Origin of the sequence: Bacillus cereus group sp. MG16 (assembly GCF_040459875.1) — a bacterium.
Taxonomy (GTDB): domain Bacteria; phylum Bacillota; class Bacilli; order Bacillales; family Bacillaceae_G; genus Bacillus_A; species Bacillus_A paranthracis.
Window position 1 is genome coordinate 1,761,409 of sequence record NZ_JARVHE010000001.1, and the last position, 57,671, is coordinate 1,819,079.

Genomic DNA, 57,671 nt, shown 5'->3' on the forward strand with positions numbered 1-57,671 from the left:
ACACTTTCTGCAAAGAGTAAAAAAGCGCTGATGCAATTAATTCGTAATTACAGTCGATATCTTTACAATCATTCTGAAGTAGATATCGCAGACCTTTGCTACACTACTAATACAGGAAGAGGACATTATAGTTATCGTTTGGCTATTTTGTGTGAAGATGTAGAAAGTTTAACACTAAAGCTCGAAGAAATCTCTCTAGATGGTTTAGAGGCTCAAATACAAGATGTTTTTTATGGTGAACATAAAGTAATAACCGGTTTCCAAGCTGACAACGATGGAAATGTAATGACAGAAAAAGACGTACGTGAATATAGTCAACAGGCTAAAAAAATCATTGATGAAATGTCTTCAATTGATTCTCTTGATCGGTATTTACTTATCTCAATTTGCAACTTCTATGTTAATGGGGCAGAGATTGAATGGGATCACATATATAAATACGGTTCTTATCGAAAGCTCAGTCTGCCAACGTATCCATTTGAGAGAACACGTTGTTGGCTAGAGGCATCTGTTGGAGAACAACCAGCAAGAATACAGAATCATAAGGAGCGTGCAACAAAAACTATTCGTATTAAGCTCAAAGGTAGAGAGAAAGATAATTATACATTGACTGAAGAGGCTATAGCTCAAGTTTGGTGTGAAGTGTTAGGATTTCGTGAGATAGATATTTTTGAAGAATTTTATCAATTGGGTGGGGACTCCCTCCATGCCACTCGTATAGTTAACTTACTTAATAAGAAATTTGGTAGTCAAATTGATATAGCTAGTTTATTGAAAAAACCGACAATTCACAAATTCGCAAGCTATTTTGACCAAGTAAATAAACTCGTGGATGGACAAAAACAAACTTCTGAAAGTGATCAATCCGTAGAAGAAACGGAATATTATCCAGTCACTTCTGCACAAAAAAGATTATATACTATTCAACAAGTTAACCCTGACAGTACAGCATATCATTTGCCGCATGCGTTTATGATTGAAGGAAAGCTCAATAGAGAGCGGTTAGAGAGAGCTTTCCGCATTGTTATTGGTCGTCATGAAGTGTTGCGTACTTACTTTGATATACAAGATGGTGAAATTGTACAAAAGATAGAACCGCGTATAGAATTTAATATTCCTGAGGTACAGTTGGTTGAAGATGAGGTGTGTTCATTTATAGAAAAGTTTTTCCAACCAATGAATTTATGTCAAGCACCACTCATGCGTGTATGTATTGTTTCTTTATCAGAAGAAAAGAATCTCCTTTTGTTTGATATTCATCATATCATAACAGATGGTACTTCCATGGGAATTATGATTAAAGAACTAATGGAGGTTTATGGAGGTAAGGATTTATCTGATATTTTATTGCAATATAAAGATTTTTCTATTATGCAAAAAAATGCACTTACTTCAAAAAGGGTAAAAGAGCAGGAGGAATATTGGACGGGCATTTTTCAAGGAAACCCTCCCGTACTTAATTTGCCTACAGACATTCCTCGTCCACACATGAGAAATCTGCAAGGTGATACACTGAATTTTATTTTGGATTCAGATTTGACTAACAATCTTCAAGATCTTGCAAATAAGAATAGCTCTACTCTATTTATGGTTTTACTCGCTATCTATTCGATTTTGTTGAAAAAATACAGTGGACAAGAAGATATCGTTATCGGTTCCCCTATCGCTGGACGATCTCATGCTGACTTGCAGAATGTTATGGGGATGTTTACTAATACATTGCCGTTACGCACTAATCCGGTAGGAAATAAGACATTTAAGCAATTTCTTGAGGAAGTGAAAAAAAATGTACTTAATGCCTATCAAAATCAAGAATATCAAATGGATGATTTGCTACAAAAAATAGATGTCACACATGATTTAAGCCGAAATCCGTTATTTGATACTATGTTTATACTGCAAAATATGGATATTCCTGATTTTAATTTTGAGGGACTAAAAATTTCACAATATCCATTGAAAGGTCGTTTTGCAAAGTTTGATTTATCACTTGAAGCACGCAATATACAAGGAGCTCTTGCTTGCCAGTTAGAATATTCAACAGAGTTATTCTATAGATCTACTATGGAACGTCTTGCTGGTCATTTTACTCAGCTTGCCGAATTAATAACTAAAAATCCAGAGATGCATATTGACGAATTAGAAATGATGACACCTATGGAAAAAATGATGATGCTAAATTATTCTAATATAAATTCTATTACAGAAAATCAGAACGTTACTACAATTCCAGCTCTCTTTGAAAAGCAGGTAGAAAAAACACCAAATTATATAGCAGTTTCTTTTGGAAATGAACAAGTAACTTATCAAGAACTAAATGAGCGGGCAAATCGTATTGCTCATGTACTTCGTCGCCGAGGGGTAAAAGCCGATTCTATTGTGGGTTTGATGGTTGATCGCTCTATTGAAATGATTACGGGAATTCTTGGTATTTTAAAAGCTGGTGGGGCTTACTTACCTATTGACCCGAAATATCCACAAGATCGTATTAAATATCTTTTAAGGGATTCTAGCGCAAAAGTCTTGTTGACACAAGATCCTTACAGTGAGTACGTTGAATTTCAAGGTGAAGTAATTGATATTTACGGAGCAGAAATAGTTCATTGTGATGCTAGTAATCCAGTTTTGATAAACAAGCCGACAAATCTTGCTTATGTAATTTACACATCAGGAACCACTGGCAATCCTAAAGGTGTTTTGATTGAGCATCGAAGTATCTTGAATTATAGTTTGGAGAAAATTAAAATATGTGATTATAAGACAGAGGATGTGACGTTACAATTGCTCTCTGTATCTTTTGATGCTTTTGGGGCAAACTTCTATCCTACCATTCTCTCGGGAGCTACCTTAGTAATACTAGGTGAAGAGGATAGTCATAATTTCTCAGATATTCCCAGCATAATTCATGATAAACGTATTACCAATATGGGGATTGTACCTTCTATGCTACGTGAAATTTTGCATCATGCCAGAGTAGAAGATTTACAATTTTTGAAGTTTATTGTGCTAGGTGGAGAAAGAGCAGATAAAGAATTGTTTCATTTAATTCAATCATTAGCACCACATGTATTACTTATTAATGAATATGGACCAACGGAAAATAGTATTGGTAGTACAATTTTTAAAGGAATGGAAGAAAAAACAGCATCTGTTATTGGGTATCCACTGCCAGGTACTCAAATTCAAGTTCTTGATAGCTATGGATCAATGTTGCCAATTGGTATTCCTGGAGAAATTTGTGTTTCGGGAAATGGACTTGCAAGAGGGTATTTAAATCGTCCCGAATTAACCGCAGAGAAATTTATTGAAAAATCAAAGGGAAAAGAAGGACGTATCTATTGTACAGGAGACATTGGACGATGGAGAGAAGATGGTACTATTGAGTACATTGGGCGTTCGGATGATCAAGTGAAAATCAGAGGTTTTCGTATAGAGCTTTCTGAAATCGAAGCTAAGTTAATTGAAATTGAAGCCATTAAAGAAGCAGTCGTTCTTGTACGAGAAGAACAAGATGTTCAGAGAAGAACAAGATGTTCAGGTATTAGTAGCTTATCTGGTCTCATCTAGAAATTGGAGTGTTATAGAGTTGCGTGAAGAACTTTCTCAAAAATTACCAGCATATATGATTCCTAGTTACTTCGCGCAAATAGAGAGCCTACCACTTACAGCTAATGGTAAAGTTGATAAATATAGTTTGGAGAGTAATCCATATCTTACTTCTAAGCAAGATTATGTTTCACCATCAAATCAATCGGAAGTATTAATTTCCCGAGTTGTTGAAGAGGTTCTTGGCATAGAGAAATTAGGAATGTATGACAATTTTTTTGAATTAGGTGCGAGTTCGCTTGAAATTATGAAAATAGCAGCCAAGTTGTCGTTACATTTCGAGTTAAGTGTCAATGACATATACAAATATCCAACAGTCAATTGCTTAGCTAAAAAAATTAGATACACAACAAATCATTTACGCCAACAAATTGAAGAAGCAAAAAAACAATTTGTTACCAAAGCAGAACAGTGGAAATTACCATTAGTAATGGATGAAAGAATAAATTCTTACGAGGAACATTGCCAAAAATATCGTAAGATCGACCTCCATGAAGCACACCATTATCAAAATATTTTACTGTGTGGTGTTACAGGTTTTTTAGGTATCCACTTGTTGCGTGAATTACTTATCAATACCAAAGCAATTGTTTATTTGTTTGTACGAGGTAATACAGTAGAAGAAGCTAGGCAAAGATTAAGGGATAAATTACGCTTTTATCATATGGAAGAGATTTATTTTCAAAATATTAATCGTGTTAAATTGTTCAACGGTGATATTAGTAAAGAATCTTTTGGACTTACAGAATTTGATTATAAATTTCTTTGTGAAAAGATAGATGCTATTCTTAACTCCGCTGCGAATGTGAAACACTATGGGGTGTTTGATAGTTTTAATAGACCAAATGTCATAGGTACTAAGAATTTGATTGAGTTTGCTGAAACCGATAAGTCCAAGCATTTGCATCTCATTTCTACTATTAGTGTAGCATCGGGGAGTATTGAAGATGTTAATCAGTGTCTTTTCACAGAATATGATTGTGATGTAAATCAACAAACGGATAGTTACTATATTCAAACGAAAATGGAAGCAGAAAAGTTAGTTATTGAGGCAAGAAGCCGAGGGATAATTACCAATATTTATCGTGTGGGGAATCTTGTATTTCAATCTGATACTGGTATCTTTCAAGAAAATATCAGTGAAAATTCTTTTTATACGTTAATTAAATCTTTAGTGAGCCTTGGTATTATTCCAGCTATTGAACTAGAAAATCTAGATTTTACTTTTATTAATGAGGTAAGTGGAGCAATCATAAAGTTAATGGATATAAAATCACTTGTAAATGAGACACATCATCTTGTTAATCCATATCGCATAAGCCTGAAGGAACTATTTGGATATATTCAGGAAATAGAGGGACAGACTCAATGTACTTCTCCAGTTCAATTTTTAGATTTTCTATTGGAATGTCTAGAGAACAATAAGTATGGAACAGAGATAGAAAATTTATTGTTTCATTCTAATCTTTTGGAACGACCGGATCAAACTATATTTGTTGTGAAAAATGGTAAAACAGACTTGCTTTTAAGAAGATTGGGGCATTTGTGGTCTAAAGTTACAGTTAGTCATATTGATAAGATGTTAAAGCATTGTAAAGAGGTGAACTTCATTGGATAATTCTATTGTTAGAACAACCCAATCTGTAGGTATTCGTTATTTTAAATTGAACTTTTTTATTCTTGTTTTCGGGAGGCTAATTTCGGGAATCGGCTCAGCTATTCTTAAATTTGGTCTGAGCCTATACGTCCTTGATATAACAGGTTCAGCAGTTTCCTTTTCCTTAATGTTAGCGAGTTCTTTGCTGCCAGGAATTTTGGTCTACATGTTAATGGGGAACTATGTAGATTCCCATAATAAAAAGAAAATAATGGTCTGGACTGATATTTTAAATGGGATTATTGTCTTATTATTCTGTGGATTATTCTATAATCAATTTGGAAATATAACTATTTTAATAGTGTTTACGATTATTGTTGGTTTCGTACAATCACTTTTTGAGCTAACCATTCAGTCTTCGGTTGCTAATGTTTTTCCGAAGGAGCAAGTAGCTAAAGTAGACTCGGCTATTCTTGGCATTGGTTCAATTATCAATGTTCTAGGGCCGGTAATTGGAGCATTTGCCTACAATAGTATAGGTATTAAACTAATTTTTTTAACTAACGCTATTACATTCCTCATTGCCGGATTTTCTACTATGTTCTTAAAATATAATCACAATGTCGAAAAAAAAGACTGGGAACTTAATGGGAGTTACTTGGAGAAAAGTAAAGTTATCTTTCGTTATTTAGAAAAAGAGAAAGGGATAAAGGCTCTTCTTATTTTTGCGGTAGTAATTAATGTAATTTACTCACCAATGATAAATTTCGTGGTGCCTTATATTAGTTATAATGTTCTTAGAGTTTCAAGTTTCCAACTTTCAATTATTCAGGCTTCATGGGCAATTGGAGAAATTATTGGTGCCATTATAATTGGCTCACGTAAATCAGTGGTACCAGCTTTAAAAAAATTAATTTTGCTAATTCAAATTCAGGCTTTACTTGTAATATCGTGGATTTGTCTCAATTTTTCTGTTTTTCAGTCGGAGGGAAATTGGCTAGTTACAATTGCCTTTAGTCTAATTATGATTGCCATTGGGGTATTTAACGTGATTCAACTTATCCCAGTGTATACATTTTTTCAAACGTATGTACCTGAAGAACTGCGAGCTCGTTTTATTGGGATTGTAGGAACGTCTTTCATGGTTTCTGTACCATTTGGAATGGCTGTGTTTGGTTTTATTTTAGAAAAATTCAATTGGACATATGTTACGGCTATGTCAGGGTTCATTATGCTTCTAATTTGTTGGGTTGTAAGTAAAAATGTTCATTATAAAGAGTTTATAAAAAATATAAAAATTAAGTGATTAGAAGGAGAATTTTCATGAATAATGCCGTTACTAGCCAGACAATTGATTCTAAGTATTATAAAAATGTACCTAATTATTTGGTTGAAAAGCTTCAAGAATTTAGAGATTCGACTCAATTCAAATCTGTAACTATTGGAGAGACTGAGTGGGAATATTTTATTACGGGTTCTGGAGTGGAGACAATTATCCTGTTGCCAGGGGAAGCACGGTATGCACAAACTTGGTTTCTACATATTTTAGCTTTGCGTGAGAAATATCGAATTATTGCACCTAATATGCCTAAAGTTAATAAAGTCAGTAAGGTAGTAGATGGCATAAAAATTCTTATAGAACTTGAAGGAATAAAGCGAGTAAGTTTTATTGGTACATGTTCAGGGGGAATAATTGCCCAATGTTTTGTACGTAAGTACCCTGATCTTGTAAAACACCTTATAATTTCAAATTCAGCTGGAAACATTGCACAATATGCAAACAAATTTAAACGGTGGTTAAAAGTAAACGAATTTGTTCCTTCATTTCTTCTACCGTATTTCTGGAAAAAAGGATTACGATATCGGTTACCTTGTGTGAAAGAGGAGTTTTCTTTTTGGAGGGCTTTTGATAATGAAATGACAGATAAATATTTTACAAAAACAGATGTTGTTGGAGAATATTGGCTATTGATTGATTTTGCGTGTAATTATCAATTTAAAAAGGAAGATCTAGAAAATTGGACTGGGAAGGTATTCATAATGGACTCTGATAATGATGAATTTATATTAGCTTCCATGCGAAAATCACTCAAAGAGTTGTATCCGCAAGCGACAACACATACGTTTCCTGCGGCAGGGCATGTAGTGGCCATTACGCGCCGAGATGAATATCTTCGTTTGGTTACTGACTTTTTAAAAATGAGTTAGCTTTCTACTCAGGAAAAACATTAGATGTCTGATTTATCCCTCTATTAAGTATATTAGAGTAGATACTTATAGAGGGATATTTTTCAAGAAGAGTATAATATTAAAAAGAGGGTGTACACATGAGAAAAATAAAATTGTTTTGCATACCTTATGCTGGAGGATCAGCGAATGTGTTTTTAGATTGGAAAGATCGCCTTTCTTCATATGAATTATTTCCAATAGAACTTGCAGGAAAAGGTAGACGTTTTTTAGAACCTTCGTATTCAAAATTAAATCAAGCAATCAACGATATTTTTTTATCGATAGATGACGAAATTACAGATACTCCATATGCTTTGTTTGGGCATAGCATGGGGGCACTTTATGCTTTTGAGCTTTTATATAAATTAAGGGATGAGAAACGTCCTATGCCAGTCTGTACTTTTTTTTCAGGGAAAAATCCTCCACATATAAAAGCTAAAAAAATTCGTCATGTTTTAAACGATGATGAATTTTTAAAAGAGTTAAGGAAGATGGGAGGCACACCACAGGAATTACTAGAAAGTAAAGAATTAATGAATTTGTTTATCCCTATTTTACGAGAGGATTTTAGAATTACAGAAACATATTTACTACCTAACAAGAGAGAGAAAATTGATTGTCCTTTTGTAATATTAAATGGGAAAAATGATGAACTTACGGATAGCAACATCATGAAAGAATGGGGAGAGTATACTGGAAAAGGTATACAAACTTTTGATTTTGAAGGAGAGCATTTTTTTATACAAACTCATGTTAAGGAAGTCTTGGAAGTTATCGACAATTTCCTGTTTGAATATATGAATTAAATATAAGAAATTATTGTAATACCTTGATCTGGAGCTTATGTTTAAAACGAATGGTGGTAAATTATGAATAGTTCTAACATACATGTGTTTTGGGTACAAATACCAGAAGGTATACGTATTGAAGATATCAATCAATGGGAAAACATATTAGATTATGATGAACAAATAACATTTGAAAAATATCGAGTTGAATTTAAAAAGATTGAGTTTTTAACTGGAAGATTATTGTTAAAAAAAGTAATTGGACAAGTTCTAAGTATACCTTTAATAAATGTTGTCTTTGATAAGACTGAATATGGAAAATTAATTTTGAAGGAGCAGCTAACAGATAAACCATTTTTTTTTTAACTTATCACATACAAATGGAATGGTTGTATGTGTATTGTCCTTTTGCCAAGAAGTAGGGATAGATGTGGAAGGGATAGAGCGGGATTGCTTAGAAATTATGTCAAAGGTTTTTCTTCCAGATGAGATTAGATATGTAGAATCACAGACGTCTATACAAAGGAAATTGAAGGCTTTTTATGTGGTATGGACACGGAAAGAAGCTGTAGTGAAAGCTTTAGGTACAGGGTTCTTTTTAGACCATATGACATTTGAAGTACCCATATATGGGAATAGAGATTCTAATTTTGCTCATGATTTTTATACATTTCAACCGCTAGATAACTATATCGTGACAGTGGTAGCACGGAAAAGAATGGGGATGGAACAAATATTTGATATAGAAAAAATAGATTTTGAGGATCTATATAAGTGAACAATCTGTTTTTCATAAAGAGTATAGATTGGACAATAAAAAATTTAGAAATTTTTAAAGGGAACAACTTTATATTTATGTTAAAGAAGCTGGAAAATTCCAGCTTTTTTATTTTTTAGGATAACTAGTGATAAAGCGAATTTTATATCTTAGTATATAACTCGAATTTTATATCTTAGTATATAACTCGATAGTAAACTCATCTTTTCTTTGCCAATTTTTTTCTCAAATACGTTACCTTTTTTAGAACAGATTTGAGAAGGCGATTTTTCTTTTCTATGTTTTCAGTCGCATAGTATGTTTTTTAATACAGTTTTCCGACTCCGTATATAGAACTAATAATTTATGTGTAATTTTTACACTTGCTAAAAAATTACACATGTTATTTTTTTAGTACATAAAGTTAGAATTTCTATACATCACTGGAGCCCTCTAGATAATTTCATTTTAGAGGGCTTCAGTGATGAAATATCATATAAGAACAAGAAGTGATAAGGAACTATAGTATAATCAAATCAATATTTTAATATATAAAATACTTAAAATGGACGGTAATATACTATGAAATTATATCAATAGTAATAAGGAGCTATAGCTTAACTCTTTGAAAAATATCCATATTATAACAAAAATGACGGTAAATATAAATAAATATTTGAATATTACGCTAGAAGTAAATTAAATATGATACTGGTTATTTATATAATGTATGTAAGACTTTATTTTTTCTTTTTTATCAGTGTTGACACAGAAAAAGAGGTTCAGACACAAAAACAGGCTGTGGAGAAGACTTTTTCCACAGCCTGAACAACAATAGGTTAAGTAACCTATTGCTATTTTTTATTATTTTTGCAAGGGAATAGCATCGAAATATGTTCTATAGCTACTAGAGAATTCAAAGTTATTTTTTGCATCCCAATTAATAGACCAAGACATTAGACCGCGGAATGCAGGATAACCACTCGCATTTGAAAGTTTATACTTTCCGCCGAAAGGAATGCCTTTAATGATATAATCTAAAGCTTTTTTCATTTCAGTTGGAGAAATATACCCACCACTTGGAGCGGCCGCTGGTGCTGCAGGAAGTCCAATCATTACTTGATCCGAACGAAGAGCTGGGAACATGTTATTTGCATTACCACCTACAGGAAAACCATGTAAGAGCATATCTGCCATAGCGACCTCGTAGTCTGCAGTACCTTGATTGTAGTTATTACCGTCCATTCCAACCCCGCTGCCAGCGTTGTAGTGTTGAACGTGAATGTATGTCAGTTTGTCTTTCACTCCGTAAATAATCGGTAAATATGCCCCCCAGATGCTTCCGTATGCGCTATAACCTCCTTGAACATAAGCTGTTTCAGGAGCCATACTTAATAGAAAGTCGGGACCATAATGATCTGAGATTGTTCGAATAGCCGAAATAAGATTTACGATTTGAGGAGTAGTTGGGTTTTTGAAATTAGTGTCATTTCCGTTTAAGTAAATACCTGATTCAAGGTCAATATCTATGCCATCAAAACCGTATTTATCGATTAGAGATTGTATGGAATTAATGAAAAGTTGCTTAGCAGCATTGTCAGGAAGTAAAACGACCCCGTTTTGTCCACCTATTGAAAGAACTACTTTCTTTCCTTTACTTTTTAAATAAGAAATATCTGATTTGAATTCTACATCTGTACCATACACAGGAGAAAATTCAACAGTAGAACGATCACCACCAGTTTCCCCGAAAGATACATTGATTACATCCCATTTTGGTGAAACGTCTCTTAATTTAATAATGCCAGTACCGTTATCAAAGTTATGCCAGTATCCAACGAGTAGTTTTGATCCTAAATTGTTTGCTGCTTGTGCTTGAAAGGGGGCTAGTGGTAGTAGTAAAAAAATTACTAACGTACAACAAATGAATTTGAACTTGTTTAACATATCAACACTCCTATACAAAAAGTTGTCTAGATGTATAATCTTGTTTATTTAATAATATCTGAAAATTCGTTCTTTTGTAAGGTGACTATAATTTTCTCAACAATTGTATATGGAAAATTAGTAAACCTAATGTAATAATTTTTGTAGGAGTTTGTATTACATTTGTTAAATTCAGAATATTTTGATATATTTTAAAGTGTAGGCCAAGGTTTTTCGCATAATACTCTTACATAAAGTGAAACTTTAATCAGTGGGGGGCATCCCCCGCTGATTATCAGCCCTCACCAATCGGGCATTTACGGGCAGTAGATTCCCGCCTAACTTCTTTGCTTCCGCTAAATTTTGAGGTGGGGGTTTTACTGCCCGTTAATGCGGGGTAAATTTTAAAATTATGTTTGGAAGGGGATGTATAAGAGTTGGATAAAAATCTTAAGAAAGATCTTAAAATACGTCACATTACGATGATTTCAATTGGCGGCGTAATAGGAGCTGGTTTGTTTGTTGGAAGTGGGGCGGTTGTACATTCAGCTGGACCAGGTTCTATCGTTTCATATGCATTAGCAGGACTTCTTGTTATTTTCGTTATGAGAATGCTTGGGGAAATGGCAGCTATTAACCCGACAAGTGGGTCATTTGCAACATATGCAAGAGAAGCAATTGGTCCATGGGCCGGTTATACAATTGGGTGGCTATATTGGTTTTTCTGGGTAATTGTTATTGCAATAGAAGCCACAGCAGGTGCTGGTATTATTCAATACTGGATTCCAGAAATCCCGCTTTGGTTATTAAGCCTAATATTAACGATTTTATTAACATTGACGAATGTTTTTTCAGTGAAATCATTTGGAGAGTTTGAATATTGGTTTTCTTTTATTAAAGTAATAAGTATTGTTTTATTCCTTTGTCTTGGGCTAGCTGTTATTTTAGGATTTGTACCAGGCACGGAAGCACCTGGCACTTCCAATTTAGTAGGACAAGGAGGATTTATGCCAAACGGTATAAGTTCGGTGCTACTTGGAATTACTGTCGTTATATTTTCATTTATGGGATCTGAGATTGTTGCAGTAGCTGCTGGAGAATCTGCTGAACCTGTAAAAGCAGTAAAAACAGCAACAAATAGTGTAATTTGGCGTATTCTCGTATTTTTCATTGGATCGATTGCTGTAGTTGTTACACTTCTTCCATGGAATTCAGCGAACATACTAAAAAGTCCGTTTGTAGCGGTACTGGAACATATAGGGATACCAGCGGCAGCACAAATTATGAATTTTATCGTTTTAACAGCTGTACTTTCTTGTTTAAATTCTGGTTTATATACGAACTCAAGAATGCTTTTTTCGATGGCAGAAAGAGGAGATGCTCCAAAGGCATTTTTGAAATTGAACAGTAGTGGTGTTCCAGTTCGGGCAGTTTTATTCGGAACTTTCTTTGCTTACATTGGCGTTGTTTTTAGTTATATATCTCCAGATAAAGTATTTTTATTTTTAGTGAATGCGTCTGGCGGGATTGCTTTACTCGTTTATCTCGTTATAGCAGTTTCACATTTAAAAATACGTAAAAAAATGGGGAAAACCGAACAACAAAATTTGAAAGTGAAAATGTGGTTTTTCCCGTATGTAACGTATGTTACAATTGCGGCTATTATAGCAGTTTTAGTTGCGATGCTTGCAATTGAGTCTTTACGTTCACAAGCACTTTTGACGATGCTTGTTACTGTTCTTATAATACTTTCTTATTTTATTTTTAATAGAAATAAAAATAGTACAGTATCGAATACTACAAGTAAGAATGAGGAATCTGTTCGATTCTAATTTCTTGGTTTCGAAGAGAGTTACAACCAATCATTGCTATAAGAGAACCATATATAATCATAAAAATGAGTAATTACTATTGTCATAGTGAATATAAACTTTTTTCTTGACTTTTTATACGAAGGCGAGCAGAATGGTAAAAAAGGAAGGGGGGATGACGATGGAAGATTACGTATTAGAGCTGTATAACCTGTTATATACGACAGAATGGCAAGATATTGTTTCGTTTCTAGGAATCGTATTTTGTATGAAAATTGTAATTGTATATATGGAAGAGCAAGGTATGTTCTATTCCTTCTCATCCCCGTTCGATATGCAACGCGAGCCGTTGCTGAACTATGCCAAGGTAAATTACGAACAATTTCCTTTTGTATTTTTCTTTATGATTCGATTTATTACAGCAATTGTAAAGAAAAAGGAAAGTGACGATGAAGAGTGCCACTCAACTTGTAATATAGCGAATGTTTTTTAAGCTAAATACAAGGAGGAGATTTATATGTGGTTTCGATTTCTTATGATTGGTTTCTTTTCATTAACAGCAATTTCTTTAATGGGATATCAAGTGTCTGAAATTTTTCAAGCATACAGCGATACATTTTTTAACAAAAACTAATCGCATTGCTATTTGAATAATAAAGCGATAAAATCCTTCTTAAGAAGTTTTATTAAGAAGGGTTTTTTTCTTTGTTTTGTCTTGCTGTGTCAAACTATTGTCACATTTACACTGTGAATAGTATGTTAAAATAGTGAGGTTACGTATACATATTTGAAGGAAGAGGGAGTGACCATTTTGGTGGATCAATCAACAAATCAGAAAAGCTATGCTCCTATTGTGATAACGCTTTCTGTAATTGTAAATGCGATTATTTTATTTTTGTTCTTTGGACCTGTTGGCTATGAAGGAGAAGTACATTTTGATGTAACGATTTTACCAATGTTAAACGCAATTTTTAATAGCTTTACGTTCGTATTCTTATTAGCAGCTCTATACTCTATTATTAAGAAGAATGTGAAAATGCACCGTGGTTTTATTCTAGCAGCATTTACGACGACATTGCTATTTTGTGTTTCTTATTTATCGTATCATTACTTAGCGCCGGCAACACATTTTGGTGGAGAAGGATTCATTAAATATGTGTATTTCATCATTTTAATTACACATATTATTCTAGCAGCAATTATTGTACCACTTGCATTGTTTGCACTTGTATTTGGTTTTACAAATCAATTAACACGTCATCGTAAAATTGTACGTTGGACGATGCCGATCTGGTTATATGTAAGTTTATCTGGTGTTATTGTTTACTTAATGATCTCACCTTATTATCAATAAAAAAATCTCAGCCTATAGGCTGAGATTTTTTCGTTAGGCAAATATTTTTGTAAAATGAAAAAAATATGGTATACAAAAGTATAGTTGCTTTTCATATAGAAGGGATGGTAAAGGGATATGCAAAATTTTGTATTTCGTAATCCAACGAAACTTATTTTCGGTAAAGGTCAATTAGAGCAATTGAAAACTGAAATTCCACAGTTCGGTAAAAAAGTTCTTCTCATATACGGGGGAGGCAGCATTAAAAGAAATGGTATTTATGATAATGTAATTTCTATTTTAAAGGATATAAATGCGGAAGTATTTGAATTGACAGGTGTTGAACCGAATCCACGTGTATCAACTGTAAAGAAAGGAATTCAAATTTGTAAAGAGAATGGTGTTGAATTCATTTTAGCAGTTGGCGGAGGAAGTGTAATTGACTGTACGAAGGCAATTGCAGCTGGTAGCAAATATGATGGAGATGTATGGGATATTGTAACGAAAAAAGCATTTGCTAATGAGGCATTACCATTTGGTACCGTACTTACGCTTGCGGCAACAGGATCTGAAATGAATGCTGGTTCTGTCATTACAAATTGGGAAACGAATGAAAAATATGGCTGGGGTAGCCCAGTTACTTTCCCTCAGTTTTCAATTTTAGATCCGCTCCATACTGCGTCTGTGCCAAGGGATCAAACAATTTACGGTATGGTAGATATTATGTCACATGTATTAGAGCAATATTTCCATCATGGAACAAATACAGAATTACAAGATCGTTATTGTGAATCTGTTTTAAAAACAGTAATTGAGACAGCTCCTAAGCTTTTAAGTGATTTAGAAAATTATGAGCATAGAGAAACGATCTTATATTGCGGTACTATGGCGTTAAACGGGATTTTAGCGATGGGAGTAAAAGGAGACTGGGCAACTCATAATATTGAACATGCAGTTTCTGCGGTTCATGACATACCACACGGGGGTGGCCTTGCGATTCTATTCCCGAACTGGATGAAGCATGTTGTAGATGAAAATGTAAGTCGTTTTAAACAGTTCGCTATTCGTGTATTCGATGTAGAAACAGATGGAAAGACTGATCGAGAAATTGCGTTAGAAGGAATTGAGGCTTTACGTCAATTTTGGACTTCAATTGAGGCACCAGTAAAGTTATCTGATTACGCTATTGGAGAAAATGAAATTGATTTAATGGCGGAGAAAGCGATGGCTAATGGCGAATTTGGTAACTTTAAAAAATTAAATAAAGACGATGTTTTAAGCATATATAAAGCTTCCCTATAAGTGAAGCGAGTAAAGAAACCCATTTGATATCACAATCAAATGGGTTTCTTTTTGTTGTTTATAACTGTTTGTGATTGTTTTTGGTTATTTATGAATGTTTATGGTTGATTTTTGTGATCGTTTTCATTATACTGTAATCAAAGAAGAGGTGAATAAAATGTTAACTCCTGAACGTCATCAAATGATATTGCAACTTGTAAAAGAGCAGAAGGTTGTTAAATTACAGCAATTAGTGGAAAGAACAGCGAGCTCTGAATCAACAATTCGTCGTGATTTAGCACAATTGGAAAAACAACGGTTATTAAAAAGAGTTCACGGTGGTGCGGCTGTTTTAACAGGAAAAGGACAGGAGCCGACGATGGTTGAAAAATCATCCAAAAACATTCAGATAAAACAACAAATTGCGAAGTATGCGGCTAGCGTTGTGGAACAAGGTGATTGCATTTATTTAGATGCAGGAAGTACAACATTTGAAATGATTCCATTTTTAATAAATAAGGATGTTACTGTCGTTACGAATGGACTTATGCATATTGAAGCTTTAGTTGAAAATAATATTCGTGCTTATTTACTAGGCGGAATGATGAAGAGTAGGACGAAAGCTTTAATCGGTGCCATGGCACAGGAAAGTATGCAGAAGTATCGTTTTGATAAATGTTTTTTAGGGGCGAATGGTGCACATGAACAGCTTGGTTTTACAACACCAGATCCGGAAGAGGCGCTTTTAAAGCAAATGGCATTAACATTAGCAAATGAAGGATATTTCTTAATTGATGAAAGTAAGTTTTCGGAAGTTGCGTTTGCGAAAATTGCCAACGTTGAAGAGGCGAATATTATTACAAACCATTTAGAAATTGATTTAGAAAAATATAAAAGACAAACCAATGTAATTGAGGCTGATAAACAATGATCTATACAGTAACTTTAAACCCATCTATTGATTATATAGTACAAGTTAATTCCTTAGAGTTAGGCGCAGTAAATCGAGCAGAAAAAGATATGAAGTTTCCTGGAGGGAAAGGGATTAATGTTTCTCGTGTTCTTCATCGTTTAGGTGTTGAAAATGTAGCGCTAGGATTTACTGGTGGATTTACCGGTCGATTTATTAAAGATGTATTACAGACGGAAGGTGTAATAACAAACTTTATCCAAGTAAATGAAGATACTCGAATTAATGTGAAAATAAAAGGGAAAGAAGAAACAGAATTAAATGGACAAGGACCTAGTGTGACTAAGGAACAATTTGAACAATTAATGAAACAAATTGAAAGTATGCAAAAGGGAGATTGTGTTGTACTAGCTGGAAGTGTACCAGCGTCTATTCCAACTACTTTTTATGAATCAATCGCAGCGTTCGGAGCTGAAAAAGGCATTCGTGTAGTAGTAGATGCAAGTGGTAGTGCCTTGCAGCATGTAGTTAAAAATAAACCATTTTTAATAAAACCAAATCATCATGAACTTGGTGAGTTATTTGGAGTAGAAATTTCAACAGCAGAAGATATTTTACCGTATGGAAGAAAATTAATTGAACAAGGTGTAGAGCATGTTATCGTATCAATGGCCGGAGATGGGGCTTTATTATTTACGGCAGAAGGTATATATGAAGCAACTATTCCAAAAGGTGTTGTAATTAATTCGGTTGGGGCTGGAGATTCTCTCGTTGCGGGATTTGTAGGAAGATATGAACAGACAAAAGATATTGAAAAGGCATTTCAATATGGCGTTGCAACAGGGAGTGCAACAGCATTTTCAGCCGATTTATGTGAAAAGGAAAAAGTAGAAGAATTATTGTCGCAAGTAATTGTAACTAAGCGATAGGGGGAAGCAACATATGAAAATTACAGAACTATTAAAAAGGGATACAGTTATTATGAATTTGACAGCTTCAAATAAAGAAGCTGTCATAGATGAGTTAGTTGAGAAATTAAACGGGGCAAATCGTTTAAATAGCAAAGCTGAATTTAAAGAAGCTATTTTAAAGCGGGAGTCACAAAGTACAACCGGCATTGGTGAAGGGATTGCTATACCTCATGCGAAAACAAAAGCTGTTAAGCAACCAGCGATTTGTTTTGGTAGAAGTGTAAGCGGTATCAACTATGAATCGCTTGACGGACAACCTGCGCATTTATTTTTTATGATTGCTGCAAGTGAAGGGGCGAATAATACGCATTTAGAAACGTTATCACGCCTATCTACACTATTAATGGATGAAGGGTTTCGTAAGCAATTGTTAGAAGCAAAGGATGAAGAAGAACTTCTTCGTTTATTTGATGAAAAAGAAAATGAAAAAGAAGAAGAAGAGGTTGAAGTTGCAAAACCAGAAGGGAATGAACCGTATGTATTAGCTGTTACAGCTTGCCCGACTGGAATCGCTCACACATATATGGCTGCAGATAGCTTGAAAGCAAAAGCAGCAGAGCTAGGAATTGCAATTAAAGTTGAAACGAATGGATCAACAGGTATAAAAAACGGTTTAACGAAAGAGGATATTGAACGCGCAACAGCTATAATTGTTGCGGCAGATAAACAAGTAGAAATGAATCGTTTTGCTGGTAAACATGTTATTCAAGTGCCAGTCGCTGACGGGATTAGAAAAACTGAAAAACTTCTTAATCGTGCTGTAAAACAGGATGCACCAATCTTTAAAGGTGTAAAAGAGGATGGAAAGGCAGAAAATACGGAGAAAGAAAATGGATTAGGAATTTATAAGCATTTAATGAACGGCGTAAGTAATATGCTTCCATTCGTTGTTGGTGGCGGGATTTTAATTGCGCTAGCGTTTTCGTTTGGTGGTATAAAAGCAGAAGGTCCTTTAGCTGAATTGTTCATGTCTATTGGAGGAGGGGGAACAGGGGCATTTTTATTCCTTGTACCAATTTTAGCAGGATTTATTGCTAGTTCTATTGCTGATCGTCCTGGTTTTATGCCTGGTGTTGTCGGAGGATTTTTAGCGGCACATGCGAATGCTGGATTTTTAGGTGGATTAATTGCTGGTTTCTTAGCCGGATATGTTGTTTTAGGATTGAAAAAATTATTTTCAGGGTTACCAGTACAGTTAGAAGGAATTAAGCCTGTTTTGTTATATCCAGTCTTTGGATTATTGATTACAGGAGTTGTTATGCAAAAAGTAGTAATTCCGCCTGTAGTAGCATTGAATGAAATGTTAACAGGATGGTTAAATGGTTTGAACGGTACAAATGCTATATTACTAGGTCTTATTTTAGGTGCGATGATGGCAATTGATATGGGTGGTCCAATTAATAAAGCAGCATTTACGTTTGGTATTGCTGCGATAGAAGCGAAGAACTTTGGGGTGCATTCAGCGGTTATGGCTGGTGGTATGGTGCCACCGCTTGCAATTGCGTTAGCAACTACCTTCTTTAAATCGAAGTTTACAGAAGCGGAACGTAAGTCTGGTTTAACAAATTATATTATGGGGGCATCGTTTATTACAGAAGGTGCGATTCCATTTGCAGCAGCAGATCCGGTTCGGGTAATTGTCAGTTGTGTTGTCGGTTCAAGTATTGCAGGTGCATTATCAATGTTATTCCAAATTACATTGCCAGCACCGCATGGTGGATTGTTTGTTATCGCTTTAGTAAATAAACCAGTGTTATATATTTTCTCGATATTGATAGGGGCAGTTGTTTCTGCTCTTATGATGGGAATTTGGAAAAAGAAAGTTAAATAATACGTGTAAAGGGAGTAGCTTTTATTAGCTGCTCCTTTTTATTACAAAAAAGGAGGTTGATAATTGGAGAATGATGAATTTTGGTAAAAGATGTAATGAAATATGATTTTTTTGTAACAAAAAAGTAATACTGTAATTTTTTCTGGAAAAAAATTCTTGTGCTTGTATGTGGAAAATATATGAAAACTATTGGGAATTCTATAGGAAATGTAATTCATTAATATGGAAATTTATGTTACAGCTCATTAATCGTATATTACGAATGGTTTGTAATTGTGTGTTTTCTAAAAATCTTAAAAATCCGTTGCTATAATAAAAATACGAAAACAAAGCAAATGGAGGCTATTCATGAAAAAATTATTAGGTATAGCAACGGCGGCAGTTTTTGGTCTTGGGATTTTTGCAGGTTCTGCGAAAGCGGAAACGATTGTAACAACAGACGTATTAAATGTTAGAGAAAACCCAACTGTAGAGTCTAAGCTTGTAGGTAAAATGTTAAGTGGAAATAAATTAGATGTTGTAAATACAGAAAACGGATGGACAAAAATTAAATTAAATGGTCAAGAAGCGTTTGTAAGTGCTGAATTTACAAAAAGTACATATTATGTAACGGCGGGTGTGTTAAATGTTCGCGCTGGAGCGAATACTGACTCAGAAATTCTTGGAAAACTGAATAAAAATGATGTAATTGAAACGACAAATCAAGTTCAAAATGAATGGTTGCAATTTGACTATAATGGAAAAACAGGATATGTTCATGTGCCATTTTTAACAGGAACGGCACCAGTGATTGAAAAGAAAGAAGTTGCAACGAAAGAAGAAGCGCCGGAAAGAGTAAATACGCCGGTTAAAAGTAATAAAGTAGCTAAGAGTAAAGAATCTGTTAAGAATGTAGAATCAAGTAAACCTGTGGCAAAACAGCAGTCAACTACGAAACAAGTTGCGAAATCTAATGAAACAAGTGCACCGACTAGTGGACGTGAAATAACGGTAGAAGCGACAGCATATACAGCAGATCCGAGTGAGAATGGTTCGTATGGTGGTCGTGTATTAACTGCAATGGGGCATGACTTAACAGCGAATCCAAATATGAAAGTAATTGCTGTTGATCCTAAAGTAATTCCACTTGGATCAAAAGTATGGGTAGAAGGATATGGAGAAGCGATTGCTGGAGATACTGGTGGTGCGATTAAAGGAAATCGTATTGATGTTTTAGTTGGCTCAGATGGTAGTGCGAATAGCTGGGGGCGCAAATCTGTAAAAGTGAAAGTTATAGAGTAGTATATATGTATTAATATAAAAGGCGGTTGCTTGAAAGTATGTAAGCAATCGCCTTTTATGGATTATTGAAAAGGATAAATAGTTTTACCTGTAATAATTTTATATGCGCTGCAAAATTGGTTTTGTATATACTGTGTATCTTTATTTTCTAGATGTAATGTTGTTTCTTGGAGAGCAGAATGAAAAGAACGTAGTAAACAATTTAAGGCGAAGTATAATTCTTCTTGTGAACAATTGTGTTCTTTTGTAGCAGTAGCTAAAATGAGGTCTTTTGTCAAAGATGAAAAATTGATAGTGGATTGTTTCATAGTTAACTCATCCTCTCGAAGGTATTTTTAATCATGTATATGCGGAATTGGACAAACTATGTTCTTTTTTATTTATAATTTCATGTACCGTAATGAAAGAACTTGCAATCATGCCGTTAAAATTGGTAAGATTGGATATAATCAATAGATGGAGTACATTACATAAAGAGAGTTGAATGATATGGGAGAAGTGCAACGTGAAAAAGTTGCTGTCATCATTGGACCAACTGCTGTTGGGAAGACAAAGTTAAGTATTGATCTTGCCAAAGCGTTAAATGGTGAAATTATAAGTGGAGATTCCATGCAGATTTATCGTACGATGGATATTGGAACCGCAAAGGTGACGAAAGAAGAGATGGACGGAATTCCACATTATATGGTTGATATAAAAAATCCGGAAGAATCATTTTCGGTTGCCGAATTTCAAGAACGTGTTCGTAAGCATATTCGCGAGATTACAGAGCGTGGTAAATTGCCGATTATCGTTGGTGGAACTGGTCTGTATATACAATCTGTTTTATTCGATTATCAGTTTACGGATGATGCTGGTGATGCTATATACCGAGAACAAATGGAAAAGTTAGCATTAGAACGTGGTGTGGAATATGTACATAAGAAATTACAGGAAGTAGACCCAGAAAGCGCTGAGCGTATTCATGCAAATAATGTACGCCGTGTCATTAGGGCGTTAGAAATTTTCCACACGACGGGTGAAAAAATGAGTGATCAACTTGAAAAACAAGAAAACGAGTTATTATACGATGTTTCCTTAATTGGCTTGACAATGGATCGTGAAATGCTATACGATCGCATTAACTTACGAGTTGATATAATGATGGACCAAGGTTTATTAGAAGAAGTAGAAGGGTTGTATAATCGAGGGATACGAGATTGTCAATCTATTCAAGCGATTGGGTATAAAGAGATATATGATTATTTTGAGGATCGTGTCTCTTTAGAAGAAGCGGTATCACAATTAAAGACGAATTCACGTCGTTATGCAAAACGTCAATTAACGTGGTTCCGTAATAAGATGGATGTCACATGGTTTGATGTTACAGACGGTGAAAAAACGTCAGAAATTTTACGATACATAGAAGGAAAGCTACAACTAAAGTCGAATAATAGTAAGTAGAGAAAAAGAGGAGGATTCGACATGAAGCAATCAATCAATATTCAAGATCAGTTTTTAAATCAACTCCGTAAAGAGAATACGTTTGTTACGCTGTACTTATTAAATGGTTTCCAGCTTCGTGGATTAATTAAAGGATTTGATAATTTTACAGTCCTACTGGAAACAGAAGGTAAGCAACAGCTTATTTATAAACATGCAATTTCTACATTTGTACCACAAAAAAATGTTTCAATTGAATTAGAATAGTAATGAATTATTGTACATAACAAAAAAAGAGCGAAATTGAACTGCACCCCAATTGTTAGACACAGTCTAACAATTGGAGGTGCAGTTTTTCTATGGCTAAATTTACAGCTGATGAAAAAATACAAATCGTTCTACGCTATTTAAACGGAAATGAAAGTTATCGAGAAATGGGTAAATCGATTGGTATAAGTGACACAATTATTTTGAATTGGGTAAACCAATATAAACAGAATGGTATGGAAGCTTTTCTAAAACGATGTACAAATTACACACAACAATTTAAACTAGACGTACTAAACTTTATGATTGAAAACGGTATGTCCTTATTTGAGACGGCAGCTATCTTTAACATTCCTGCCCCTTCAACGATTTCTGTTTGGAAAAAACAGCTCGAAACACAAGGAATTGATGCCCTTCAATCTAAGAAAAAGGGGCGTCCATCCATGAAAAAAGATTCAAATAAACAAGTAAAACAAGCTTTAGCTGAAGGGTCAGTCGAAGCACTTGAAGCACGTATTCAACAGCTTGAAATGGAAAATGAGTACTTAAAAAAGTTGAATGCCTTAGTTCAAAACAAGGAAAAATCACGAAACAAGACAAGGCACAAGTAGTCTATGAATTAAGGCATAAATATTCGGTGAAGGCACTCGTGGAGCTAGCTGGTATTCCACGGAGTACGTATTATGATTTAGTAAAGAAAATGAATCGTCCGGATCAAGATGCCGATTTGAAAGCTGAAATGAAAGCTGAAATGAAAGCAATTTATGAGGAAAATGAAGGTCGTTATGGCTACCGTCGCATTCGTGATGAGTTAACGAATCGTGGTCAAAAAGTGAATCACAAGAAGATTCAGCGCATTATGAAAGAGTTTGGATTAAAGTGTGTTGTGCGTATGAAGAAATATAAATCCTATAAAGGGAAAGTCGGTAAAATTGCACCTAATATTTTAGAGCGTAATTTTTATACAGATGTCCCGAATCAAAAATGGGTAACGGACATCACAGAGTTTAAATTGTTTGGAGAGAAACTGTATGTATCACCTGTATTAGACTTATATAATGGTGAAATTATTACCTATACAATCGGTTCTAGACCGACGTATTCACTTGTTTCAGAGATGTTAGAGAAAGCATTAGAACGTTTACCTGAAAACCACCAGCTACTGATGCATTCGGATCAAGGATGGCATTATCAAATGAGACAATACGTCCGTACACTTGAATCAAGGGGGATCGTACAGAGTATGTCTCGAAAAGGAAACTGTTACGACAACGCAGTAATAGAGAATTTCTTTGGGATTATGAAGTCGGAGTTCCTCTACATAAAAGAGTTTGAAAGTGTAGATCATTTTAAAATAGAATTAGAAAAATATATAGATTATTATAATACGAAACGGATTAAGGCAAAATTAAAAATGAGCCCGGTACAATACCGGACTCATTTGGATCAAGCTGCCTAATGAAATAACCGTGTCTAACTTTTAGGGGTCACTTCAAATTTCTCGCTCTTTTTTTATTTGCTATAAACAATAAATAGTGAAATTTAAGCGATTCTAAATACAGTTAGACGAATGTTAGTGTTTCCTGTTGCAGGGATCGTAATCTCGTTAAGAGTAGATTGGACAGAAATGTTTGCTCCTGCAGCTAATGTTTCGATTGTAGTAAATGAAAGTGAGTCGCCTATTAAATTTGAAGAGAAGTTGTCAGTTGCGACTGCTCCATTTATTGAAATTCCTACTCCGAGTGGCGCACATCCTGGTGCAGTTGTAGAGATGGATACGCTAATTACATAAATACCACCGTTGATAACTGTAACTGTGTCTGTGCCATTAAAGATAATATTATTTACGTTAATTGCAGTACTGAAGATAAAGTTATTAAATTGTAGTACTGTTTGTTGAATGTTGTTTGTTACAACAATTGTTGCTATAGGGAAGCTAGGTCCAGAAGGCCCAGTAGGTCCAGTAACTCCTATACCAGTAGCGCCCGTTGGCCCTTGAACACCTTGAGGTCCAGTAGCGCCGGTAGCGCCCGCCGGTCCTTGAGCACCTTGAGGTCCAGTAGCACCTGTGTTACCTTGAACGCCTTGAGGTCCAGTGGCACCAGTAGCACCCGCCGGCCCTTGAATACCTTGAGGTCCGGTAGCACCTGTATTACCTTGAGGTCCCTGAGGTCCAGTAGGTCCAGGAGGCCCACCAGAAGGCCCAGTAGGTCCGGTAACTCCTATACCAGTAGCACCCGTTGGCCCTTGAACACCTTGAGGTCCAGTGGCACCAGTAGCACCCGCCGGTCCTTGAACACCTTGAGGTCCAGTAGCGCCCGCCGGCCCTTGAGCACCCTGAGGTCCAGTGGCACCAGTAGCACCTGTGTTACCTTGAACGCCTTGAGGTCCAGTGGCACCAGTAGCACCTGTGTTACCTTGAACGCCTTGAGGTCCAGTAGCGCCGGTAGCACCCGCCGGTCCTTGAACGCCTTGAGGTCCAGTGGCACCAGTAGCACCTGCTGGTCCTTGAACGCCTTGAGGTCCAGTAGCGCCGGTAGCACCTGCTGGTCCTTGAACGCCTTGAGGTCCAGTAGCGCCGGTAGCACCTGCTGGTCCTTGAATACCTTGAGGTCCAGTGGCACCGGTAGCGCCCGCCGGCCCTTGAGCACCTTGAGGTCCAGTAGCACCTGTGTTACCTTGAACGCCTTGAGGTCCAGTAGCACCTGCTGGTCCTTGAATACCTTGAGGTCCAGTGGCGCCAGTAGCACCTGCTGGTCCTTGAATACCTTGAGGTCCAGTAGCGCCGGTAGCACCTGTGTTACCTTGAACGCCTTGAGGTCCAGTAGCACCTGCTGGTCCTTGAATACCTTGAGGTCCAGTGGCGCCAGTAGCACCTGCTGGTCCTTGAATACCTTGAGGTCCAGTGGCGCCAGTAGCACCTGCTGGTCCTTGAATACCTTGAGGTCCAGTGGCGCCAGTAGCACCTGCTGGTCCTTGAACGCCTTGAGGTCCAGTAGCACCAGTAGCACCCGCCGGCCCTTGAACGCCTTGAGGTCCAGTAGCACCTGCTGGTCCTTGAATACCTTGAGGTCCAGTGGCGCCAGTAGCACCTGCTGGTCCTTGAACGCCTTGAGGTCCAGTAGCGCCGGTAGCACCTGTTGGTCCTTGAATACCTTGAGGTCCAGTGGCGCCAGTAGCACCTGCTGGTCCTTGAATACCTTGAGGTCCAGTGGCGCCAGTAGCACCTGCTGGTCCTTGAATACCTTGAGGTCCAGTAGCGCCGGTAGCACCCGCCGGTCCTTGAATACCTTGAGGTCCAGTAGCGCCAGTAGCACCTGCTGGTCCTTGAATACCTTGAGGTCCAGTAGCGCCAGTAGCACCTGCTGGCCCTTGAATACCTTGAGGTCCAGTAGCGCCAGTAGCACCTGCTGGCCCTTGAATACCTTGAGGTCCAGTAGCACCTGTATTACCTTGAGGTCCAGTAGGTCCAGGAAGCCCGCCGGAAGGTCCGGTAGGTCCGGTAACTCCTATACCGGTAGCACCCGTGTTACCTTGAGGTCCAGTGGCACCAGTAGCACCCGTGTTACCTTGAATGCCCTGAGGTCCAGTAGCACCAGTAGCGCCCGTGTTACCTCGAGGTCCGGTAGCGCCGGTAGCACCTGTGTTACCTTGAATGCCCTGAGGTCCAGTAGCACCAGTAGTGCCCGTGTTACCTTGAGGTCCAGTGGCACCAGTAGCACCCGTGTTACCTCGAGGTCCGGTAGCGCCAGTAGCGCCCGTGTTACCCTGAGGTCCAGTAGCACCAGTAGCGCCCGTGTTACCTCGAGGTCCGGTAGCGCCAGTAGCGCCCGTGTTACCTTGAGGTCCTTGAGATCCGGTAGCACCCGTGTTACCTTGAGGTCCGGTAGCACCAGTAGCGCCCGTGTTACCTCGAGGTCCGGTAGCGCCAGTAGCGCCCGTGTTACCTTGAGGTCCAGTGGCACCAGTAGCGCCCGTGTTACCTTGAGGTCCAGTAGCGCCAGTAGCGCCCGTGTTACCTCGAGGTCCAGTGGTACCAGTAGCGCCCGTGTTACCTCGAGGTCCAGTGGCACCAGTAGCGCCCGTGTTACCTCGAGGTCCAGTAGCACCTGCTGGCCCAGTTGGCCCAGTAGGTCCAGTAGGTCCTTGAATGAATGAAGCAGAATTAACTAGAGCGGTTTGTAATGCTGCGATTAATTTAAGAAGCTCTTGAAGTGTGCAAGGGTCAATTCGGAATAGTTTTGTAATGGATAGTAAATAATTAATTAGATTTTGAAGCTCGATAAATACAGCGCTTGCTACGAAAGTTGGATTTTTTAATATAGTTATTAAGTTTTTAATAATAGCTAACCCTTGTGCTTTCAGGGAGGAAGTAGCATCTAGTGAACAAATAAATTTACTTAGTAGGTTCAATGTATCGATTAGATCTTCAATGTTTTGGGGAGATGGATTTGCGAAAAGTTTTGGGATTATTTTTGTTAAATCGATAATGATTGCGCGAAATGTTCTAAGTTGTGCCTTAGTAACTGGGATTGATGGAGTGTTGGGGATTCGCCCAGCGCTACTTGGAAAGCATGGTTTGGAGAATTTGTTTTGACTGTCGTCATAACGAGACATTAAATCTCTCCTTTCTAATGAGAATGTGAATGAAACTCATCATAGTAGATGCAAAAATTAGTTAAATGGTCATAGTAAAATCGTTTGTTTGAAGAAAAAATAGAAAAAACGCCTTATGATAAGGCGTTTTTTCTATTTTCTGCGTATTGATAATATCGTTTCAGTGAAATTTTTGATTTGAACCCAGCTAGCTTTATAATTTCTGACTCTGGAGTCTCTTTTTTGATTAAATTTAAAATATAGGTGTTACGAAAGTGTTGCCCAGAGATTCCTTTGCGTAAATTAGCTCTAGACACTTCGAGGCGAATCATTTTTTGGATAGCGATTTCTGTTAATCCCTTCGGTGCATCATTTTCGTATACCCATCTGTATGTTCCGCGATTAAAATCGAATGCGACAAATAATGGGTCATTACTATGGTATTTTGGACGAACGGGTTCAGGGATGCTTTTGTAATAAGTATATAGTTGTTTTTTGTCTTCGCTAGTTAAAGTAATTGTTCTTTCTACTCCTGCGGTTGCAGGTATAGATAACGTGTTAGTTTCAAAGTGGACGTGATGCATAGTTAATGCTGTAAGTTCCTGTAAGGATAATCCATAGTCAATTAATAAATTTAAAATAGCGATATTACGATCCGTCAATAAGGGGCGTACAGGACGTTGTTTTTCTGAAAGTCCTTCTAATGAAGTGACTATATGTTTTAATCTTTTTTCTTCATCAGATGAAATGAAATCTTCATTGCGGAGTGTGCGGTCTGGTTGAATAGAAATTTCCATGTTCTTTAATGGGTTGGGAATATTTAGAAAGTGATGCATTCGATTTAATACAATGAATACACGGTGCATCGTTTTCTCTGAGTAATGTCGATTCTTTTTTAAGTCGGAAAAGTAATCTTCGTAGTCTTTTGTACAAAGTGTAGCCCATATATTACTGGAAGGGAGCTTTTTGTTTTTTTCTAACCAATGTCCGAAATCTTCAATGTCATAAACATAACGTTTAATGGTTGAAGGTTTTCGGCCTTTATTCAATAAAAAAATAGAAAAGGCTTGTATTGTATCATGGAATTCCGTTGTCTTCATAGTCCCACCACCTTCATTATTTCTTTTATTATAGCAAACTTTTCTGAAAATAGTCATTTGCAAAGGAGACAAGAATAATAATATTTGGTGAGTGGATAAAATGAGGTGATTGTATGGAACAATCGATGCGAAAGAAAAATAATAATCAAATTAACATTGTGTTAAATCATCGAAAGAAAATTTCTTTACCGGCTGCAGAAAATAAAACAGTAATTTCAAATGAAACTACTACGAAACATGAGATGCTGCAAAGAATTGAAGAAGAGATGGGAAAACTCGTTGGGATGGATGATATAAAAAAGATAATAAAAGAAATATATGCTTGGATTTATGTGAATAAAAAAAGACAAGAAATAGGATTGAAGTCTGAGAAACAAGTACTTCATATGTTATTTAAAGGGAATCCAGGTACAGGGAAGACAACTGTTGCTAGAATGATAGGGAAATTATTATTTGAGATGAATATTCTATCAAAAGGGCACTTAGTTGAAGCTGAACGTGCGGATCTTGTAGGAGAGTACATCGGTCATACAGCTCAAAAAACAAGAGATTTAATAAAAAAAGCAATGGGAGGAATTTTGTTTATTGATGAGGCGTATTCATTAGCACGAGGGGGAGAAAAAGATTTTGGAAAAGAAGCAATTGATACGCTCGTAAAACATATGGAAGATAAACAACACGGTTTTGTATTGATTTTAGCTGGATATTCAAGAGAGATGAATCACTTTCTTTCATTGAATCCAGGACTGCAATCTCGTTTTCCATTTATAATTGAGTTTGCGGACTACTCAGTAAATCAGTTGTTAGAAATAGGGAAGAGGATGTATGAAGAACGTGAATATCAGTTATCGAAAGAGGCTGAATGGAAATTTAGAGATCATTTACATGCTGTAAAGTACTCATCGCAAATTACATCCTTTAGTAATGGACGATATGTCCGGAATATTGTTGAAAAATCGATTCGTACACAAGCTATGCGGTTGTTACAAGAGGATGCATATGATAAATATGATTTGATTGGAATATCAAGCAGTGATTTGATTCTTGAAGAGGAGACGCACAGTACGTAAGCTGTGCGTCTGTTTTTCTGTATAAGTGCTTCTATTATTTTTTTGCTTTTTCTTGATAAGATTTATGGAATCGTTCCATTTTAGCACTTTTTTCGTGTGCGGAATTAGGGTCGTGTCCAATTTGACCTACTGAGCTTTTTTGAGCCCCTTTATTCACATGGTTTGTCATTTGTATTCACCTCGCTTTGAGGATTAGTATAAACATTCTGTAAAGAAAAACTCATTAGAAAAGAAAAACCCCTTTACGATTTGTAAAGAGGTTGGATTGCTATTTATGCATTGAACGTTCGTTTGTGTCGATGCGTCTATGCGGTAAATGCCATTTGTAATGAATAGAAACCATGCGGAAGCAAACAATTAAAATGAATAAGGTGTATAGAGCCCAATCGCTAACAATAATTTGAGCGCCGATTAAGAAACCTGCCAGAATCGTCCAAAAAGCATATACATCAGCTCGAAGAACGAGAGGTTTTCTACGGGCTAAAAGATCGCGGATAATACCGCCTCCAATGCCAGTTAAAACGGCTGCTACGATTGTAGCGCTAATTGGTAAATTTAATTTCTGAGCGTATAATGCCCCTTGTACGGCAAATGCTGATAAGCCGATAGCATCAGTGATGTTTTCCCACTTTTTCCAGTGTCTAATTAATTTATTTGGAAAAAGAAAAATAATCGTCATTGATAAAAGTGCGATTTGGAATAACATGTCTTGTTGCCAAAACGCGACAATCGGATAACCGATTAATAAATTACGAAGGGCACCTCCCCCAAATGCGGTTGCCATTCCTAAAATATACACCCCGAAAATATCATAATCCTCTTCCATTGCAACAATAGCCCCGCTTAATGCGAAAGCAATTGTGCCTATGATGCTAAAAATCTCCCATGCCATGAATTTTCTCCCCCGCTAACTAGATGAAATGTGCTTCCTCTGCTATTATATTAGAAGGTTTAAATTTCGAAAAGGATGAGTGAACATATTTGATGGAAGAAAAAGAGAAAGTCATATTAGTGGGCTGTCAATTGCCGCAAGATGATGATGAAAAATTTATGCATTCCATGAAAGAACTTGCATCATTAGCGAAAACTGCACGAGCAGAATTGTTAGTGTCTACAACGCAAAAACGACCGAAGTTTCATCCGGCGACTTATATAGGTAAAGGCAAATTAGAAGAGCTTACAATGTTAACTGAAGAACTAGAACCGGATGTTATCGTATTTAATAACGAATTAACACCGAGTCAAATTCGGAATTTATCCTCAGTATTAGATGCGAGGGTAATTGATCGAACGCAACTCATATTAGATATTTTTGCGCAACGTGCGAAGTCGAGAGAAGGGAAGCTTCAAGTAGAATTAGCTCAGTTGCAATATACAATGCCGCGTCTTATGGGGCAAGGATTGTCTTTATCACGTCTTGGTGGTGGTATTGGAACGAGAGGGCCAGGTGAAACGAAACTTGAGACTGATCGTCGTCATATTCGAGCGCGCGTTGATGAAATAAAGAAGCAACTTGCAGTTGTTGTGGAACATCGAAAAAGATATCGTGAGAGAAGAAAAGATAATAAAGTATTTCAAGTTTCGTTAATAGGATATACGAATGCGGGAAAATCTACACTGTTTAATAGATTAACGGAAGCTGATACGTTTGAAGAAAACTTGTTGTTTGCAACACTAGACCCGACAACAAGGAAGATGCCGCTACCTTCTGGTTATACAGTATTACTAACTGATACAGTTGGTTTTATACAAGATTTACCTACGTCATTAATTGCTGCATTCCGTTCGACGTTAGAAGAAGCTGGTGAAGCGGATGTTATTTTACATGTTGTGGATTCTGCAGATCCTAATTATGTAGGGCATGAGAAAACAGTAAAACAATTATTGTCAGAACTCGAAATAAATCATATTCCTATTATTACGTTATATAATAAAAAAGATGAATTACATCAAAACTTTATTCCGTTTCCGAAAAATGACTTCTTAATGACTAGTGCTTTTGAAGAAAAGGATCTATTACATATAAAAGAAGCGATAGAAACGAAAATGAAGGAAGAAATGAATCGTTATCAAGTGGAGATTCCTCCGAGTGAAGGTAAGTTGTTAACGTTACTAAAGACGGAGACGCTATTAACGAAGATGGAGTTTTTGGAAGATAAATTTGTGTATGATTGCGCAGGGTATATTTTTGCTCATTCATCACTTAATGTGCAATTAAAGAGATTTTTAGTGGAAGAAGGAGAAAATAAAAATGTTTGATCGTTTGAAAAATGGAAAAAAGATTGCTCCGATTGTAAAAGAAGTAGAGAGCCAAATTACAGAAGTACATAAACGTGCGGATGAAGTAATTGAAAGTAATCAGTTTCGTGTATTAGAAAGTTTTCGTAAACATAAAATTAGTGATTCACATTTTATTCCGACGACAGGTTACGGTTATGACGATATTGGTCGTGATACGCTAGAAAAAGTGTATGCGGATGTATTTGGAGCGGAAGGTGGTCTTGTTCGTCCGCAAATTATTTCAGGTACTCACGCAATTTCAACAGCGCTATTCGGTATTTTACGTCCAGGAGATGAGTTATTGTACATCACGGGTAAGCCGTATGATACGTTAGAGGAAATTGTTGGTGTACGTGGAAAAGGTGTAGGATCATTCAAAGAATATAATATTGGTTATAATGCAGTTCCGCTTACTGAAGAGGGGTTTGTTGATTTAGGAGCTGTTGCGGCTGCCATTCATAGTAATACGAAGATGATTGGAATTCAACGCTCAAAAGGTTATGCTACTCGTCCGTCTTTTACTATTTCTCAAATTAAAGAAATGATAGCGTTTGTTAAAGAAATTAAACCGGATGTTGTCGTGTTTGTAGATAACTGTTATGGCGAGTTTATTGAAGAACAAGAGCCGTGTCATGTTGGTGCAGATTTAATGGCGGGTTCGCTTATTAAAAACCCGGGCGGGGGAATTGTTAAAACTGGTGGTTATATTGTTGGTAAAGAGCAGTATGTTGAAGCGTGTGCCTATCGTTTAACATCTCCAGGAATCGGTGCGGAAGCAGGAGCTTCTTTATATAGTCTGCAAGAAATGTATCAAGGTTTCTTCTTAGCGCCGCACGTAGCGGGACAAGCGCTAAAAGGTGCGATTTTTACAGCTGCATTTTTAGAGAAGTTAGGAATGAATACATCACCAGCGTGGAATGCACCAAGAACAGATTTAATTCAATCTGTTCAATTTGATGACAAAGATCGCATGATTGCATTCTGCCAAGCGATTCAATATGCATCTCCGATTAACTCTCACTTCACTCCATATGCCAACTATATGCCGGGGTATGAAGATGATGTAATTATGGCTGCGGGAACGTTTATTCAAGGTGCAAGTATTGAATTGTCGGCTGATGGTCCAATTCGTCCGCCTTATGTTGCTTACGTACAAGGTGGGCTAACTTATTCGCATGTGAAGATTGCGATTTGTTCTGCAATTGATGCATTAATTGAAAAAGAATTATTAACAATTTCTTAAAGGGAAGCTGTCGATTTCGACAGCTTTTTTCGCGTGAAAGTAATGATTTATTTCATTAGAAAAAAGAATGAAAAAATTTTTAAAAAATCATGTAAGAAAAGCTAACATCTATTGACATAAAACATAACATGGTATAAAATGAGAAGCAGTTAAGGCGAAGGAGGAACTGAAACGATGAAAGAAGATAGACGTTCTGCTCCGCTGTTTCCTATTGGTATTGTTATGGATTTAACACAATTATCTGCACGTCAAATTCGCTACTATGAAGAGCATAATCTTGTTTCTCCAACCCGTACAAAGGGGAACCGTAGATTATTTTCATTTAACGATGTAGATAAGTTGTTAGAGATTAAAGATTTATTAGATCAAGGCTTGAATATGGCTGGTATTAAACAAGTGTTACTAATGAAAGAAAATCAAACAGAAGCAGTGAAAGTAAAAGAAGAAACGAAAGAAATTTCAAAAACTGAGCTTCGCAAAATACTTCGAGACGAACTACAACATACAGGTAGATTTAATCGAACTTCATTGCGACAAGGTGATATTTCAAGGTTTTTTCACTAAAGAGAACTGATTCTGAAGGTGTTTAGAGGGACTAAGGAGGAATTTATAATGGCTAGGTACACAAAAGAAGATATTTTCCGTTTGGCGAAAGAAGAGAATGTAAAGTATATCCGATTACAATTTACGGACCTTTTAGGAGTAATTAAAAACGTAGAAATTCCAGTGAGCCAATTAACAAAAGCTCTTGATAACAAAATGATGTTTGATGGATCTTCTATTGAAGGTTTCGTACGTATTGAAGAATCTGATATGTACTTATATCCAGATTTAGATACTTGGGTGATTTTCCCTTGGACAGCTGAAAAAGGTAAAGTAGCTCGATTAATCTGTGATATTTACAATGCAGATGGTACTCCATTTGAAGGGGATCCACGTAACAATTTAAAACGTGTATTAAAAGAAATGGAAGCTTTAGGATTCTCAGATTTCAATCTTGGACCAGAGCCAGAATTCTTCCTATTCAAAGTAGATGAAAAAGGAAATCCAACATTAGAATTAAACGATAACGGTGGATACTTCGACCTTGCGCCGATGGATCTAGGGGAAAACTGTCGTCGTGATATCGTTCTTGAACTTGAAGAAATGGGCTTTGAAATTGAAGCGTCTCACCATGAGGTTGCTCCAGGTCAGCACGAAATTGACTTCAAATATGCAAACGCAATTCGCTCATGTGATGACATTCAAACATTCAAACTTGTTGTAAAAACAATTGCTCGTAAACACGGTTTACACGCAACATTTATGCCAAAACCATTATACGGTGTGAACGGTTCAGGTATGCACTGTAACTTATCACTATTCAAAAATGGTGAGAACGTATTCTATGATCAAAACGGTGACTTACAATTAAGTGATGATGCTCGTCACTTCATCGCAGGTATTTTAAAACACGCACCAGCATTTACAGCGGTGGCAAACCCAACTGTAAACTCTTACAAGCGTTTAGTACCTGGATACGAAGCTCCTTGTTACGTAGCATGGTCTGCACAAAACCGTAGTCCATTAGTACGTATCCCTGCATCTCGTGGTATTAGTACACGCGTAGAAGTACGTAGTGTTGACCCAGCTGCAAACCCATATTTAGTAATGGCTACATTATTAGCAGCAGGTCTTGATGGAATTAAAAACAAATTAACTCCACCAGCTGCAGTAGATCGTAACATCTACGTAATGACAAAAGAAGAGCGCGAAGAAGCAGGTATCGTTGACTTACCAGCAACATTAGCGCAAGCTTTAGTTACATTACAATCTAACGAAGTAATTAGTAACGCATTAGGAGATCACTTACTTGAGCACTTCATCGAAGCGAAAGAAATTGAGTGGGATATCTTCCGTACGCAAGTTCACCAATGGGAACGCGATCAATATATGTCTCTTTACTAAGAGGTGAGGAGCCCTGATACTACGGTATCAGGGCTTTTTTATTTATTGGAAATATAGGTGTTAGTTGAAATGAATTGAATTGAATAGATGTCTGAAAAAATTATGACGGTATTTAAATTTCTATTCCATATCTTTAATGTAACGTGGTGAAATTCGAATTGTTTTGTGTTCTAAAAGGGTGGATAAGTAAAAGTAACATGCGTAATATCTATGGATATAAAAAAATGAATGATATGTTGTGTTCGGTATTGGATATGTTTCATACTAAAGTTCGAGTGTTTAAAAATATAGTACCTTGCAATAAACAATACTAAGTGGTATATTATGGATATGTCGGGTACCGTGTATTGAACAGTACTGAAATGAGAAAGGGGGATTACACTTGAACGTTCAGTTTAAAAAAGGTGTGTTAGAACTGTGTGTACTAGCACTTGTGAAACGTAAGGATTGTTACGGTTATGAACTTGTTCAGCAAATCTCAAATAAATTTTTAATATCGGAAGGGTCAGTATATCCTTTATTACGCCGTTTAACGAAGGAAGGATATTTTCAAACGTATTTAAAAGAATCTACGGAGGGACCGCCTCGTAAATATTATCAACTAACTGAGCAAGGGGAAACGCAACTGAATTTGTTAGTAACAGAGTGGCGTGATTTTGCGAAAGGTGTACAAGAAATTATTGAAGGGGTGGAATGGGATGAGTAAAGAACAGTTTCTTAAGGAATTATCAAGTCATCTTAGAAAGTTACCGGACGAAGAGAGGAAAGATATTTTATTTGATTATGAAGAGCATTTTCAGTTTGGGATAGAAGAGGGGAAAACTGAATCGGAAATAATAAAGGGTCTTGGCTCTCCGAAAGTAATTGCAAAAGAATTGCTTGCGATGTATCGTTTCGATGAAATGAAAAAAGATCCATCAACTTCAAATGTGACAAGAGCTGTCATGGCGGCGATTGGACTTAGTTTGTTTAATTTCATTATTGTGTTAGGCCCGTTATTGGCAATTATTACTTTTATATTTTCTTTTTGGGTCGGTGGGATTGCTAGTGTAGTGACACCATTTTTCGTAATTGGAAAAGTATTTATGGGTACTTTTATATGGTTAGATTTATTTGTTAGTATAACTTTTGTTGGAGTAGGTTTGTTGTTATGTATGATTGCTTATTATAGTACGAAGTGGTTTAAAAGGCTTTGTGTACGTTATGTCATATGGAATTTCAAAATGATAAAAGGGGAGTAGATGATGAAAAAAATATTGTTAGTAGCAATCGCTTGTATCATTATTGGAGTAATTGGGATTTCACAAACATATGAAAAAGCAGTGCAAGCTGCAGAAGAAGGAAACAAAGAAGATAAAATTAAAAATGAAACACTAAAAAATATAGAAGTTAAGTTAGATGTCGGGGATATTGTTGTCCAAAAATCTCCTGACGCTTCTTTTTATGTAAAGCAATTAGGAGATGCGCGTAAACAAGAGATTCGTATTACTGAGGATGGTGACACATTAAAAATCATTGGGGAAAGAGAAAAAGGTGCTTCATTTGATTTTTCTTTTTACGATTTTAAGTTTCAAACGTCTACATTGACTCTCCTTGTGCCTGAACGCTCTTACCAAGATGTAAAAGTAAATTCATCTGCTGGACAAATTGAAATAAGTGACGTGAAAAGTGACCGTGTAAGTGCTAGAACACTTACTGGAGAAGTGGATTTGAAACATGTAACGACTAAGAATGTGGAGGGATCTACAAAAGCTGGTGAAGTAAACTTTAAAAAAGTAATAGGGAAAGTGACTGCAAAAACGACCAGTGGGGAAATAAATATTCTAGATCATGATTCTAAGTACAATCTAGAAGAAAGTTCAACTGCGGGAGATATAAATATTACTTTATCGGAAAAACCAAAAGATGCGGTAATTACTGGGCAAAGTGCTGCCGGGGATGTAACAATTTTTAATGAAGAAAATAAAGACGTAACGATTGGTAATGGGAGTAAAAAGATTAGCGGTAAAACAGCTGCGGGCGATGTGACGATTGAAACGCGTTCATAAGAAATAGAATGTGTGAAAATCTATCAAAATACAAAAAAAGAAGATAATTACCGTATAAATAAGGTAATTATCTTCTTTTATATTCTTAATGTAAATCACGATATACGCCAATTACTTTACCGATAACTGACACTTGCTTTAAAATGATAGGTTCTAATGAAGAGTTTTCCGGTTGTAGACGGAAATGGTCTTTTTCTTTATAGAAACGTTTAACAGTTGCTTCATTATCTTCTGTTAAAGCGACTACAATTTCACCATTATATGCAGACTGTTGTTGGCGAACAACAACTAAATCTCCATCGAAAATACCAGCTTCAATCATACTATCTCCAGAAATACGTAACATAAACACTTGATCTGCTCCTGCGACAATGCTAGCTGGAAGAGGGAAGTGTTCCTCAACGCTTTCGACTGCTGTAATTGGTAATCCAGCAGTAACTTTCCCGACAATTGGAACTTGAATAACAGATTGTGTTTCTGTATCCATTCGGTCTTCACCTAAAATTTCAATTGCGCGTGGTTTTGTTGGATCGCGTCGAATGTATCCTTTTTCTTCTAATCTTGATAAATGTCCGTGCACTGTAGAACTAGAAGCGAGGCCGACTGCTTGACCAATTTCACGTACGGAAGGTGGATATCCTTTTTCTTGTACTTTTAGCTTAATAAAGTCGAGAATGTCTTGCTGGCGTTTCGTTAACTTTTCCATGTTTTCTAACACCTCGTTTTCTTTCATTTTTCTTATTAATAAGTATAACATGTGAAAAAACATTCTACAAACATAAGTTCGAACAAAAGGCGAATTTATGTTACACTAAAGGGAAATTATAGTGAGAAAGAGGGGTTCATAATGAATGCAATTATTTATGCGCGTGTGAGTACAACAAAAGAAGCGCAAGAAACATCATTATTACGTCAAAAAGATGAATTATTGCATTTAGCGGAGCGCTATCAAATGAATGTTGCTAAGGTGATTGAAGAGCAGGCTAGTGGCTATACAATTGAACGTGACGGCATATTAGAAGTGTTAGATACAATTCGAGACGAACAAATTGATGTGCTACTTATACAAGATGAAACGCGCCTTGGTAGGGGGAATGCAAAGATTGCGTTAATGCACTGTTTACATAAAGAAGGAATAAAAGTATATACGCATACACATAATGGTGAATTGCAATTGTCGGATTCTGATTCAATGGTATTAGATATTATTGGTATTGTTGAAGAGTATCAAAGAAAGATTCATAATTTAAAAATTAAACGTGGTATGCAACGAGCAGTAGAAAAAGGCTATCGTCCAGAAAATAATTTAAAGAATCGTCATTTAAGTGTAGGACGAGAGAAGAAAGAAGTGCCAATTGAGGAAATTGTACGTTTGCGTAAGAGTGAACTTACTTTCGAAGAAATAGCAGCAACACTACGTGGCTTTGGCCATAATGTTTCAAAAGCGACGGTACATCGTAGATATGTAGAGTATACAAAGCAATTGCTTGATAAAGAAGAGTAACTATTGTATGATAATAATCAGTTTTGAGTAGAAGGGGGATTCGAGATGCTTAGTCACGAACTCGTTGAACGCATTAACTTCTTAGCGAAAAAAGCAAAAGCTGAAGGTTTAACTGAAGAAGAACAACGTGAGCGTCAATCGCTACGTGAACAATATTTAAAAGGATTTCGTCAAAATATGTTAAACGAACTAAAAGGAATTAAAGTCGTTAACGAACAAGGTACTGATGTTACACCGGCGAAATTAAAAGCTTTAAAAAAGCAAGATAATGCAAAATTAAACTAAAAGATGGGCGAAGCCCATCTTTTTTATTTATTATAATCGTTAGTTAATAACTTTCCAGTTGTTATTGACTGTTGCTTCTATCTTTTTATGCTTCAATATATAGTTAGCGATAAGTTCAGACATATTTGTTGGTATACCTTTTATTACGGGCTTATTTTGAAACATAAAGAAGTTCCCTCCGCCGCTCGCGCGATAATTATTCATAACGACGTCATATTCTTCACTCATATTAAGAGGAGTGCCTTTATGCTGTAAAGATTCTACTCTGTCGCCAATTGGTTTGGAAATGTTTAATACGTACGAAATTCCTTCCCACATATCGTAATTATAGTGTTGCGGTTTTGGTTCTATGTAGCTAGGGTTTACGATGATGGTTCCATCTTCTTTTAATGTGAAATAAGAAGCAGAGAGTTCGAGAGCATCTTTTATATCAGCTCCAGTTATTCTAATTACTTTTAATGTATTTGGATAAATATAATTAGAAACGATGTCACGCATTGTTACATATGTCGGGAAACCTGGAGATGTATTATGGAATAAGCTTGTACAAGAAATAGAAACATTAGCTATATCCATCTGTATTTTATTTATGAATTCAATAAAAGGATGGTCTTGCAAACGAGTTTGCATAGCATCTGAAATTTGCATGTCACCGTGGATGGTTCCAATAGGTTGATCAAGCCATTTTTGTGTTTTCTCTTCATAATCGGTTACCAAGTAAAGAACATCAGGATCTGCCTCGATTTCTTGCACAGTCAATAGTTCTGAATAACTCTCTTTTTTTACCCACTCTTGTTTTATTTTTTCAAATGTTACAGTTACTTTTCCAACTGAATGTCCATTACATCCAGTCTGTAAAATTGTTACATCATTACCCACTGTTTGAGCCATTTCTCGGTGCTGATGGCCTGTTAATAAAATATCTATGCCCTCAATTTCATGACACATAGCATACCCTTGGTTTTCGCCTGTTAAAACTTCAGTCGGTTCTCCAGTTTGTAAATCGCGTTCAAATCCCCCATGATACGCTACGACTAGTAAATCTGGTTTCTCATGTTCGTGAATGTAAGAAACCCAATTTTTTGTTGTTTCTAACGCATCTTCAAATTGCAAGTCTTTAATGTGATGGGGTTGTTCCCAATTTGGAATATAATGCGTTGTCACCCCTAAAATAGCAATTTTTATATTTGCTTCAATATGTTTTATTATATATGGTTTCCCGAAATAAGGTTTTTTACTGCTTTTGTCTAAAATATTTGCTGATAAATATGGGGAGTTTGCAGTAGAAATAGTATTGTTTAATACATCCATTCCATAATTAAATTCATGGTTTCCAATCACTGCAGCGTCATAACGTAAATAGTTTGCTATTAATGACATTGGGTTTTTCTTATCTTTTTCATATGTAGCGTAATGGTAAGTAAATGGTGTTCCTTGTATGAAGTCACCGTTATCAATTAAAAGAACGTTTTTATTTTGGGACCGTTCTTTTTTTATAAGAGTAGAAATCTTAGCTAAACCAATTTCTGCTGGAGAGTTATCTTGGTAGTGAATTGGATAAACAGTACCATGTATATCACTTGTTAATAGGATGTTTAAAGTTACAATTTGATTTTGATTCAATATCATTCACCTTTTCTATTATTATCTACTGATTAAGCATATCAAATATATGGAGAGAATTTTAATGTGAGTGTATAGAATATGTAAAGATTCTGTAAATAATCAATTATTTGTAAAAATGTGTGATATATTTCTTCATGTTTATGAAAGGTTATTTTATAACAATGAAAAATGGAGGCATTAACATGTTGAAAAAAGTTTTTGCAATGAGCACAACAGTTGTATTAGCAGCGGGTTTGTTAAGTGGCTGTGGAACGAAGGAATCAAGCGCAAGTAAAAATGAAGATACGAAAAAAGGGTATGTACCGAAGACTTTAAATGTTCAATTTGTTCCTTCTCAAAATGCAGATACGTTAGAGGCGAAGGCAAAACCACTTGAGAAGCTATTAAGTGATAAGTTAAATATTCCAGTAAAAGTTAGTATTTCAACGAATTATAATACAATTGTAGAAGCGATGGCATCTAAGCAAGTAGATGTAGGATTTTTACCCCCAACAGCGTATGTGTTAGCACATGAGAAAAAGGCAGCAAACGTAATTTTACAAGCGCAACGTTTTGGCGTAGATGATGAAACGGGAGCTCCTACAAAGGACTTAGTAGACTTTTATAAATCTGAGTTTGTTGTTAAGAAAGATTCAAATATTAATAGTGTAAAAGATTTAAAAGGTAAAAAAATTGGCTATCAAGATGTAACGTCATCAGCGGGATATGTGTGGCCTGCGGCTGTACTATTAAAAGAGGGCGTTGATCCGTTAAAAGATGTGAAACCTGTTACATTAAAAGGTCACGATCAGTCACTTATTGCTCTTTTAAATGGTGATGTAGATGCAGCTGTTGTATTCCAAGATGCTCGTAATATTGTAAAAAAAGATTATCCGAATATATTTGATCAAACGAAAATAGTGAAATTTACGGAGAAAATTCCAAACGATACGATTTCGGTACGTTCTGATTTAGATGAAGAGTGGAGCAAGAAATTACAGGATGCTTTCATTGAAATTGGAAAGAATGAGGAAGGTCACAAAATCATTAAAGAAGTATATTCACATGAAGGATATGTTAAATCTGATGATAGTAAATTTGATATCGTTCGTGAATATGGAAAGAAAGTAAAAACGCAATAATACATATGGAAATGGCAACTAGCTGGAAAGGTATGTTTTCAGTTAGTTTGCCGTTTTGAATACATAGAAGGTAGGTAAGATGTGTGATAGAGTTTCGAAATGTTTCCAAAGTGTATCCAAATGGTACAAAAGGATTGAATAATATAAACTTGAAAATTCAAAAAGGTGAGTTTGTTGTAATGGTAGGGCTTTCCGGAGCTGGAAAGTCTACACTTCTAAGATCGGTAAATCGTCTTCATGAGATTACAGAAGGAGAAATCATGATTGAAGGTGAGTCTATTACGGCTGCGAAAGGAAAAGGATTACGCCGCATGCGCCGGGATATTGGTATGATTTTTCAAAGTTTTAACCTTGTAAAGCGATCAACAGTATTAAAGAACGTATTAGCTGGCCGTGTTGGGTATCATTCGACGTTGCGTACAACGTTAGGTCTATTTCCGAAAGAAGATTTGGAGCTTGCTTTTCAATCGTTAAAAAGAGTAAATATTTTAGAAAAAGCATATGCGCGTGCTGATGAATTATCAGGAGGACAACAGCAACGTGTATCGATTGCTAGAGCGTTGGCGCAAGAAGCAAAAATCATATTGGCAGATGAACCTGTTGCATCGTTAGATCCGCTAACAACAAAGCAAGTATTAGATGATTTGAAGAAAATTAATGAAGATTTTGGAATTACAACAATTGTAAACTTACATTCTATTGATTTAGCTAGGCAATATGCGACGCGCATTATTGGATTACATGCAGGAGAAATTGTTTTTGATGGCTTAGTAGAAGAGGCAACGGCTGAAAAGTTTGCTGAAATTTATGGTGACGTAGTACAGAAAAGTGAATTGTTAGAGGTGGCAGTTAAATGAATGACGTGACGATATATTCGAAATCGATACCGAAGCCACCGAGTAAGCTGAAACATATGTTAACGGCTGTTCTAGTCATTTTACTGTTGTGGGGAAGTAGTGTACAGGTCGATGCATCATTGTCAAAACTAGTAGTTGGTTTTCCTAATATGATGGATTTGTTAAAAGAGATGGTGCCGCCAGATTGGAGTTATTTTCAAGTTATTACAACAGCGATGTTAGATACAATACGTATGGCGATTATTGGGACGACTTTAGGTGCGATTTTAGCTATTCCACTGGCACTATTTGCGGCAAGTAATGTATTTACTAGTACATTTTTATACAGTCCAGCTCAAATGATATTAAATTTTATCCGAACGATACCAGATTTATTATTAGCGGCAATTTTCGTGGCGATTTTTGGAATCGGGCCACTTCCAGGTATTCTGGCTCTTACTTTTTTCTCGATTGGGCTCGTGGCGAAATTGTTGTATGAGTCAATTGAATCAATTGATCCAGGTCCTTTAGAGGCGATGACAGCAGTAGGAGCAAATAAAGTGCAATGGATTGTTTATGGAGTAATTCCGCAAGTGAAAGCGCATTTTGTCTCTTATGTTCTGTATACATTTGAGGTGAACGTACGTGCAGCAGCTGTTTTAGGTTTAGTAGGAGCAGGTGGTATTGGATTATACTATGATCGTACACTTGGATTTTTACAATATCAGCAAACTGCATCTATTATTATCTATACCCTTGTTGTTGTATTGTTAATTGATTATGTAAGTACATTGTTGCGGGAGAAATTATAATGAGTAAAACGACGATAATCGTACCAAAACCGAAGAAACCGAGTGTGTATCGCTTGTTTATTTTTATAGCACTTACATTTGTTTACGTATGGGCTTTTTCAGGAGTACCGCTAGAAGGAATTAAGGATACGGCAGGAGAAATTACAAAAGCAATTATGACAGGTGTATTGAATCCAGATTGGGCGTATGTATCTTTGCCAGATGGTGAAGATTTATTACATGGTTTAATTGATACGTTGGCAATTGCGATATTGGGTACATTTATTTCTGCCTTTTTATCTGTTCCATTTGCTTTTTGGGCGGCGACGAATATGAGCAGTGGAAAACTAACTTCAGGAACTGGGAAATTTGTACTTAGTTTTGTCCGTACATTTCCTGAATTAGTTATGGCCCTTTTATTTATAAAAGCTGTTGGACCAGGTTCTTTTGCTGGCGTTCTAGCTTTAGGGTTACACTCTATTGGAATGTTAGGGAAATTATATTCAGAAGGAATTGAAAATATAGATAAGGGGCCGACAGAGGCGTTAATAGCTACAGGTGCAAACCGGTTTCAAATACTTTGGTATGCAGTATTGCCACAAGTATTACCAGATTTTCTATCGTATACATTATACAGGTTCGAAATTAATGTACGATCCGCTGCCATTTTAGGTGTTATTGGAGCTGGTGGTATTGGTACGCCCCTAATTTTTGCGCTGAGTTCACGTAATTGGTCTCGCGTGGGCATTATTTTATTGGGCATCATTTTAATGGTCATTATCATTGATTTTATTTCAAGTTCGATTCGGAAACGGATTGTTTAACTGATTTGAAAAGCATCGAATGTAGATGTTTTTTGGTATTTTTAACGCATTATCCGAAAGAAATCTCCTTCCTGGGGCGTGTGAAAGACGATAGCCTAGCGGTAGGTGGGAGATGGATTTCGGTTTGGCGTAACCAAACATTTGGTTTTCCCATTTATTTCGCCCCTGCTATAATCAGTCTTATAAGAGGTAAAGTTTGGTATAACAATGAAAGTAGATAATAATCATGTTAAGTGGGGGTAGTTCACAAGCGGGTTAAAAAGTTAGTATAGAAGAATTTTGTATATCTGTATAAATATACAGATAATTCCCTTTCTTTTCAAAATAAAAATAATGAAAAAGTATGTCATATTGAATACCCATACATTCCCGAAAACATTGATTTTTTTATAAAAAATCAAAAAAACATCAACATATTTGTCGATACATGTTGTATAATCTTGCGTGGGAAGCTATCATATAAATGTATAAAACGTTTACTAATATAAGCGAAGGGAAGAATAGCATGTCACATTCAATCGAACAACTTTCTATCAACACGATTCGCACATTATCCATCGATGCGATTGAAAAAGCAAACTCTGGTCACCCAGGAATGCCAATGGGTGCAGCACCAATGGCTTATACATTATGGACTCAATTTATGAAACACAATCCAAATAACCCAACGTGGTTTAACCGTGATCGTTTCGTATTATCTGCAGGTCATGGTTCAATGTTATTATACAGCCTACTTCACCTATCTGGTTATGATGTAACAATGGATGACTTAAAGAACTTCCGTCAATGGGGAAGCAAAACTCCAGGACATCCTGAGTACGGTCATACAGCTGGTGTAGATGCAACGACTGGTCCACTTGGACAAGGTATTGCAACTGCTGTAGGTATGGCAATGGCAGAAAGACATTTAGCTGCTAAATATAACCGTGATGCGTATAATGTAGTAGATCATTATACATACGCTATTTGTGGTGATGGAGATTTAATGGAAGGCGTTTCTGCTGAAGCATCTTCATTAGCTGCTCATTTACAATTAGGTCGTCTTGTTGTGCTTTACGATTCAAACGATATTTCATTAGATGGCGATTTAAATCGTTCATTCTCTGAAAGTGTAGAAGATCGTTACAAAGCATACGGATGGCAAGTAATCCGTGTTGAGGATGGAAACGATATTGAAGCTATCGCAAAAGCAATCGAAGAAGCGAAAGCTGACGAAAAACGCCCAACGCTAATTGAAGTAAGAACGACAATTGGTTTCGGTTCTCCAAACAAATCAGGAAAATCAGCTTCACATGGTTCTCCACTAGGTGTAGAAGAAACAAAATTAACGAAAGAAGCATACGCTTGGACTGCTGAGCAAGACTTCCACGTAGCAGAAGAAGTATACGACAACTTCCGTAAAACAGTACAAGATGTTGGTGAAACTGCGCAAGCAGAGTGGAACACGATGCTAGGTGAATATGCACAAGCATACCCAGAATTAGCAAACGAATTCCAAGCAGCAATGAACGGTCAACTTCCAGAAGGTTGGGAGCAAAACTTACCAACTTATGAATTAGGATCAAAAGCAGCAACTCGTAATTCTTCTGGTGCTGTAATTAATGCAATTTCAGAATCTGTACCATCATTCTTCGGTGGATCAGCTGACCTTGCTGGTTCTAACAAAACATACATGAATAACGAAAAAGACTTTACAAGAGATGATTACAGCGGTAAGAACATTTGGTACGGTGTACGTGAGTTCGCAATGGGTGCAGCAATGAACGGTATTGCACTACATGGTGGTTTAAAAACTTACGGTGGTACGTTCTTCGTATTCTCTGACTACTTACGTCCAGCAATTCGTCTTGCAGCATTAATGCAATTGCCGGTAACGTATGTATTCACACACGACAGTATCGCTGTTGGTGAAGATGGTCCAACACATGAACCAATTGAGCAATTAGCGGCGCTACGTGCAATGCCAAATGTATCTGTTATTCGTCCAGCTGACGGTAACGAGTCTGTTGCGGCTTGGAGACTAGCTCTAGAATCTACAAACAAACCAACTGCTTTAGTATTAACTCGTCAAGATCTTCCAACATTAGAAGGTGCAAAAGACGATACGTATGAAAAAGTAGCAAAAGGTGCATATGTAGTTTCTGCAAGCAAGAAAGAAACAGCTGATGTAATCTTACTTGCAACTGGATCAGAAGTAAGTCTAGCTGTTGAGGCTCAAAAAGCATTAGCAGTAGACGGTGTTGACGCATCTGTTGTCAGCATGCCATCTATGGATCGTTTTGAAGCTCAAACTGCTGAGTACAAAGAATCTGTATTACCAAAAGCAGTAACAAAACGTTTCGCAATCGAAATGGGTGCTACATTCGGATGGCACCGTTACGTAGGTCTTGAAGGAGATGTGTTAGGTATCGATACATTCGGTGCTTCTGCTCCTGGTGAGAAGATTATGGAAGAGTATGGATTTACTGTAGAGAACGTTGTTCGTAAAGTAAAAGAAATGCTTTAATGATTTTAGAAAAATCTCTCCGGCATGGAGAGGTTTTTCTATGTAAATGAGTTTTTTCGACAGAAAAAGTTTTTTCTCTCTCCGCAGTCAGACAATCATTGCAAAATTTCTTCTATATAATGAAGAGAAAAGGTTGTCCAGATTGGGAGGCGAAAGATGAAAACGTATGAATTGTATTTAATTCAAGAGGATATTGCGAAAGCTTACTTTGGTCGTGAATATTTGTTTTTTGATTTATTTGCTCGATTTTCAGAATCTGGGTCCCTTTCGGAGAAAAAAGTGCTATATAAACAAATGATGTATATAACGATGCCATTACAAGTAATGAAAATTCATCATAAATTAGAACAAGCTTTGCGCGTTCTTGGTAAATATGATCGAACACATCATACACATACACTTTATACAGGGGCAGAATATGGCGAAATAATGGTGAAACCACACTATATTCGCATGAATACCTCTGGAAATGTTTCTATGGAAACGACTTTCTTTGAGGTGCTTCGGAAGTGTGAATTAACATTTTTAGCTATGGATTATGAAAATACAAAGTACGGATGGCTGAATCCTCTAAAACAAGTACGAACATATGTGTAAAAAATGTCGAATTGTATCTTGTCTTATTGAAAAGGTTTTAGTACACTGTAAGGTAGACAACATGAAGGAGGAAAATATATGCCAATTTGGTTAGGTATTCTAGTGGGCGTAGTAGCACTAGTAGCAGGCGTGGCGTTAGGATTTTTCATTGCCCGCAAATACATGATGAATTACTTACAAAAAAATCCACCAATTAACGAACAAATGTTAAAAATGATGATGATGCAAATGGGACAAAAACCTTCCCAAAAGAAAATCAATCAAATGATGAGCGCGATGAACAAGCAACAAATGAAATAAGCGAATGGCTAATCCTTAGAGTCACAAGCGTTTCATCGCTCTGATATAAGCATTAATTTCGTGAAAATGAATAAACTCAATGTATTCATTGGTTTATCTTTCTCTTAATTTTTTACGAAATTTGCTTTACTTTTCTTAAAAACCACTTTTTCTGTTGGAATATCAACCAGCAGGAAAGGTGGTTTTTTTGTTTGGAATTAGAAGATGTAATTGAAGAGTATTTGTATCACTGTATGGCAAAAGGATTCACTCAAAAGACAATGAAAAACAAACGTCAAGAAATGAAGCAATTAAAAAGGTTTCTAATGAATGAGAAGGGGGTAAGTGAGTTAGAAGCCATCAATACACTACATTTAAAGCAATACGTTAGAATAAAGTGTGGAGAGGGCTTACAGCCACAATCAATAGTATCTATGTTTAAAATGGTTCGTGCTTTCTTTAGTTGGTGTCAGAAAGAGGAATACCTTAAAGAAAATATTGCAAAAAAAGTGGAATTGCCGAAAGTTCCTAAAAAATTACTAAAGGGATTTACCATTCAAGAGGTATCTGCAATGATAGACGCATTTAGTTATAAAAACTACATTGAAGCAAGAAATAAGGCAATAGTAGCCATGTTAAGCGATTGTGGGTTGCGAGCGATGGAGATTAGAGGGTTATTGACTCAAAACGTAAAAGAAACAACGATTTTAGTTAATGGTAAGGGGAATAAGGAGCGTATTATGTTCATCTCTCCACCGTTAAAAAAGATTCTAATTCGATATGAGAGATTAAGAAAACAGTATCTCAAAGATAAAATTGTTAAGACGGACAATTATTTTTTGTCTTATACAGCCGACCCATTGTCGCATATGGGGATTTACAATGTAATTAAAGAAGCAGGAAAAAGAGTAGAAGTTGAAGAGGTAAGATGTAGTCCTCATACGTTTCGTCATTTCTTCGCTGTTCAGTGTATTTTAAACGGAATTGACATCTTCACATTATCAAAATTGCTAGGTCATTCTGATGTATCGACCACACAGCGTTATTTACAGTCATTAGAGGATTTTGAACTTATTAAGAAGGCAATGCCTTCAAGTCCATTAATGAATATTGGTAGGTCATCATAATATCGTTCTCATCACTGATATTGAAACAAAAAGGGTCATTGATGACCTTATTATTTTAACAGTTATTTAAATGTCAATAAAAAAAGTAGAGTGTTGGTAGCACCCTACTTTTTACGTTAGTTTCATTCGCATTAAAACTAAATAGGAAAAATCCTACACCTTCATTTTATCGAAAAAAATTTGATGATGCAAGGGCTATTAAGTATTGTCTTTTTTATGAAGTGTACGGTAATTTTCAAACGTGGGAATGACCTAACACCACGCTAAACACTTGAACAGGTTCGCTAAGCCAATGTCATAAAATTAAGCGTATACTCTCAAAAGCGTTTCCTTGTTTACGTTGAGTATAGTCTAGGAGAGAACGTCCATAAACGGTTTGGTAAAGGTTGCTTGGTGTACTGCGGTACAGGTAGCAACGAATAAGAAAGATAACATTAGGTTATGAGTAATTAAGGATAATGTCAGTAGTACAATTCCTTCCCTAAATCTTTCGGCATGTTGGACAAGCATAACGTGTTAAAAGTTCGTTGTAGGTGAAAACCTAACGTTCAAACAAGGTGTTACTATACGGAAACCTTAACCCGATATACAATGTTGGAGTGACAATGAACGTCTGCTTTATATCGCATTAACTTTTTCGTTTTTACGATATAAGGTAGTCATTCTCTGCCCTAGCCGTTGTCCTTCCCACTCAACCAATGTTGAAGGACGGACACCCAAAGTCAATGGAAAATTATGTGGTTGCTTAAAAATGTTAATAAGGGAAAACATTATAACAAAAAAATAAAAAAAGTCAAGAGTTATGTAACACATAAAATTGACAAGTGTAACAAAAAATGTTATACTTTTATTAAGGGTTTGGAAGAACCCGTAATAAATGTAAAGGGGATAATTAAAATGAGAAAAACAGTACAAATGGATTTAGTACCATTAACGGATGAGCAGTTAATTGAAGTCATCAAAGGTCAAGAAATTAAAGAAGTAGACGAAAAATCAAACAATGTCGTTGCAAAATCAAATGGAAAGAAAATTGTTTTAGATAAGGATTACGATTTAGAAGATGTTGAAGGTGTTTACTATCAGTCGCACAATAGAACAGAAACGCTTTTTGCAAACATTACTGATTGGACAGTAGATGAAAAGAAGTATCTTACTACAATCATTAATTCGAAATTAGACATGAGAAATAAGAGATTAGTTGAAAATGATGTTGTACTACCACTTCAACTATCTGGAAGAATTAAACCAAAGCATTTGAGTTAAATTATAGGGGAATTAAGTATGAGAGAATTAATTAGAAAGTATCAAGAAACTGGTGAATCCACAGAGATTATAGATACATTAGTGAATTATGTGGATGAGGACTTAACAGCATTAAAATACAATGGTAAATCACCAGAAGTAGAAGATGGTTTGAAATACGTGGCTTATCGTATTAGAGCATTCATGATGAAAAATTGTTTTGCAAAAAGAAATGCTAGAAACTTAACTGAAAGGAGCAATCAATCAGAGGATTTTGAAGGGTTGCATGAATTTCTAGATTACTTATATGAGGTAGATTGGATTAAGTTAGATTGGAGAGCATTGCGTAATTATGATTTTTCTTCAATTTACGTTAATGAAAGCGAAGTAAGAGATTATTTAGGTGCCACACAATATGATTTCTTTAACCTTTTAAAGAAATTTGAAGGATTAGGGCAAAGTAGCGATGAGTTTAAAATAGATTTTAAACAAACTAAAGATAATTTATTACCATTGTTTGAAGAAGCATTTCTTTACGCAATTAAGAAAGTGGATTGTGAGAGGGAAACAAAAGAAATGGTTAAATATATAAACAAAGCAATGTTGACGAAATTCATTGAATTACAAATGAAGAGAGATAATGTTAAGCGTATCCGTAAAGGAAATAAATCTACATATGTAAAGGCAGAAACAAAAGCAGAAGAAATAGATATATGGATGATGATGTTTGGAAAAACATTGAAGAATGTTGGAGGATTGGAAGCGTTTAGTTTATGGCTTACACCAAAACAAACTAAATTTGTGCAAGATGTTTACAACATCATTGAAAGAGATTTAAAAGAAAATAACACAAATGCTTTCAGATGGAAAGAAGATGGCACACCTATTTTGAAGAAACGTCATATAGCGAAACAGATGACAAAATTAACAAATCAAGAAATGACTGAGACAAACTTCAAACAAACTCTTAAACGTTGTGAAAAGAAAATCTTTGATAACTGGAAAGAAGTAATTTCAAATAGATTCTAAACCACTCATTTTAACTGTATGAGTGGTTTTTTATCTCTTCTAATAAAAAATCACCTCAAACACTAAAAAATTCACCTAATAACTTTAATGATTTCATATAACAAATTAAAAAGTTACATTTTTCCATATATTTATTTTATGTATGAAGGCGCTAATTTAATAATATTTTTTGCTTTCAAATTGAAAATTTTAATTATGCAACCCCTTTGCATAATCAATTCCCCTTAAAGGGATTACCTTGAAATTAGTTACAACGGACTGCTAACCGTTGTAACCTGCTAGGATTTTATCTTAGTGATAGCCAACTGGTGGAAACGGTACGACTGTACTGTTTCCTATTTTTATTGAATTAAAAGGAAGTGTTAAATAAAAATGGACGAAATCAATAATCAAGAACAGGTACAAGATGTTGAGGAAATTGAAATTAAAGACACTCAACAAAATGAAGAAATAGTTGAAGAAAAAACTTATTCACAAGAAGAAGTAGATTTACTATATAACCAGATTGATGAGTTATCACAATACAAGCCAAAAGAATTAACGGATGATGAAATTAAAATTCAACAAAAGTTGGAATCTATTTGGCGAAGAGAAGTTACGCAAATCTTAAAAGAAGAAGGCGTTGAAGTTTTTGCTGACTTCATTAACGTTTCTGTAGATGATACAGAAGCACTAAATAATCAAATTACAAAATTAAAGGAAATCATTGGTCAACTAGAGTTGGCGAATGGATATAAACCGACAAATCATAAACAGGTGGATGGTTATAGCATTGCTAAGAAAAACAAAGACACTAAATCTATGATTAGTCAAAAATTAAATTTTTAATATAAGAAAGAGGAAAAAAGAATGTTAGATTCTAAAAAATTAACTACACAGGAAAATATTCATCTTACCGATGAAATCGCTTTAGTATCACCTATCGCTACTCCTTTCATGGCTTTACTTTTAAGCAAAGGGTTATATGTTGACTCGAAAGGTAAATTTCACACATGGAGAGAAAAAACTCTTGATGGTACTGCTGACATTTCAGTTGATGAAGGCATTGACGCAACGCAATTCGTACAATCTGGACGTGCAGAACTAAATAACGTTATGGAAATCTTCTACAAAGCAACTTCTGTATCTGGTACAGCACAGGCAACAGGTGCAGTTGGGGACTTATTCGCACAAGAAATCAATGACCGCTTAATTGAACTTGCTATTGGTATGGAGAAAAAACTAATTAATGGTGTTAAGAACGATGGTGCTAGCGGTAAACGTCAAATGGATGGTATTTTAAAATTTGTTGACGCAGATAACGTTGTAAACGGTGCTACTAAAGATGTATTAACTGAGAAAGAAATTAAGGAACTTGTTAAGAAATTATGGACAGCAGGAAATGAAAATGGTGAATTTTATGCATTAGTTGGTGCTGACTTAAAAGACCAAATTGACGAACTATACAAAGACCGTTATTCTTACCAACATGTGACTACTGACTTCGGTATTGTTGTAAATTCTGTAGAAACTTCTTACGGAAAAGTTAACTTTATCCTAGACCGTTATATGCCAGCAGATAAAATTGTTGCATTTGATGTAAATGCTCTTAAAGTTGCTTTCTTACGTCAACCACAATTTGAACAACTAGGTAAAACTGGTGACAATGTTAAAGGTCAGGTAGTGGCAGAATGCTCACTTGAGGTTGGAAGTAAAAAAGCAGTCGCAGTTTATAACCTTAAACAAGCGTAATAATGTAACAAACAATGAATAGGTAGAGGGGTTAACCCTCTCCTATATTATTTTGATAATCGTTTAAAATTTTAAATAGGAGGTAATCAAAGTGAACATTAAGGATGAATATGTGTTAAAGCGCAGAAAAAAGAAAATTCGTTTGCGACAATTAGCCGAACATATTGGATGTTCACAATCATTAATCAGTCAATATGAGACAGGTAATTGTGAAATGGATAGAGTTAAAATTGATAAGTACAAAGAATTTATAGATAACTTTTAAAAAACACTTGACAATTTAGTTTTATGTAATGCATGAATTTGAAATGTGTAACAAAAAATGTTATACTATATACAGGATGAGGAATCATCCAAATAAATTAAAAAAGATAAGTTAAAGGAGTGAAATATGTGGAAGTAGTAGAAACTTAACTCTTTTACTCAATCAGCACGTGAGTAAAAGGGAATAAAGAAATAACACATAACTTTTATAAAATTTAATAATAAAATAAGATGATGAAAATATGGTTTTATCAAACGTTGAAAACATAAATTAGTGCAAAAGTTTTAAGAGTGAAAGTTACACTTTCGCTAATTTATGAAGCAAGAATTTAAAAATAGATTTCCTCAATGGGTATTTGAGGAAGCAGATTTTACAGTATGTATGAGTGATGATATTGATAGTTTAGTTGGTGCAACAATCCTCAAACAAGTTAAAGATTGGGAAGTGGAACATTTCTACGATTTCAACAATCTTTACTCCACAAATAAAAAAGACAAACGCAAAGCAGTCGGTGTTGATATTGCCCTTGTAAATGGCATGACATACGACAATCACGTAACAATGCTCTCCAACAAAAGTAAACCAAACATAATGAGTGCAAATCCAAACATAATTGAAAGAGTTTCAAGAGATAACTACACAGACAAATATGCAATGAGTACAGCATTGCTACTATACGCATTATATGATATTCCATTGCCTTCAACAGAAGATGGAAAACTAATGCTCATGGCAATTGATTCTAGTTACTTAGGATACTACGATTACAAAGGTAAATTTAGAGAAACCCAATGCAATTGGCTAGAAAAAATGGGCATGGAAGAAATAATTCGTCTTCAAGAAAGACATACATTAATGGACTTTGAAGAAGTACAAAGAAGGTATAATTCTTCTAAAAAAATACTCTTAAATGACAGCGGTTTCTTGGAAACGAAAATGGATTTAGAGGGTATTAGTAAATTGTTGGAATTGGATATTATCCTTCCAAATAAACAATTCGAAATTAGAAAAGAATTTACTCGTAATATATACGATTTAAAAAATGGATGTACATATGATAATCAACTTGTCAATTCTCATTACAATCCATTTTCGTATGCTCTTACGAGTAAGAAGAAGTTAAATATGACTTTTTAAATCAAAAAGGAAGATACACATGGATATGGATATAAATAAATATTTCTTTTGTTACAGTACAAACTTACAAGAGTTTTTCAAATATGAAAAGGATATTAAATATATTTGTACTGCGAGACATATGACATCAAACAAACAATTTTGGTTGTATGAGCGTACAGAAGAATTAAAAATGGCATTGGCAGAATATAGAGTCAATGGTGAAAAGTTAGCGTTAAAAAAGAATTTTTTACAAGTTTAATTTAAAAGAAGGGTTGATATTAAATGAAAAGTATTAGTGCAAAGGATTTATTTTTCTGCTACGACAAGCGAGTTGCAAAGTATTTGAGATACGACAAAGATATAGCATTTATTACAAAGGCATATACAAGAGATGGCAAAGAATTTTGGTTGTTTAATAAAACATCAGAATTAGATAAGGCATTAAAAGAGTATAATCGTTGATTTTATCAACAAGGATAATCAAAAATAAAGGGGTAATCAAAGATGGGGAAAGTAACAGAAAGAGAATTTAAATCAAGAGTTGAATATTATGAGCATCAAGATAAACATGGGAAAGTGTTTCTACCAAACAGTTTGTTTGAAACTTTATTAAAAGAAGAATCATTAACAACGAAAGGGAAAAGAACCACAACATATGTTGATGTTGCATATTCATATTTGTATCTTATTACATGGTTGTACCGTAACGCTAAATACGGTGTTATGAGTTACCAAAACACAGATGTAGGGGCTTTAAAAGAATTGATAGGGTTTACATCCAGAGAACAAAGAATAGATAAAATAATCAAAAAGAATGGTGTTTTAGATGGTCTTGGATTAACTAAAACAATTCCATATAAAGAAGCACCTGCATCTTACACAATTGATGAAGATGGATTTATTGATTTTGAAACTGTTTCAGATGTGGGATTAAAAGTTGAAAACAATCGCAAAACAGTTAAAGAACCAATATTTGGTTTATACGATAGTGATGGTGAATATGGTTATGGAACATTTTTTGGTGGGGTGGATTCTGATAACATCGCTAGAACACATAATGTGAACTTTAATATATTCATAAAGTGTATGACGAATAAAAATCTTGGTACAGATGCGTTTTACATATATAGTTTTCTAAAATCAAAATGTGATGTTGCAGGTGGAACAATTGAAATTTCACACGATACAATCATGAAACAAACAGGAATAACAAGAGGGAAAATGAATAGTGCATTGGACGGATTAAAGAAACATGGTCTAATTGAATGTTTTCCTGCAACATATGTAATCAATTCAGAAGCAGATGGGGCAAGCGTTTATTCTTGTAATGGAATTGGAAGTTATTCAGAAGAGGAAATGAAATATATAACACGTAATGTTACAGGTGTTAAAGAAGAGAAGAAAGAAGAAGTTAAAGTAACGGATTTTTAAAACCATACGAATAGTGAGTAATATAATAAATATATTAAGTGCCTAATGATAAATAATGAAGAATATAAGTTGGTTATATATTATTTATTATTATACTCACTATCAGTATGGTTTAGGGTTTTTGTATGAAAGAGGTTTAAATGAAATGACGTTGAAAGAAGCATTAAAAAAAGTTACAAAAGAGAATCGGATGTATTTTAATTATAAATTCCCAGATACACGATTCAATCAAACTATTCAGCCAAAAAATGAAGAAGAATTTCTTATTTCAGTTGGCAGAAAAACTATGAATGGTTTTACAAATTGGGAAAAGACACCAGAGTATGCAAATTTGGTGGCACTATATTTACAATCGTTAATGATTGATGATATTAGATTGATGTACGATGCAGTAAGAGAGAAGGCAGTTGGTGGTGACGATAAATCCATTGGCACATTCCTTAAACTGTACAAGGAAATCAATTCTATCGTGAAGGGATTCGAAACCATCTCTAATGAAGATGGAGCAGATGACGATGGGTTGATGGTGTAAGGTGAGCAAGAAATTAACAACAAAAGAAAAACTAGAATTGATTAATAATGACCCTGTATTATGGCTTAAAAATTTTGTCAAAATTACGACAAACACAGGCGAATACATACATTTTGTGGTCAATGACCAACAAAAAAAATTCATTGATGAAATGGGACGTTTTAACGTAATTGCAAAGGCAAGACAAATTGGCTTTAGTACAATGTCATTGGCTTTGTGTTTATGGATGGCAATGAACAGACCACGAACAAATTACATGGTAGTTTCCTATAAACAGGAGTCATCAACATCATTATTTGACAAATTAAAAATGATGTACGATGACCTTCCACATGACAAATTTAAGTTTCCGAAAGATACACAAAACAATCGTAACCAATTGAAATTTGATAATGGCTCATCTATTACACTTGCAACAGCAGGAGGTAAAGATATAGGTCGTGGTACAACATATGAATACATTTTACTATCAGAATTTGCATTTTATGAGAATCAAGATTCAATATTATTATCAGCAGAACAAGCATTGGCAAAGAGTAAAACATCAAAATTAGTAATTGAAACAACTTCAAATGGTTTCAACTCCTATCAAAAACTCTTCATGAACGCATATAAGGGAAATTCAAAATACAAAGCATTTTTCTTTCCTTTCTATTCTTCCTCATACGCAAAACAATTCAAAGATGATTATGATGAAGCAGAAATATGGTACAAAGAAAATAATAAAGGAAAGCGTCTTACTAAAGATGACTTAGAGCAAGACGAATTATATTTATATGAGCAAGGAGCAACGCTGAAACAATTAATGTGGCGTAGATGGAAACTACTTGATATGACATTACAACAATTCTATCAAGAATTTCCTGCAACCCCAATGGAATCATTTATTAGTAGTGGATTAAACGTTTTCGACCAACAAAAGATTGTCGAACGCTTAAAATATATTGAAAAACCATTGCTATATAGAGATGTGAAGATGATTATTCCAGATAGTATTGCAAAATACATTGGAAAATCGTTAATGATTTATCAATTGCCTGTTAAGGGGGTACGTTATTATGCAGGTGTAGATACTGCAAGTGGTAGCGGTGGCGACTATTCTACTATTTCAATTTTAAATGCAGACGGTGAACAGGTGTTAAGTTTTTATGACAATAAAATTCCTGTTTATGAATTTGCTAAGTTACTTGATATCATTGGGAAGTTTTATAACTATGCTTTCTTAACGGTAGAAAGAAATTCTTTTGGTACGCCAATCTTAGAACGTTTACGAAAAGATTATGAGTATATGAATTTGTACAAGCATAAAGTTTTTAATCAGCAATTAGGTAAAAAGCAATTACAGTTAGGATACCAAACTACACAAGTAACAAAAAATATTATGATTACAGATTTAAAAGAGCAATTCGAATTAGAAGTTATTCTTATAAACTGTCAAGAAACATTGGAGCAAATGCAAATTTTTGTTGAAACAGATGGGAAAACAGGGAATAAAAAAGGCAATGACAAACATGATGATTGTGTAATTGCTATGGCATTAGCAATTCAAGGCATTAAGCAAAATAAATGGTACGTATAAGAAGGATTTCTTATTCTTATATCGAATTATATATATGAAACGAGGAAGGAGATGTGTTTATGAGAAAAATGACAACAATTACCACGTTTATTCAAGAGATTTCGTATTTACTAGATAAAGGAATTTCATTTTCAATTGATGAGGTAAATAGACATATTGAAAATAAAGATGTAGTGAATTGGCTAGAACAAGAATTTCCTATTGGAAGTGAAAACGGAGTAGATTTTAGTTTGTTTAAACAATCTCATAGAGATTATATTCATAATGAATTGGAATCTTATTGGGGTGGCTATGCCGGAGATGAAAGAAGAAAATGGGGCATTGAAAACAATGGTTTGTGTATATTGTTAAGTTGGTCTATTGAAGTGGTAAGAGATTTATATGGTAGGTCAGGCGGAAATCGTATAGAGGAAGAATGGATTGAAGCATAAAATATCCTCATCTGAGGATATTTTTGTTTTTAAATTATAATACATAAAAGGAGACAAGAAATATGAATCAGGAAACAAAATTGTTATTTGGTAAAATACTTGGAGAAATTTACAAAACTCAACAAATGATTGCAGGTGATGAAAAACCAAATGTTAAAACTTATGGATTATTAAATGGGATTGAAGATGCTATTGATGAGGAAATTAAAGGATTGCAATTAATCTCTAATGAAAAATTTGAATTAATTTCAGATGTCCTGTTTGAAATTTTTGATGATGAAGAAAAAGTAGAAAAATTTATAGGGTATTACCAAATTGAGCCAACACTTAAGTCGCATGGCATACAAAGATGGGAAGCCATTAGAGTTCTTAAATATATGAATGCAAATGATATGTATACTAATTTAATTGAGAAAATGGATTCTTCTGGTTCACCAGGCGAATTAAGAAGATTGCAATTAACGAATTTTGATTGGTAAAAGCACTTTTTTAAGTGCTTTTTTATTTTGGAAAGGAAAAAGA

Annotated in this window: 57 protein-coding genes (1 of these 57 running past the window's edge); 49 read left to right on the forward strand and 8 right to left on the reverse strand. The window is 35.4% G+C overall.

All coding sequences use genetic code 11. The features are described 5' to 3' along the window. From QCI73_RS09130 to QCI73_RS09160, 7 genes are all read left to right on the forward strand, one after another. On the forward strand, positions 1–3,567 hold the 3' portion of the coding sequence (locus QCI73_RS09130) for an amino acid adenylation domain-containing protein (RefSeq protein ID WP_353822790.1). 1,422 nt of this gene lie to the left of the window's left edge; 3,567 of the gene's 4,989 nt are visible here — the last part of the coding sequence; the start codon falls outside the window, past its left edge; it ends in the stop codon at positions 3,565–3,567. Further along, positions 3,512–5,224, forward strand: coding sequence for an SDR family oxidoreductase (locus QCI73_RS09135; protein WP_353822791.1), 1,713 nt, complete (start codon positions 3,512–3,514; stop codon positions 5,222–5,224). Before QCI73_RS09130 ends, QCI73_RS09135 begins: the two co-directional genes overlap by 56 nt. Beyond that, on the forward strand, positions 5,217–6,509 hold the full coding sequence (locus QCI73_RS09140) for an MFS transporter (RefSeq protein ID WP_353822792.1): 1,293 nt from the start codon (positions 5,217–5,219) through the stop codon (positions 6,507–6,509). Before QCI73_RS09135 ends, QCI73_RS09140 begins: the two co-directional genes overlap by 8 nt. A 17-nt stretch (positions 6,510–6,526) precedes the next feature. After that, entirely contained in the window at positions 6,527–7,411 is an 885-nt protein-coding gene (locus tag QCI73_RS09145; RefSeq protein WP_332280056.1) for an alpha/beta fold hydrolase, read from the forward strand. A 119-nt stretch (positions 7,412–7,530) separates the two neighbouring features. Then, positions 7,531–8,238, forward strand: a complete 708-nt coding sequence (locus tag QCI73_RS09150; RefSeq protein WP_332280055.1) for a thioesterase II family protein — start codon at positions 7,531–7,533, stop codon at positions 8,236–8,238. A 63-nt stretch (positions 8,239–8,301) separates the two neighbouring features. Further along, entirely contained in the window at positions 8,302–8,586 is a 285-nt protein-coding gene (locus QCI73_RS09155; RefSeq protein WP_353822793.1) for a 4'-phosphopantetheinyl transferase family protein, read from the forward strand. Positions 8,587–8,650: 64 nt separating this feature from the next. Then, positions 8,651–8,998, forward strand: coding sequence for a 4'-phosphopantetheinyl transferase family protein (locus tag QCI73_RS09160; RefSeq protein WP_353822794.1), 348 nt, complete (start codon positions 8,651–8,653; stop codon positions 8,996–8,998). A gap of 843 nt (positions 8,999–9,841) precedes the next feature. Here the strand turns inward: QCI73_RS09160 and QCI73_RS09165 are convergent. Beyond that, positions 9,842–10,924: a chitinase gene (locus QCI73_RS09165; protein WP_353822795.1), complete on the reverse strand. Its 1,083-nt coding sequence runs from the start codon at positions 10,922–10,924 to the stop codon at positions 9,842–9,844. A gap of 416 nt (positions 10,925–11,340) precedes the next feature. Here QCI73_RS09165 and gabP point away from each other — a divergent pair, with 416 nt between their 5' ends. The 8 genes from gabP (at position 11,341) to entD (ending at position 20,321) form a co-directional block, all read left to right on the forward strand. Further along, the gene (gene gabP / locus QCI73_RS09170; RefSeq protein WP_353822796.1) at positions 11,341–12,735 is read left to right on the forward strand and encodes a GABA permease; all 1,395 of its coding nucleotides are present in this window, start codon (positions 11,341–11,343) and stop codon (positions 12,733–12,735) included. 133 nt (positions 12,736–12,868) lie between these two features. Then, a complete protein-coding gene (locus tag QCI73_RS09175) occupies positions 12,869–13,207 on the forward strand; it encodes a hypothetical protein (RefSeq protein WP_016718270.1) in 339 nt (112 codons plus the stop codon). Positions 13,208–13,525: 318 nt separating this feature from the next. Next, a complete protein-coding gene (locus QCI73_RS09180; RefSeq protein WP_000228316.1) occupies positions 13,526–14,068 on the forward strand; it encodes a DUF420 domain-containing protein in 543 nt (180 codons plus the stop codon). A gap of 117 nt (positions 14,069–14,185) precedes the next feature. Beyond that, positions 14,186–15,349 carry an iron-containing alcohol dehydrogenase gene (locus QCI73_RS09185; protein WP_353822797.1) on the forward strand — a complete coding sequence of 388 codons (1,164 nt, stop codon included), beginning with the start codon at positions 14,186–14,188 and terminating at the stop codon, positions 15,347–15,349. A gap of 157 nt (positions 15,350–15,506) precedes the next feature. Further along, positions 15,507–16,259, forward strand: coding sequence for a DeoR/GlpR family DNA-binding transcription regulator (locus tag QCI73_RS09190; RefSeq protein WP_000957267.1), 753 nt, complete (start codon positions 15,507–15,509; stop codon positions 16,257–16,259). Continuing rightward, positions 16,256–17,167, forward strand: a complete 912-nt coding sequence (pfkB, locus tag QCI73_RS09195) for a 1-phosphofructokinase (RefSeq protein WP_070806717.1) — start codon at positions 16,256–16,258, stop codon at positions 17,165–17,167. The genes QCI73_RS09190 and pfkB overlap by 4 nt, the downstream gene beginning before the upstream one ends. A 13-nt stretch (positions 17,168–17,180) precedes the next feature. Continuing rightward, the gene (locus QCI73_RS09200; RefSeq protein ID WP_000704628.1) at positions 17,181–19,040 is read left to right on the forward strand and encodes a PTS fructose transporter subunit IIABC; all 1,860 of its coding nucleotides are present in this window, start codon (positions 17,181–17,183) and stop codon (positions 19,038–19,040) included. 348 nt (positions 19,041–19,388) lie between these two features. Continuing rightward, the gene (gene entD, locus QCI73_RS09205; protein WP_000734631.1) at positions 19,389–20,321 is read left to right on the forward strand and encodes a cell wall-binding protein EntD; all 933 of its coding nucleotides are present in this window, start codon (positions 19,389–19,391) and stop codon (positions 20,319–20,321) included. Between the two features lie 62 nt (positions 20,322–20,383). On the opposite strand, the gene QCI73_RS09210 is transcribed toward entD, so the two are convergent. Then, positions 20,384–20,629 carry a hypothetical protein gene (locus QCI73_RS09210; RefSeq protein ID WP_327922637.1) on the reverse strand — a complete coding sequence of 82 codons (246 nt, stop codon included), beginning with the start codon at positions 20,627–20,629 and terminating at the stop codon, positions 20,384–20,386. A gap of 181 nt (positions 20,630–20,810) precedes the next feature. On the opposite strand from QCI73_RS09210, the gene miaA reads away from it, so the two are divergent. From miaA to QCI73_RS09225, 3 genes are all read left to right on the forward strand, one after another. Beyond that, the gene (miaA, locus tag QCI73_RS09215; RefSeq protein WP_000504941.1) at positions 20,811–21,764 is read left to right on the forward strand and encodes a tRNA (adenosine(37)-N6)-dimethylallyltransferase MiaA; all 954 of its coding nucleotides are present in this window, start codon (positions 20,811–20,813) and stop codon (positions 21,762–21,764) included. Between the two features lie 21 nt (positions 21,765–21,785). Beyond that, the gene (hfq, locus tag QCI73_RS09220) at positions 21,786–22,010 is read left to right on the forward strand and encodes an RNA chaperone Hfq (protein ID WP_000813896.1); all 225 of its coding nucleotides are present in this window, start codon (positions 21,786–21,788) and stop codon (positions 22,008–22,010) included. 92 nt (positions 22,011–22,102) lie between these two features. Further along, a protein-coding gene (locus tag QCI73_RS09225; protein WP_353822798.1) for an IS3 family transposase occupies positions 22,103–23,469 on the forward strand; the annotation gives its coding sequence in 2 pieces (ribosomal slippage) (positions 22,103–22,556 and positions 22,556–23,469; 1,368 coding nt in all). An 83-nt stretch (positions 23,470–23,552) separates the two neighbouring features. On the opposite strand, the gene QCI73_RS09230 is transcribed toward QCI73_RS09225, so the two are convergent. Continuing rightward, the gene (locus QCI73_RS09230) at positions 23,553–26,627 is read right to left on the reverse strand and encodes a Gly-Xaa-Xaa repeat protein (RefSeq protein ID WP_353822799.1); all 3,075 of its coding nucleotides are present in this window, start codon (positions 26,625–26,627) and stop codon (positions 23,553–23,555) included. Positions 26,628–26,740: 113 nt separating this feature from the next. After that, positions 26,741–27,706, reverse strand: a complete 966-nt coding sequence (locus tag QCI73_RS09235; protein WP_353822800.1) for a tyrosine-type recombinase/integrase — start codon at positions 27,704–27,706, stop codon at positions 26,741–26,743. Positions 27,707–27,819: 113 nt separating this feature from the next. Here QCI73_RS09235 and spoVK point away from each other — a divergent pair, with 113 nt between their 5' ends. Then, positions 27,820–28,776, forward strand: a complete 957-nt coding sequence (gene spoVK, locus QCI73_RS09240) for a stage V sporulation protein K (protein ID WP_353822801.1) — start codon at positions 27,820–27,822, stop codon at positions 28,774–28,776. Between the two features lie 34 nt (positions 28,777–28,810). Here spoVK and QCI73_RS09245 read toward each other — a convergent pair whose 3' ends face one another. Further along, a complete protein-coding gene (locus QCI73_RS09245; RefSeq protein WP_000181496.1) occupies positions 28,811–28,945 on the reverse strand; it encodes a hypothetical protein in 135 nt (44 codons plus the stop codon). 99 nt (positions 28,946–29,044) lie between these two features. Beyond that, positions 29,045–29,668 (reverse strand): trimeric intracellular cation channel family protein, encoded by a 624-nt coding sequence (locus tag QCI73_RS09250; RefSeq protein ID WP_000312265.1) that lies wholly within the window; start codon positions 29,666–29,668, stop codon positions 29,045–29,047. Between the two features lie 92 nt (positions 29,669–29,760). On the opposite strand from QCI73_RS09250, the gene hflX reads away from it, so the two are divergent. From hflX to QCI73_RS09285, 7 genes are all read left to right on the forward strand, one after another. Next, positions 29,761–31,035, forward strand: coding sequence for a GTPase HflX (hflX, locus tag QCI73_RS09255; RefSeq protein WP_327922740.1), 1,275 nt, complete (start codon positions 29,761–29,763; stop codon positions 31,033–31,035). Beyond that, positions 31,028–32,299 carry a methionine gamma-lyase family protein gene (locus QCI73_RS09260; RefSeq protein ID WP_327922741.1) on the forward strand — a complete coding sequence of 424 codons (1,272 nt, stop codon included), beginning with the start codon at positions 31,028–31,030 and terminating at the stop codon, positions 32,297–32,299. Before hflX ends, QCI73_RS09260 begins: the two co-directional genes overlap by 8 nt. Positions 32,300–32,473: 174 nt before the next feature. Beyond that, positions 32,474–32,863, forward strand: a complete 390-nt coding sequence (gene glnR, locus QCI73_RS09265) for a transcriptional repressor GlnR (protein WP_000656783.1) — start codon at positions 32,474–32,476, stop codon at positions 32,861–32,863. A 48-nt stretch (positions 32,864–32,911) separates the two neighbouring features. Continuing rightward, entirely contained in the window at positions 32,912–34,246 is a 1,335-nt protein-coding gene (glnA, locus tag QCI73_RS09270; RefSeq protein WP_000135330.1) for a type I glutamate--ammonia ligase, read from the forward strand. A gap of 382 nt (positions 34,247–34,628) precedes the next feature. Next, a complete protein-coding gene (locus tag QCI73_RS09275; RefSeq protein WP_001102620.1) occupies positions 34,629–34,952 on the forward strand; it encodes a PadR family transcriptional regulator in 324 nt (107 codons plus the stop codon). Continuing rightward, positions 34,945–35,487: a DUF1700 domain-containing protein gene (locus QCI73_RS09280; protein WP_327922742.1), complete on the forward strand. Its 543-nt coding sequence runs from the start codon at positions 34,945–34,947 to the stop codon at positions 35,485–35,487. The genes QCI73_RS09275 and QCI73_RS09280 overlap by 8 nt, the downstream gene beginning before the upstream one ends. Beyond that, positions 35,488–36,294: a DUF4097 family beta strand repeat-containing protein gene (locus tag QCI73_RS09285; RefSeq protein WP_353822802.1), complete on the forward strand. Its 807-nt coding sequence runs from the start codon at positions 35,488–35,490 to the stop codon at positions 36,292–36,294. An 85-nt stretch (positions 36,295–36,379) separates the two neighbouring features. On the opposite strand, the gene lexA is transcribed toward QCI73_RS09285, so the two are convergent. Beyond that, positions 36,380–37,000 (reverse strand): transcriptional repressor LexA, encoded by a 621-nt coding sequence (gene lexA, locus QCI73_RS09290; RefSeq protein WP_000413738.1) that lies wholly within the window; start codon positions 36,998–37,000, stop codon positions 36,380–36,382. 141 nt (positions 37,001–37,141) lie between these two features. On the opposite strand from lexA, the gene QCI73_RS09295 reads away from it, so the two are divergent. Further along, positions 37,142–37,798, forward strand: a complete 657-nt coding sequence (locus QCI73_RS09295; RefSeq protein ID WP_134188427.1) for a YneB family resolvase-like protein — start codon at positions 37,142–37,144, stop codon at positions 37,796–37,798. Between the two features lie 45 nt (positions 37,799–37,843). Then, positions 37,844–38,083 carry a DUF896 domain-containing protein gene (locus QCI73_RS09300; RefSeq protein WP_000948565.1) on the forward strand — a complete coding sequence of 80 codons (240 nt, stop codon included), beginning with the start codon at positions 37,844–37,846 and terminating at the stop codon, positions 38,081–38,083. 39 nt (positions 38,084–38,122) lie between these two features. Here the strand turns inward: QCI73_RS09300 and QCI73_RS09305 are convergent, their stop codons facing one another. Further along, positions 38,123–39,706: a bifunctional metallophosphatase/5'-nucleotidase gene (locus tag QCI73_RS09305; protein WP_353822803.1), complete on the reverse strand. Its 1,584-nt coding sequence runs from the start codon at positions 39,704–39,706 to the stop codon at positions 38,123–38,125. A gap of 185 nt (positions 39,707–39,891) precedes the next feature. On the opposite strand from QCI73_RS09305, the gene QCI73_RS09310 reads away from it, so the two are divergent. The 21 genes from QCI73_RS09310 to QCI73_RS09410 all read left to right on the forward strand — a co-directional run bounded on the left by QCI73_RS09310 (position 39,892) and on the right by QCI73_RS09410 (position 57,628). Next, a complete protein-coding gene (locus QCI73_RS09310; RefSeq protein ID WP_000915052.1) occupies positions 39,892–40,830 on the forward strand; it encodes a phosphate/phosphite/phosphonate ABC transporter substrate-binding protein in 939 nt (312 codons plus the stop codon). 83 nt (positions 40,831–40,913) lie between these two features. Then, on the forward strand, positions 40,914–41,687 hold the full coding sequence (gene phnC / locus QCI73_RS09315; RefSeq protein ID WP_353822804.1) for a phosphonate ABC transporter ATP-binding protein: 774 nt from the start codon (positions 40,914–40,916) through the stop codon (positions 41,685–41,687). Continuing rightward, on the forward strand, positions 41,684–42,478 hold the full coding sequence (gene phnE, locus QCI73_RS09320; protein ID WP_327922745.1) for a phosphonate ABC transporter, permease protein PhnE: 795 nt from the start codon (positions 41,684–41,686) through the stop codon (positions 42,476–42,478). The genes phnC and phnE (QCI73_RS09320) overlap by 4 nt, the downstream gene beginning before the upstream one ends. Further along, positions 42,478–43,281 carry a phosphonate ABC transporter, permease protein PhnE gene (gene phnE / locus QCI73_RS09325; protein WP_000047890.1) on the forward strand — a complete coding sequence of 268 codons (804 nt, stop codon included), beginning with the start codon at positions 42,478–42,480 and terminating at the stop codon, positions 43,279–43,281. Before phnE (QCI73_RS09320) ends, phnE (QCI73_RS09325) begins: the two co-directional genes overlap by 1 nt. Before the next feature lie 505 nt (positions 43,282–43,786). Continuing rightward, positions 43,787–45,787 carry a transketolase gene (gene tkt / locus QCI73_RS09330; protein WP_327922747.1) on the forward strand — a complete coding sequence of 667 codons (2,001 nt, stop codon included), beginning with the start codon at positions 43,787–43,789 and terminating at the stop codon, positions 45,785–45,787. 156 nt (positions 45,788–45,943) lie between these two features. After that, entirely contained in the window at positions 45,944–46,384 is a 441-nt protein-coding gene (gene sirA / locus QCI73_RS09335) for a sporulation inhibitor of replication protein SirA (protein WP_000860645.1), read from the forward strand. A gap of 78 nt (positions 46,385–46,462) precedes the next feature. Next, positions 46,463–46,684: a YneF family protein gene (locus QCI73_RS09340; RefSeq protein ID WP_001123317.1), complete on the forward strand. Its 222-nt coding sequence runs from the start codon at positions 46,463–46,465 to the stop codon at positions 46,682–46,684. A gap of 191 nt (positions 46,685–46,875) precedes the next feature. After that, entirely contained in the window at positions 46,876–47,790 is a 915-nt protein-coding gene (locus tag QCI73_RS09345) for a tyrosine-type recombinase/integrase (protein WP_353822805.1), read from the forward strand. A gap of 897 nt (positions 47,791–48,687) precedes the next feature. After that, positions 48,688–49,053, forward strand: a complete 366-nt coding sequence (locus tag QCI73_RS09350) for a hypothetical protein (protein WP_074568240.1) — start codon at positions 48,688–48,690, stop codon at positions 49,051–49,053. Positions 49,054–49,071: 18 nt separating this feature from the next. After that, a complete protein-coding gene (locus QCI73_RS09355) occupies positions 49,072–50,061 on the forward strand; it encodes a hypothetical protein (RefSeq protein ID WP_074568241.1) in 990 nt (329 codons plus the stop codon). 372 nt (positions 50,062–50,433) lie between these two features. Then, complete coding sequence (locus QCI73_RS09360) at positions 50,434–50,889, forward strand: xanthine phosphoribosyltransferase (RefSeq protein ID WP_074568242.1); 456 nt, start codon at positions 50,434–50,436, stop codon at positions 50,887–50,889. Between the two features lie 21 nt (positions 50,890–50,910). Next, a complete protein-coding gene (locus QCI73_RS09365; protein WP_074568243.1) occupies positions 50,911–51,792 on the forward strand; it encodes an SU10 major capsid protein in 882 nt (293 codons plus the stop codon). A 91-nt stretch (positions 51,793–51,883) separates the two neighbouring features. Then, positions 51,884–52,057 (forward strand): helix-turn-helix domain-containing protein, encoded by a 174-nt coding sequence (locus tag QCI73_RS09370; protein ID WP_001021805.1) that lies wholly within the window; start codon positions 51,884–51,886, stop codon positions 52,055–52,057. 381 nt (positions 52,058–52,438) lie between these two features. Beyond that, positions 52,439–53,194: a hypothetical protein gene (locus QCI73_RS09375; RefSeq protein WP_080494719.1), complete on the forward strand. Its 756-nt coding sequence runs from the start codon at positions 52,439–52,441 to the stop codon at positions 53,192–53,194. A gap of 19 nt (positions 53,195–53,213) precedes the next feature. After that, positions 53,214–53,435: a hypothetical protein gene (locus QCI73_RS09380; protein WP_229132948.1), complete on the forward strand. Its 222-nt coding sequence runs from the start codon at positions 53,214–53,216 to the stop codon at positions 53,433–53,435. Positions 53,436–53,458: 23 nt separating this feature from the next. Next, entirely contained in the window at positions 53,459–53,638 is a 180-nt protein-coding gene (locus QCI73_RS09385; protein WP_074568245.1) for a hypothetical protein, read from the forward strand. 42 nt (positions 53,639–53,680) lie between these two features. Then, positions 53,681–54,607 (forward strand): helix-turn-helix domain-containing protein, encoded by a 927-nt coding sequence (locus tag QCI73_RS09390; RefSeq protein ID WP_074568246.1) that lies wholly within the window; start codon positions 53,681–53,683, stop codon positions 54,605–54,607. Positions 54,608–54,752: 145 nt separating this feature from the next. Beyond that, entirely contained in the window at positions 54,753–55,139 is a 387-nt protein-coding gene (locus QCI73_RS09395) for a hypothetical protein (RefSeq protein ID WP_074568247.1), read from the forward strand. A 1-nt stretch (position 55,140) separates the two neighbouring features. Beyond that, positions 55,141–56,718, forward strand: a complete 1,578-nt coding sequence (locus QCI73_RS09400; protein WP_074568248.1) for a terminase large subunit domain-containing protein — start codon at positions 55,141–55,143, stop codon at positions 56,716–56,718. 59 nt (positions 56,719–56,777) lie between these two features. Then, positions 56,778–57,149: a hypothetical protein gene (locus QCI73_RS09405; protein ID WP_074568249.1), complete on the forward strand. Its 372-nt coding sequence runs from the start codon at positions 56,778–56,780 to the stop codon at positions 57,147–57,149. A gap of 62 nt (positions 57,150–57,211) precedes the next feature. Next, the gene (locus QCI73_RS09410) at positions 57,212–57,628 is read left to right on the forward strand and encodes a hypothetical protein (protein ID WP_074568250.1); all 417 of its coding nucleotides are present in this window, start codon (positions 57,212–57,214) and stop codon (positions 57,626–57,628) included. The last annotated feature ends 43 nt before the right edge of the window (positions 57,629–57,671 follow it).

Excerpts from the sequence above, each read along its gene's own strand:
- QCI73_RS09135 (WP_353822791.1), top strand. The coding sequence starts at position 3,512 with ATGTTCAGAGAAGAACAAGATGTTCAGGTATTAGTAGCTTATCTGGTC.
- QCI73_RS09145 (WP_332280056.1), top strand. The coding sequence starts at position 6,527 with ATGAATAATGCCGTTACTAGCCAGACAATTGATTCTAAGTATTATAAA.
- QCI73_RS09150 (WP_332280055.1), top strand. The coding sequence starts at position 7,531 with ATGAGAAAAATAAAATTGTTTTGCATACCTTATGCTGGAGGATCAGCG.
- QCI73_RS09155 (WP_353822793.1), top strand. The coding sequence starts at position 8,302 with ATGAATAGTTCTAACATACATGTGTTTTGGGTACAAATACCAGAAGGT.
- QCI73_RS09165 (WP_353822795.1), bottom strand. The coding sequence starts at position 10,924 with ATGTTAAACAAGTTCAAATTCATTTGTTGTACGTTAGTAATTTTTTTA.
- QCI73_RS09175 (WP_016718270.1), top strand. The coding sequence starts at position 12,869 with ATGGTAAAAAAGGAAGGGGGGATGACGATGGAAGATTACGTATTAGAG.
- QCI73_RS09185 (WP_353822797.1), top strand. The coding sequence starts at position 14,186 with ATGCAAAATTTTGTATTTCGTAATCCAACGAAACTTATTTTCGGTAAA.
- QCI73_RS09190 (WP_000957267.1), top strand. The coding sequence starts at position 15,507 with ATGTTAACTCCTGAACGTCATCAAATGATATTGCAACTTGTAAAAGAG.
- pfkB (WP_070806717.1), top strand. The coding sequence starts at position 16,256 with ATGATCTATACAGTAACTTTAAACCCATCTATTGATTATATAGTACAA.
- QCI73_RS09200 (WP_000704628.1), top strand. The coding sequence starts at position 17,181 with ATGAAAATTACAGAACTATTAAAAAGGGATACAGTTATTATGAATTTG.
- entD (WP_000734631.1), top strand. The coding sequence starts at position 19,389 with ATGAAAAAATTATTAGGTATAGCAACGGCGGCAGTTTTTGGTCTTGGG.
- QCI73_RS09210 (WP_327922637.1), bottom strand. The coding sequence starts at position 20,629 with ATGAAACAATCCACTATCAATTTTTCATCTTTGACAAAAGACCTCATT.
- miaA (WP_000504941.1), top strand. The coding sequence starts at position 20,811 with ATGGGAGAAGTGCAACGTGAAAAAGTTGCTGTCATCATTGGACCAACT.
- hfq (WP_000813896.1), top strand. The coding sequence starts at position 21,786 with ATGAAGCAATCAATCAATATTCAAGATCAGTTTTTAAATCAACTCCGT.
- QCI73_RS09230 (WP_353822799.1), bottom strand. The coding sequence starts at position 26,627 with ATGTCTCGTTATGACGACAGTCAAAACAAATTCTCCAAACCATGCTTT.
- QCI73_RS09235 (WP_353822800.1), bottom strand. The coding sequence starts at position 27,706 with ATGAAGACAACGGAATTCCATGATACAATACAAGCCTTTTCTATTTTT.
- spoVK (WP_353822801.1), top strand. The coding sequence starts at position 27,820 with ATGGAACAATCGATGCGAAAGAAAAATAATAATCAAATTAACATTGTG.
- QCI73_RS09245 (WP_000181496.1), bottom strand. The coding sequence starts at position 28,945 with ATGACAAACCATGTGAATAAAGGGGCTCAAAAAAGCTCAGTAGGTCAA.
- QCI73_RS09250 (WP_000312265.1), bottom strand. The coding sequence starts at position 29,668 with ATGGCATGGGAGATTTTTAGCATCATAGGCACAATTGCTTTCGCATTA.
- hflX (WP_327922740.1), top strand. The coding sequence starts at position 29,761 with ATGGAAGAAAAAGAGAAAGTCATATTAGTGGGCTGTCAATTGCCGCAA.
- QCI73_RS09260 (WP_327922741.1), top strand. The coding sequence starts at position 31,028 with ATGTTTGATCGTTTGAAAAATGGAAAAAAGATTGCTCCGATTGTAAAA.
- glnR (WP_000656783.1), top strand. The coding sequence starts at position 32,474 with ATGAAAGAAGATAGACGTTCTGCTCCGCTGTTTCCTATTGGTATTGTT.
- glnA (WP_000135330.1), top strand. The coding sequence starts at position 32,912 with ATGGCTAGGTACACAAAAGAAGATATTTTCCGTTTGGCGAAAGAAGAG.
- QCI73_RS09280 (WP_327922742.1), top strand. The coding sequence starts at position 34,945 with ATGAGTAAAGAACAGTTTCTTAAGGAATTATCAAGTCATCTTAGAAAG.
- QCI73_RS09285 (WP_353822802.1), top strand. The coding sequence starts at position 35,488 with ATGATGAAAAAAATATTGTTAGTAGCAATCGCTTGTATCATTATTGGA.
- lexA (WP_000413738.1), bottom strand. The coding sequence starts at position 37,000 with ATGGAAAAGTTAACGAAACGCCAGCAAGACATTCTCGACTTTATTAAG.
- QCI73_RS09295 (WP_134188427.1), top strand. The coding sequence starts at position 37,142 with ATGAATGCAATTATTTATGCGCGTGTGAGTACAACAAAAGAAGCGCAA.
- QCI73_RS09300 (WP_000948565.1), top strand. The coding sequence starts at position 37,844 with ATGCTTAGTCACGAACTCGTTGAACGCATTAACTTCTTAGCGAAAAAA.
- QCI73_RS09310 (WP_000915052.1), top strand. The coding sequence starts at position 39,892 with ATGTTGAAAAAAGTTTTTGCAATGAGCACAACAGTTGTATTAGCAGCG.
- phnE (WP_327922745.1), top strand. The coding sequence starts at position 41,684 with ATGAATGACGTGACGATATATTCGAAATCGATACCGAAGCCACCGAGT.
- phnE (WP_000047890.1), top strand. The coding sequence starts at position 42,478 with ATGAGTAAAACGACGATAATCGTACCAAAACCGAAGAAACCGAGTGTG.
- tkt (WP_327922747.1), top strand. The coding sequence starts at position 43,787 with ATGTCACATTCAATCGAACAACTTTCTATCAACACGATTCGCACATTA.
- sirA (WP_000860645.1), top strand. The coding sequence starts at position 45,944 with ATGAAAACGTATGAATTGTATTTAATTCAAGAGGATATTGCGAAAGCT.
- QCI73_RS09340 (WP_001123317.1), top strand. The coding sequence starts at position 46,463 with ATGCCAATTTGGTTAGGTATTCTAGTGGGCGTAGTAGCACTAGTAGCA.
- QCI73_RS09350 (WP_074568240.1), top strand. The coding sequence starts at position 48,688 with ATGAGAAAAACAGTACAAATGGATTTAGTACCATTAACGGATGAGCAG.
- QCI73_RS09355 (WP_074568241.1), top strand. The coding sequence starts at position 49,072 with ATGAGAGAATTAATTAGAAAGTATCAAGAAACTGGTGAATCCACAGAG.
- QCI73_RS09360 (WP_074568242.1), top strand. The coding sequence starts at position 50,434 with ATGGACGAAATCAATAATCAAGAACAGGTACAAGATGTTGAGGAAATT.
- QCI73_RS09365 (WP_074568243.1), top strand. The coding sequence starts at position 50,911 with ATGTTAGATTCTAAAAAATTAACTACACAGGAAAATATTCATCTTACC.
- QCI73_RS09375 (WP_080494719.1), top strand. The coding sequence starts at position 52,439 with ATGAGTGATGATATTGATAGTTTAGTTGGTGCAACAATCCTCAAACAA.
- QCI73_RS09380 (WP_229132948.1), top strand. The coding sequence starts at position 53,214 with ATGGATATGGATATAAATAAATATTTCTTTTGTTACAGTACAAACTTA.
- QCI73_RS09385 (WP_074568245.1), top strand. The coding sequence starts at position 53,459 with ATGAAAAGTATTAGTGCAAAGGATTTATTTTTCTGCTACGACAAGCGA.
- QCI73_RS09390 (WP_074568246.1), top strand. The coding sequence starts at position 53,681 with ATGGGGAAAGTAACAGAAAGAGAATTTAAATCAAGAGTTGAATATTAT.
- QCI73_RS09395 (WP_074568247.1), top strand. The coding sequence starts at position 54,753 with ATGACGTTGAAAGAAGCATTAAAAAAAGTTACAAAAGAGAATCGGATG.
- QCI73_RS09405 (WP_074568249.1), top strand. The coding sequence starts at position 56,778 with ATGAGAAAAATGACAACAATTACCACGTTTATTCAAGAGATTTCGTAT.
- QCI73_RS09410 (WP_074568250.1), top strand. The coding sequence starts at position 57,212 with ATGAATCAGGAAACAAAATTGTTATTTGGTAAAATACTTGGAGAAATT.